The following is a 57230-nucleotide window of genomic DNA, read 5'->3' as shown; positions in this document are numbered from 1 at the left end:
ATCGCTCAGACGCCGTCCCGGCCGCAGCAGCACGCGGGCCTTGCGCTGGTGCGGCAGAAAGTCGCAGCGCAGCAACTCACCCGTTAGCCGCATCGGGTACGCACACACCGGGCACGGCCACCACCACACCGCACCCCCTCGCACGCAGCTGCGCTCCGCCGGCAGCGGCCGGTAGACCTGCATGCGCGCACCCCCGCGCCGCGCGTACTCCTCGAGAATGCTGTCCTCGGTACCGGTGGGGACCTCCACCAGCATCAGCCGACCGGCGACGTACTGCGCCTGGCTGCCGCTGGCCAGCTGCCGGTAGATTGCGTGTTCCGTCTGCTCCGCCGTCTGCCACGACCAGGTCGGCAGCCAGTCCCGCCCGCCGTCCAGTCCGCCGGTAGCAGGGTCGAAGAGCACCTCGAGGTAGGAGCAGCCGACTTCGAAGGCTTCCTCGGTCAACTGGGCGGACTGCTGGTCGTGTCCGTCCTCCAGAATCACCAGGTCGCCCATCTCGGCAGGCAGGGCGGACCAGTCCAGAGGGATCCACGACCGCAGCGGACGAGTGAGGTTGCCGATCAGGCCGGCAGGTGTCTCGGGACCGGCGCCCAGTGGGAGGTGCCCCAGGATGACGCCGTGCATGCAGGAGATCTCACGCCAGGCCCGCGGCTCTTCCAGCCGCCGGGTCCAGGCCACCCCGGCACGTAACGCTGCACTGATCACTTTCCGCCCGAGGGCGTACTGAGCATCGCTCATCGCGAGGCCCCCTTTCCACACCCCACCAAAGGTTTTGGGGCTGCACGGGTTCGGAAACCACAGCCGAGACCGTACAAGGGGCCACTGACACACGCGGGTTGAGATCCGACAAATGATCAATTCAGACCTTGGATGAAAACTGGAGAGAGTCCAAAAGCAAATACCTCGATCGAATTCAGGCATGGAGCGGTCGTCCCGCGTGCTGCTGCACACGACGAGCCCCGGCACGCGCGGACGTGCCGGTCTGCGGCTGCGGACGCACTCCCTCGACCAGTTCGGGACACTGTCGTCGTTCCTGCGCCGGCAATGGCATGCCGGACTACGCTGAGGCGGGTGCACAGAGACTTAGGAAAGAGCGTTCCGGTCGGCGTAATGGGGCAGTCCGGCATACCCGTTGACCGGTTCTACGGGCGGCCGATGGACATGGTCACCTGGGACGACGACAACTTCGTGCACAGCGACCCCACGTGCCACGAGGCGATAGGCACCAGCCCCGGGCAAACGCGCCGCGTCCGCTTCGACGCGGACAGCGCCTTCAGCATGTGCGGCTGCTGCCGTGTGGAGTCCCTGGCCGCGGACGCCGGCCTTGCGGACGCCGTCTTCGACCTCGTAACCCTCCTGGAGGCCCTCCAAGAGGAGGACGAAGAAGCAGAAAACCGTCAACAGCCGCACTATACGCCGGACTTCCTCGGGCCCAACTTCAACCGCGACCACTGGCGCAACCTGCAGTTCCGGCTGTCGGTGACCGTCGAGGGCGTGAGGGCGCACCCATGGCTGCACGACTGGGCGCGTCCGGCGCTGACCCGTGCCGCAGCTCATACGGAACGCCGCTGTGAAGAACAGCGGACCCTCATCGACACGGTCACCCTCGAAAAGGCCGCCGTTGCTCTGCAGCAGCGCGAGCAGTCCACCGAGCAACTGGCGCAACTCTGGCAGGCGTGGCGGCACAGGGAGGACTGGCGCATCACCACCAGCCCGGACTACGCCTGCTACGACAAGGGCGCCCGGCTGCGCCCGCCACCACGCGCCGGCATCGCCGAACGCGGCGCAGCGACCGTGGAGGCCAGCGTGCGGCTTCCTCCCATCGGCCCGGACGATGACGGATTTCGGCTGGTGGAGCCGCTGTCGATGTGGGAGATCGCCGCGCTCGCCGTCTACAAGACCACCGCTGACTGGGCCGCAGGCGTCATCACCCTGGCCGCGCCGCCCGTCGTCGTGCAAGAACTCCTCCATCCCGCCAGGGGCCTGGACATCACACCTCGTGCAACGGGCGCGGCCCGGACGCCACAGCCGCCCGCAGCGCCGTGACAGTCGCCAGGATTGAAACAAAGGTTCTATTGTGGGTGGCGGTTACGGCGCACGGGGCGCGGGCGGCTGCCGGTGACCGGGGATGAGCCGGGTCGTTGGGAAGACAGCGGCGGGAATCCTGTCGGCGGGGCGAGGCGCGGTTCGAGGGGATGGAGGGCCGACCGGTGAGTGACCGCAGCGCGATCGAGTGGACCGAGGCGACGTGGAACCCGACAACGGGCTGCGACCGTGTCTCCGCCGGCTGCGATCACTGCTATGCGCTGACGCTGGCGAAGCGGCTGAAGGCGATGGGCTCGCCCAAGTACCAGGCCGACGGTGATCCGCGTACGTCCGGTCCCGGCTTCGGACTGACGCTGCACCCTGACACCTTGCGCGTACCCTACGGGTGGAAGAGTCCGCGGACGGTGTTCGTGAACTCGATGAGCGACCTCTTCCACGCCCGGGTGCCACTGGACTATGTGCGGCAGGTCTTTGCGGTGATCGCTGAGACGCCGCAGCACACCTACCAGGTCCTCACCAAGCGCGCCCGCCGCCTGCGGCAAATCGCTGGGCGGCTGGAGTGGCCGGCGAATCTGTGGATGGGGGTCTCGGTGGAGAGCGTCAGAGAACTGCCCCGCATCGAGGACCTGCGCCAGGTGCCAGCCGCGGTGCGGTTCTTGTCGTGCGAGCCGCTGCTCGGCCCGCTGACCGGCCTGGACCTGACGGATATCGACTGGGTGATCGTGGGCGGAGAATCCGGGCCCGGAGCCCGCCCCATGGACCTGGCCTGGGCACAGGATGTGGTGACCAGCTCCCGCCAGTCCGGCTGCGCCACGTTCGTGAAGCAGCTCGGCTCCCGCTGGGGCAAGCACCACAAGGAGATCAGCCGGTTCCCCGCCCCGCTGCGGGTCCGCGAATACCCCAGGCCACGCGTCCACGTGTGACCAGCCCTGCCCGCCTCATCGCGGGAGGGCGTCTCAGGCGGGCAGGCTGACCTGGCTCTTCGTCGTGAGTTTCCCACTGGAGAGCAGGGTCACCTGGCCGTTTTGCCGCATCTCCCGTATGGCCTGCAGGGCGTGTTTCGGCATCCAGCGCGAGGTCTCGGTCAACAACCACTCGCCCACCGTCTCCACCGTCGCCGGCCCCATCGACAGGCGCTGCGCGACCAGTTCCAGCAGTTCGGTGTCGGCGAGCCCAGCGGCCTGGAACAGGTCGATCTGACCATCAGGGATCGCACCGCGCGTACGCGGGTCGCGGAAGCTCTCACCGTCCCGGTCGTCGACCTTCCACATGGCCTCCTTCATCGCTTTCAGACCGGCGGTGCTGCCGGTTCCGAAGACAAGGTAGAGCGGCTGTCCGGTGCGGGGGACCAGTTCGAACTGCAGCTGGTAGGGAAAGCCCGACCGGCGCAGGGCGTCCCGGTAGGTCGACAGCCACACACGCCACCGCTCGTCGGGGCGGCTTTCTGCATCAGCAGGCGTCCAGAATGCACGGCCGCCGAAGACGGTGTCGAGGACGTCCGGGTTGAGGTTCTCGCGTCGGCTGAACCAGTTGGGCCCGAAGGTGGTGACGACCTCGCTGGAGGGGTTGCGGGCGATGCGCCGCATCACATCCAGCGGAACATTGACGCTGCCCCAGCTGTCGAAGATGCCGAGGATGGGCTGGCCCCAAGCACCCAGCCGGGTCAGCAGGGACACGCTGTCGGTGCCGGCGTCGCCGCGCTGGACCTCGATGTGGACCGGCAGGTCGCGCAACGGTCCGAAGCGGGTGTGGAGCTCACCCAGCAGGTGCTGGTGCCGGGCATGGTCCTTCTCGATGAAGATCAGGTGCACACGCCGGGGACTGAGGTGCATGCGGTCGACCGCGCTGTGGTTCAGCAGGCGTTCGAGAATGAAGACGGGCGAACCCGGTTCTCCGTCCTGGTAGCGGCCAGGACCGGCGAACGCGTCCAGGAGCGTGACACGGGGGCGGGAGTAACCGGTGCGCTGGGACGTCTGCAGCAGAATGGGCCACCAGGCGTCCAAGTAGCGCTGGTACAGGCGATGCTTGGCGGCCGTCGCCGGTTCCAGCTTCCATAACACACCCATCCCGGCCCCCTCCAGGTCGATGGGCGGGCATGTGCCAGCCGCACCCCTAGACCACTGATGGTGAGAGCAACCCGGTTTGGTGTAAAGAGCACATACGAGCCGCCAAGTACCGGTATCCGCACGGCCGACGCCGAAGTTTGCCGATGATCGGCAGGCCTCTAGGCTTCCTTCCGCAGCAGAGCGCATGTCGGGGTAGGGGGCACGTGGTGGAGTTGGCGCGGTTGTCATCGTTGGCTGAGCAGCTGGTCAGGATCGGGTTCGAGCGGCTTGCCCAGGGCGCGCCGACCGTGCTGAGCAGCTCCCCGCTCGCCGGCGAGCTGGCCTTCCGCGCACCGGAAGACTGGCAGAGCGTACCCGAGCCGTCGTGGGAGCAACTGGCGCCGCGCGCAGCAGAATTGCTCACCCAGGGGCCGTTGCTCCTGGTGCCGACCTGGGAACGAAGGCCGGACTCGGAACGGCGCCGTGCAGCCAGTCCCCCGGACTACTACGTCGAGGTCATGGCCGCGTGCCGGCCGCCATCACCCGACGCCGTGATGGCGGTGCTGCTGCCGGCACACCCATGGGTGTCGGATCAGCCCTGGGCGGCCGAGATGCGCACCAAGATCGCCGAGCACTGGGACATCCTGCTCCTCGCCTACGGGACCGGCATGCTGACGCAGATTTCCGCGAACGCGGAATCAGCGGTTGTCTTCCTGCGGGCCCGCGCGCAGACCAGCCCCGTCCTGAAGCTCTTCCAGGTGCCACGCCCCCGCCCCGACGAGACGGCTGTCGTCAAGGACTTCGAGCGACTGCTTCACCGTCAGGGCGGCAGGGGAGAGTACGGCTATGTGCTGCGGGAGATCCCCGGCCCGCAACAGAGTCTCTACTTTGACCGCTTCGACCCGCATATCCTTCAACGCCGCGAGGACCTCGCCGGCTTCGGAGCCGTCAACGACCTGGGGGATCTCTTCACGTTCCGCCGCTCCTCCTTCAGCGACGCAGCCCTCAAACGAGGCAAGCAGCTGACATCCCCGAAGGCTCCCGGCGCGGTGCGCATGATCCGGCCACGCGACATCGCCAGGGACGGCACGATCACCCCGCCGTCGGAGGAGACCCTGTGGGCCACCATCCCCGCGGACCAGCAACTCACGGCGGGAGACCTGGTGCTCCGCCGCATGAACGCCCCGATCACGGTGCCTCCGCACGGCTTCTTTACCGCCGAGGTCGGCGAAGAGGACCTGCCCGCCGCCGCATCCGACCAAGTGGTGATCCTGCGGCCCATCAAACCGCTCTCCCGGCCGCAGGCCCGCCTCATCAGCATGTTCCTGCGTACCCCGCTCGCCCTGACCCTGGCCGGACCACGACTGGCCATCACCAGCATGGAAGCACTGTCCGCGCTGCCCGTCCCGCAGCCCGATGAGGCGCTGACCAAGGCCCTCGACGAACTGACCGCTGCCAAGCAGCAGTTCAAACGCTGGGAGCAGGAGGCGGACTCGGTGATCGAATCCGTCTTCTTGGAAAAGACCGCGGCCCAAGCACGCGCCCGCGTCATCGACTCCGGCCGCGCCTTGCGGCTGCGCGCCGAAGCAGCCTTACTGCTCGACGACCTCGGGCACAGCGTCCGCACCCGCTTCCCCTACCCCATCGCCTACCGCTGGCGCGAGACCGAGGCCCGCATCAGCGCCGGTGACACCCAGGCCGCCTACGCGGCGATCCTCGACACCGCCGAAGAACTGCTGTGCTATATCGCCCAGCTCGTCCTCGCCCTCACCCACGCCCGAAAGATCACCCTGGGCTCTGTGACGGCGATCCGCGACAAACTCGCCGGCGGCCGCAGCGGCCCAGGGTTCGGCGACTGGGCCAATGTGCTCAACGAAGCCGCGAGCAGCAAGCAGTTGAACAACCTTCCCCAAGCCCACCCCCTCAACGACATCCGGACCCTGCTGGCACACCAGGACGCCGAAAAGGCCCGCCAAGCCCTGAGCGAGCGCCGCAACAACCAGGCCCACCTGCGGCGAGTTGACCCGATCGATCTGCCCCACGCCATCGACGTCGCCTTCGCCGACCTGACCCGCCTGGTCGAACGGGCTCGCTTCCTGGCCGACCTGCCCCTGCTGGAAATCACCGATGTGCGCTGGGACGCCTTCGCGCGCAGCGCCCGCGTTGAGTACCGGGAGCTGGCCGGAGACCACCCAGTCGTCCCCACCCGCACCATGACCTCACCCAGCAACGACCTGGAGACCGGCAGCCTCTACCTCCGCGACACCGACGGCGCGCTGCACCTGCTGCGCCCCTTCCTGATCGGCCGGGACTGCCCGACCTGCCGCACCTGGTCCACCTTCCATGCCGACCGCGTCCCCAAGACCGCCGTGGTCTTCAAAAGCCTGGAACACGGCCACACACTCGAAGACACCTCTCCCGACACCCGCCGCCTGCTGGGGCAGATCGGCTTGGTGTGAAGCCTCGTACGGGGCAGGGCGCGGCATCGTCTGGCGGTCGACAGCGACTACGTCCAACGCCGACTCCGTCAGGCGCAGCGAACAGTCGAATCATTGATCACGTGCCTGCCTGCAGGACAACGCGTGTCCGTCTGGTCTGCCCCCTTCAGCCCGGCTGTCCGGTACGCCGCCGGGTTGGCGGCCTCACCCGCGCTCACGCACGACACCCGGGACGATCATGATTCGATGTGCTGACCAGGCGGTATGGCAGGTGCCGGATACGGCTTTGCGCCACCCTCCCGGCCGGTCATCGCGGGTGCGGATGCGGCCGGGTGCCCCGCAGAACTCGCAGGTGCGCTCCGCCTCCGCCTCGGCGGCAGCGATCAGCGTCCGCAGGATGTCGCCGCTGCCCGTTGGCCACCCCACGTAGACACGAAGGCCGCCGAGCTTCTCCTTAAGATCGAGGAGACGGTAGCCGGGCAAGACCGTACGGATCTGTTCGTGCAGACGCTCCAGCAGGTGCCGCCAGCCCGGTCCCACGGCGTGTATCCGTGCGGGGAGCTGGACCGGGCGCGCGGGAGCAGAGTCTTCGGGCATTCCCCCATCCTCGCGCACAGCGCGTCCATGCAGGCCATGCCCGTGTGCGAGGCGCCTCGTCTCCCGACCCGGACGGGGGGCCGGGTGGCTGAGCCCCGGCGTACGCAACGCCGAGACGCGGTCCGAGGCGGTGGACGGGAACGTCGCCGTTGGCGATCCGTGGACAGGCGGCGGGCTGGGCGCGCGGCAGTCATGGCGTGGGACTTACACACGGCCGTCCAGAGTCCAGCCTCCCGGGGCGGGAAGCAGTTCGGTGGTGATCATCTGGCCCAGCTTCCAGGGCAGGCAGGAGCGTTCGGCGAGTGTCGCCTCCAGCGTCTGTTCGGTGTGCGGAGCATGCACCGGCAGACGCCGGTGGCGGCCGCGGGCCGGCCGCCCCGCCATAGTCGAGGTCTGGCGGGTGCGCCGCGGCTGCGGCAGGAGCGGATGCTGGCAGGCCCAGATCTCGACCACGTCCCGGCCCTCGGCCGGGATGGCCCACTCCTCAAGGAGCAGCGCGACCCGCTCCAGCCAGGCGTGGTCCTCGTCCAAGGTCAGGGTGCGGCGCAGGCGCCGCCGTTCCCGCGCGGCCAGCGCCCGGGCCAGGTGGACAGCCTCCGGGTAGAACACCAGCGGCGCGACGCGCAGCTCGTCACGCCCGGCGTGTCCCAGCGCGCGTCTGCGGGCCTGCCACACGGGCGCGTTGAGAGCGGGAATGTTCCACCAGCAGGAGAGGATGGCGTAGGCGTCCGCGAACATGGCGCGGCCGCCCGCGCCCAGGCGCCGCTCCAGCTGCAGCCGCAGCCGGTGGGCGGTGACGACTTCGGGCAGTGCGGTCAGGGGGAGGGCGGCCGTCCCCGGTTCGCGGCGGTTGTCCAGCCAGCGGCCGTGGCGGGCGCACACCTGCCAGGTCGCATCGCTGGCCAGGTAGGCGTCCAGGCTGGTGCCCTTGGTACGGGCGCACAGCTCGCACACCCGCACCAGGTAGCAGCCGTCTGTGTCCCAGGGCCAGTCCCACACCGGTGGGCCGTCCACCGGCAGCAGCCGGTGGCTGCGCAGGTTCGGCAGCGCGCGCTGCAGCTCGGTGACTTGGCGGCCGGACATGACGGCGAGTTGCTCCAGTGCGGCCGGGTTCAGATACCCGTCGCTGTAGCGCGGGTCGCTCGGACATCCGCCTTGGCGCAGCGGGGTCCCGAACATGAGCCAGAACTCCTCATCGGGGATACCGCCGTTGAGGTCCGCCAGGCGGCGCGTGTAGGAGCCGGTTGACTCTCCGCCGATGAACGGCATCACCGACCGCCCCAGCCGCTTTGCTGGACGCCAGGCCTTCGCCCGGCGCGGTCGGGCCGCGCGGGCACGGGGTGTACGGGACGCCGTCACTGTCACATGCCTTCCTCATCATTGCCCTCGACGGAGCGCCGGTCTTCACCGTCGGGACACCGCGCCGAGCCCCACGGACCACGGCTACCCGAAGCGGCCAGCCGTGGCCCGCGAAGAGACGCCCCGCCTGTCCGTGTACTTCTCTACGGCCTCCGGCCGCCGCACGCGGTGCGTTCGGTGACCGCGCCCCGGGCGCGCCGTGTCTTTGGCCGAAAATCTTCGATGCGCGGCCCGGGCCGGTGCGTCCAGCAGGTACATTCCCGCGCGATCTGAGGGCCGGGCCCAGGGTCGGCCGGGCATGATGCGGTGCCTCGGCAGCTCCGTGAGGAGAGGGTATGGAGTTACGCGAGCACCAGATCGAGGCGCTCGCCGCGATCGATGCCGCCGTGGCCGACGGCGAGCGGCGCATGACGGTGGTGGCCGCCTGCGGCACCGGCAAGACCCTGATCGCCCAGCAGGCCGCGCAGCGTCTGGCTCCCCAGGGCGCCGTGTTGGTGCTGATGCCGACGAAGGCCCTGGTGACGCAGACCATCAGGCGCTGGCGTGAGGCCGGCCGTGAGGGGCTGGCGCTCGGGGTCTGTTCCCTGCGTCAGCGGGAGAGCGGACTGTCGCCCGGCGAGGCGGTGATGACTCGTCACCCGCGGGCGATCGCCCGTGCGATGCGGGTCGGCGGCCTGGTCACCGTGTTCGCCACCTACGGCTCGCTGCACCACATCCAGCGTGCCCACGAACAGCACGGCCTGCCGCCCTGGGACCTGGTGATCGCCGATGAGGCCCACCGCACTTGTTCCGCCTTCGGAGACGGCTGGGGCACCGTCCACGACGACGCCGCTATCCCCGCCAAGACCCGTCTGTACATGACCGCCACGCCCAGGATCTGGGGTGCCCCGGCCCAGGCCGAGCTGCTGCCGTTCATGGAGCGCATCCCGCTGGCCACCATGGACCACCGCGACATCTTCGGCCCGACCGTGTTCGAGCTGGGCATGGCCGAGGCCATCGAGCGCGGCATCCTGGCCGACTACCAGGTCATCATGCCGATCGTCGAGGACAGCGACCTGCACGCCATCCTCGCCGCCCGCCGCCCCGCCACCAGCGCCCACCACAACGGGCTGCGCAACGCCGCCGCCCAGGTGGCCCTGCTGCGGGCGATCGCCGAACACCGGCTGCGCCGCGTCCTGGTCTTCCACAACCGCGTCGCCCTCGCAGAGGCCTTCGCCGCCTGCCTGCCGGACACCGCCCTGGAGGTCGGTGAGGAACTGCGCATCGAGAACCTGTGGGCGCAGGCGATCCACGGCCAACAGCCGAGCGACTGGCGCCGCGACCTGCTGGACGACTTCGCCGACCCAGACCGGGACTGCGCGGTGCTGTCCAACGTTAGGGTGCTGAACGAGGGCGTCGACATGCCCGACGTCGACGCCGTGGTCTTCGCCGATCCGCGCTACAGCACCATCGACGCCATCCAGGCCGTCGGCCGCGGCCTGCGCCAGCCCCCGGGCGCCGGGAAGAAGACCACCCTGATCTTCCCGGTCTACCTCCACCCCGGCACCGACACCGCCGACCTGCTGCAGGACTCCGCGTTCGCGAACCTGCTCACCCTCCTGCAGGCGCTGCGCGCCCACGACAAATCGTTCATGGACCGCATCGCACTGCCCGCCCGCACGCACAGCGGCACCACCACGGAGCGGCGGGCCGTCTACTACGCCCATCCCGAGCGCGCCGCGCAACTGGCCCGCGCCCTCGGACTGGAGATCACCCTGCCGGCCATCGGCACCTGGGAACAGGCCCTCACCTCCGCCACCCGCTACCGCACCAGCTTCGGGCATCTCGACGTCCCCGCCGACTACACCGACCCGGACGGCTTCGCCCTGGGCGAGTGCGTGAACAACCTGCGCCTGCGCCACTTCCTGGACCGCCTGCCGGCCGAACACAAACAGGCCCTGGACGCGCTCGGCCTGCCCTGGACCGCGTCGGCGCAGACCTTCGACTCCATGCTGGAGCACGCCCGCACCTGGGCGGCCGAGCACGGCCACCTCGCCGTCCCCGTCAAGGCCGACATCGGCGGCCACCAACTGGGCAGATGGCTGGCCACCCAGCGCCGCAAGGCCGCCGCAGGCCAGCTGCCCGACGTCCACCAGCAGGCACTCGCTGCCCTCGACCCGCACTGGAACGCGCCCTGGATGGACTGGAAGCGCAAATACGGCCGTGCCAAGGCACTTGCCCAGACCCCCGGCTGGCGGTTCACCTCGCGGTCCCAGCATGCAAGCCGCGAGGACCGCATCACCATGAACTGGATCTACAAGCAGCGGCTGAAGTTCTTCCGCCTGGAGGATGCCCAGCAGGACCTGCTGCTCCAGCTGGGCATCCCGCCCCTGCCCGACGGCATCTACTACGACAGCTACTACGACCCCGAACGCCACGCCTTCTACGAGGGCCTGGGACACCTTGCCGCGTTCCTGACCCGCGAAGGCCACACCGACGTCCCCCGTCGCCACCAGGAGCCGTGGTGGGGCAACGGCGGCGAACTGTCAAAGACGTTCCCGCTGGGGGAGTGGATTCACCAGTGCCGCAAGCACCCCGAGGCGCTCACCGAAGAGCAGCGCCGCGCTCTGGAAGCGCTGCGCATGGTCTGGGATCCCAGCTTGGGACGCCGCACGCGCCCCAACCCGCCACGCTAGGCGCAGCTACGCCCAGGCGATCGAGGCCTGTCGCGCGCCCGTGCTCCGCCGCCCGTGCGGCAGAGCACGGGCGGCACGCGGGTCGGGGTGGCCACAAGCAGGTCACAGGTGCACGACACCACCGAGCGGGATGGAGTCCAACAGCTCCAGGGTGATGCGCTCCTGCTGGGAGCGGATCGCCGTCTGCGCCGCCTGGCAGATTAGATGCGACAGCATCCGCATGTTGCCGCGGCTGCGGGTGTGCAGGTACTGCGACAGCTCCAGCAGGTCGCCGCGGGTGTGCCGGTACAGCCGTAATTTCTTGTCGAACCGGTCGACGATGACGGCGAAGGTGCGGGACTCCTCGTCGCTGAAACCGATCCGGCTGGTGCGCAGCACCGGGTGATCACCCCACGGCTGCTCGTTCGGTTCCAGGGGCGTCTCATTGTCCCGGGTGAGCGGGTCGACGATGGAGCGTGCGCCGCGCCCGCAGTAGATGAACGTGGCGCCGGTCTCCTCGCTGATCATGTCCAGGTACTGGAACGCCAGTTCCGCCTCCACAGCGGTGCGCAGCCGCTCGATGCCGTCGATGAGAACGAGGAGGGTGCGGGCCTTGCGCATCGTACGGATGACGGACTCGGTCGGATCCCCGCTCTCGCGTTCCTGGCCCAGGAAACGGGCGAGGGCGCCCGCCCAGTTGCGGTTGCCGCGCGCCGTCGCCGGCACGTTCAGAGTGATCACCGGGATACGGTTCTCGTCCGGCCCGTACAGCTTGGAAAGCTTCTGTTCCCAGTGCACGCCGATCCACCGCAGCAGGGCGCTCTTGCCGGTGCCGCGCGGGCCTTCCACGATGATCCCGACCTTGCCGCCCTCGCGCTGCCGGTTGGCGTACACCCGCGTGGCGACCACCTTCAAGGCTTCGGTGATCGCCGGCGTGACCACGATGTTCATGTGCCCGTGGTAGAGCAGCCGCGGGTCGTGTTCGGTGACCTTCGTACCCTCCGGCGCGCAGTCGGCCAGGTCCGGCGGCTTGACCAGCCGGGCTGCCAGCGCCCGCCAGGCATAGCAGTCCTCGGGCCACAAAGGGGCCGGCGGGGCCAGGAACATCGGCTCCGGTTCGCTCATGCGGGCCAGCAGCCGCTCCGCCTCGCCGGCTTTGTCCGCCTCCATCAGGCAGTCCTCTTTCCGTTCTCTGTCCGGCTGGCGATCCTGGCACGCCCGGGGTGCCCAGATCGCCTGGCACGAGGCTCACGACACGCCGTCACCGTCGTCGTCACCGTCCTCCTCGTCGGTGGTGTGCGTCTGGCGGATATCGGCGATGATCCGCCGGTAGCGGGCAGCCAGGGCCTCACCGCCCTCACCAACCGCCCCACCGGCCGGGGCGCTTTCCCAGGCGGCGAGAGAGGCGTCCGGGGCCACCGGCCCGCTGTCCCAGTCGATGACCGCCTGCGCTTGGTTGGCCACGTAGAGGCCGGTGTCGTCCAGCGCCAGCGGATCCCCGTCCACCTCCGAGTCCAGCGGGTCCCTGTCCGATTCCGGGTCCAGGGCCAGCAGTTGAGAGCGGTCGAGCGGGGCGCGTCCCGCATACGGGTCGAACGCTGCAGCCGGCGCCGGCGGCGGCACGGGCGTGTAGCCGTCGGGCAGCTGTACCCGTGCGGCCCGGTCCGGGCCCTCGGCGGCGCGCTCCAGCAGTTCGGCGAGCGCCTGCGCGATGGCCTCCTCATCGATGATCCGGCCGCCCCGCTCGAGATGCTGGGAGGCGGCGATGTCCCACAAAAACTGCGTGAACGGCTGCCCGACCAGGTGCTGGTGCACCCACGTCGCCTCCACCCACTCGTTGGTGTCATGGTTACGCAGCCACACCCTCGACAGGTCGTTGGGCGTGTACCGCAGCTCCCACCGGCCTTTCCTCTTGCCCCGCAGTCCGGAGCGGACTCCGCGGCAGGGGTTGAGCCCCTTATTCGGATCGCGCTCGGGGTTGTCGTAGGTGCGGTTCTTGAACCGGATGCCCTGCTTGCTCACCCCCACCCAGGCGGTCGGCAGCAGCCGCAGATAGTCGTCGCGGGTCAGCGGGATCGGCAGATAGCCGTCGACGGCCACGCAGGCGGCGTACATCTGGTTCGGCGTCAGCTCGGGCAGGTAGGCGTCGTACGGATCGGCGAGCTCGGGATGCGGTGTGTTCTGCCAATCCAGTGCAATCCACTGCTGGAGCATGTCGTCGAGTTCGGCCAGCGTCCACAGCCGCTCGCCGTCCACGGTCCGCCGCACTCGCACGGGATCGTTGCCGGTGTAGGTGTTCACGTGCTGGCTGAACTTCGATTTCACGGTTCCGAAGGTGCGCTCCACGATCGCCTTGTCCTGGCCCGTGCGTTTGCGCGCCGGCCGCACCGAGATGCCCAGGTACTCACATGCGTCGAAGAAGGTCCGCCCGACGAACACCGTGCCGTGGTCGATGACGATCAGATCCGGGATGATCACCGGCCGGGCCGCGGCCTGCGCGAACCGGGCATCGACCGCAACCAGTTCCTCGAACGGCAGGTCGGAGGCGCTTGCGTGGACGGCCGCGTCGAACCCGGGCCGCATCGGTGCCGGTACCAGGGCCTGGGCCAGCAGCTCGCAGGCATCCACCGCCTTCGTGGCCCGGCCCTTGCGGCGCGGCGCTCCCACCAGACCGCCCTGGCCGCCCTTGCGGCGTTTGCCCCGCCGCCCGGACTGCTTGGGGCGCACCACTGCGGCGATGATGCTGCGGGTCGCCACACACACCGCGCAGGTCAGTTCCACCCGGGCCGGCTGACCGTCATCGCCCAGCACCCAGATGTCCAGATCGGTCGAGTCGATCTGCACCAGCTCGCCCGGCATCGTCGCCGACGTCACCGAAAACGGCGGCACCGACCCCGGGCCCGCCAGACGGAGACCGCCCCGGCTGCCGCCCAGGTCTCTGGCATCGATACCCAGTCGCTGCAGCAGTTTGTACAGCGTCGGCTCGGCCGGAACCTTGACCGATTCCCCGTGCGCGGCGCGCACCGTCCGCCGCAGCTGCTTGAACAGCTTGCGCGCGTCGCTGGGCGTGTCCATGCGCCGCCGCTGCCGGTCCACCAGCATCAGCAGCAGGTCCACCACCCGCGCATCGGTCAGCCCGTACAGCCGCCGCTGTTTGGTGCTGCGCCCATCCACCAGCGCCGTCACAGTGCGCTTCTTGCGGTACGCCAGCCGTTTGGCCTGCACCGTCTGCCAGGACACCGACCAGCCCAGCACGGCATGCAGCTCCGCCGCCTTGGCCTGGTAGCGCTCGATGAACGTGGTGGTGGCCGGGTCGTACATGGGCCGCGGCCGCGCGCCTGCGGGCGCGTCGGGCGGCAGCCCGGTGTCGACCTCGATGACCGCCCGCCACCACGTCTGCGCCGCTTCCGCCGCAGGAGCGGGGACGCCCTCCAGGGCAGCGAAGTCGGGCAGCTCGGCCTGGGTGATGGGCTGTCCCGCTTCGTCCAGGACCGCGAAGTCCGCGGCGGCGGCCAGCACCGCCAGCGGCACCGACACGGGGGTCTGCTCACTGCCGACGGGGGCCAGATACACCGTCACCCCGTCCAGGCCGGCCACCGCATACACACGGCCGCGACAGCGCACCTGGTCGCCGCGCACCAGGACTCCGCGCGGCGCACGCCGCACCACCAGCGACGCCCGCTCCGCCACGGACGCGCTCACGGGCGCCATCATGGCTGCTCCGTCGTGAACGGCCGGCGCACCGCGTCCGGTTCCCCCGCACCCAGCGGCCCCACCAGCGACCCGGGACCGAGCGGCACGCCCCAGTCCACGCCCAGCCGCCGGTGCCACAGCATGTGATAGAGCCGGGGCAGGGCCAGCATCCGTGGCACCCCGCACTGGGTCACGCCCTCCATCAGCGGCCGCGGCCGGGCGAAGGCCTCGCTCAGCGCGGCCTCCACGCCCGCATCGCCGTACCGCCAATGGCGGCGCCGCGAGACCCACCGCAGATTGATCAGCGCCACCGCCCCGGGCAACTGCGGCACCGCGAGCTGCCAGCCCGCCTGCCCGCACGCCTCACGCAGCACCTCCAGCTGCCGCTCGAACCTCTCACTCGGCCCCTTCTGGGGCGGGCACGCCACCACCAGCGTGCCCCCGGCCGCGGTATGCACGAAGAAGTCCGGCACCAGCTGCCGCTCCCGGCCCCGCTCGCGCCAGATCAGCTGCCCCGACCAGGCGCTGAGGCCGATCACACCGGGGTGGAAGTCGAGCAGCATCGCCGTCGCCAGCCGCTCCAGCGACCGGCAGCCCACATGCCGCCGGGTAGTCGCCGCCCACCACCAGGTGACGATGCTGCGCTGCGAGGGATGCCGCGACGGCTTCCACAGCTCGCCCCGCTCGGTCAGCGGAACGCCGGCCATCCGCTCGACCGGCCGGGTCCGCCGCACCCCGTACCGGTCCTGGTGGAGAACCCGCAACTCCCGTGCCATAAAAGCCCCTTGCATCACGCGGCTACACGCCCGTCAGACCTCATAGCACACCGCCTGCCCCGCCGCCCCTGCCGCACGACGCGTTCCGGACAGCATCAGGCCCCCCGGCAACCCCGTCCGGCCGGGCGGATACAACCGGCACGCCGCGGTCGCCAACTAGTCTATTGACAAGTGATTCGCGATTCGCGATAAATAAATCATGCAGCATGCGGAGGAGTTGCGGCGTCTGTCGGCGGGAGTCTTCGGCAATCGCTACCGGGCCGAACTCATCGCCGCCCTGGCCGCCGCCGGTGACAGAGGTGTCTGCCTGGGGGACCTGGCCATGGACCGGCAGGTGCCGGCGAGCGTCTACCTGCCGCCGGTTCACACCCTGATCACACTCGGCCTGGTCCAGCGGGTCCCGCCCGCGACCGGGCAGCGGCGGCGCTTTTACCGGCGCTGCGGCAGCGCCCAGGCCTGGCGGTCACTGGCCGCCACCGTGGCCCGGCTCCAAGAGCACCAGGCACCGCCCAGCGCGGCCTAGCCCGCACCGGTCAGCAACCACGCAAGCAGAGTGGAAAGGGGCCGGCATGGCGGCGCCGACAGCACGAGCACGGACCTTCGTCCAGCATGCCTCGGCCCCCCTGGTCGGCCCAGGCGCGCAGCTGGCCGAGACGACCATTGAGGGCAGCCGCAACACCCTCGTCTTCTACCGGCGCGATCACCTCGAGTGCGAGCGACGCCGCGCCCAGGGGGCAGCTGAGCTCGGCATCGCAGACCTCACGGTCCTGCTCAACCTCCCCGCCGACCTTCCCGTCCGGCTGGACTCACTGCCCACCCGGCTGCGCGAGCAGATCCGCGCACTGCCCCGGGGCGCCGTGACCCTCACCGGCGACCACGTCTGCCGGCGAGCGGTACGCCCGCTCACCGTGGACCTCGTCATCGTCCGCGCCCGCAGCACCCACTGGGAAAAAGGCCTGGCCCGCGCCAGCCGCTTCAAGCCGTTCACCCGCCATGCACTGCTCGTCGACCCGCCCGCCCACGCACGCGACGACCTGCTGATGCGCGCCGCCTACCTGGGTGTCGGCATCCTCGAGCCGACTGCCGAGGGCCTTGTCTGGACGCTGGCGCCCGAACCGTACCGGCCCCGCCGTCATACCCCCGTCGCCTGGCACTTCACCGAGCAGCTCCACGCCCGTCTGCCCTGACGCCACGTCAGCCGGCGTGCCGCGCCGCCCGGCGTGCGGGCAGCTCGGCCCACGCGGACAGGTCCGGGGAGACGGTGAACCCCGGCAGCTGCTGGATCCGGTCATTCCACAGCGCCGAGCTGTCCAGTGCCTGCAGGCATTGCTGCCGCCACCACCCCGCACGCTCGGCCGCGTCGACCGCGCGCAGCTGCCGCACCCACACCATCAGCGAGGACGCGTTGTGCCCCGCGGCGGGAACCTGCTGCGCCATGCTGGTGAACCGGTCCAACGGCTCGCCCCGGCACTCCTCGCACCAGCAGGCCGGGGCCTCGCCGTCGAACCGCTTGGCCAGGGTGAGCCCAAGGAAGAAATCCATCAGTTCCGGGAACAGGACGGCCGGGCTGCCCGGGCCGCCCCCGATGCCGCTTGCGCCGACGTCGGCGGCGCGGTGTGGCGCATGCTGGCGTCGCCGCCGAACGCGGTGAAGCCCGCACCCCGCGCCAGGCCACCGAAAGCGCCGAGGCCCGTGCGCAGCACCCCGATGCCCGGCACCAGCTCCAGCAGCCGGGCCAGCCCCGCCGCGCCGCCGCGTGCATCCGGCCGGCCGCCCACCAGGACCGCCTTTGGCCCCGCGACCCGGTGCAGCACCTCGGCGAGATATTCCACCGGTCCCGGATGCAGCCAGCTGGCGTCGACGGGCACCGCGAACACCACCCGCGGGTCGCCCAGGTGCGTCACCCGCGCCGCTGCTGCCTCCAGCGCGCCGGTGTCCCCGGCGTGCAGATATCCGGTCGGCGTCACGGCGAGGTCGGCGAATGCGAGGTGGGCCAGCATCAGGTGTTCCAGCGGATCCCCGAACAGGGGCGCAGGCCTGTTGTCCAGGCTCGGGAAGGGCGCTTCCTCGCTGGCCGCAGCGACGCGATAGCAGGCCTCGTCGACCAGCAGTGCGGCATCGAAGCCGTCCTCCCGCAGCTGGACGGCCTTGGTCAGCGCCCCGTCTCCGGTCAGTACCAGGCCGCTCGAGGACGTATCGACCCGACCTCGGTAGCGCGCCGCGCGCCTATGGCCGACCTGCAAGAGCACCCGGTCCGCCACGGCTGCGGGAACCGCGCCGCTGAGAGGAAGAGGCGCACGTGCTGTCATGTTGCCTCCGCGCAGGCCGGACGAGGCACAAGAGACGCTGAGCACAGGCCCGCTGCAGCAGCCCGGGGTGCGAGCGTGACACAGCAGGCACACAGGCCCATCGCTCAACTCCCTGCACAGTAACAGCACTTACGCGAGCGGAGGGGCTGCTCCGGGCAACAGTCGCCGGCCGGGCGGTCGGACCTGAGGAGGAAGCAGCCCAATGCGCTGCACGCGACTACTGCGTCGGCAAAGACGAAGACGTCAGAGGGAAGAATCCGAAACGCTGGCCGTGGGCCTCACGGCTGAACATGTAGACCTGCCCCTGATCGAGGATGTCCGAGGGCGGGTCGGTGTTCTCCACGACGATGGCCTGGCCGCGGAAGGCATTGAGCAGGTGCCGGTAGAAATGCTGGGGCACGCTCTGGCGTAGATCCGCCTCACGCACTCCGGGTTCCCGGAAGGTGACCAGGGGGGAGTCCAGCACGATGAAGCCGGGATGGCTGCGCCGTTGCTCCAGGCAGTAGTCGGCCAGGGCCGTGGTGAACGCGGCGTGCAGGACGGCGCGCATGCCCTTGCCGTGGCCGGAACGGGACCGGTCGCCCACATACAGCTCCGCCGTGTACTGGTCGTAGGTCACCTCTTCCTCCCGCCGTACCCGCCAGGCATCGAGCGTCCGCTCGATGGTGCGATCGAAGCCGGTCATAGTGGCGGGCGGGATGCCGCGGCTGGGCTGTCCGCCCGGCTGGGCCTCCTCGGAGACCAGCTGTGCTCTGACGTCTTCCAGCTCCTCGATCCGTGCATGCAGGCCGAGTTCGTTCTCCAGGCGGGAGCGGGCGGCCATCACTTCGGCCACCTCGTCCTGCAGGGGGGTGAGTTCTTCGCGTTCGATGCGGGTGATCTCGGCGTCCGCCTGCTCGGCCAAGGCGGCCTGCACGGCCTGGTCCCCGGCCACGTACTCGCGCTGCGAGCGCAGGTCGTCGATGGTGACCAGCAGGTCGGCCAGGAGCGTGCGGGTCTTGGTGCTTTCCGCGGTGACGGCTTCGTGCAGGGCGGTGGTTTCCATGGCGTCGTGGGCGGCTTGCTGGTGGTGGGGCTCTGCGCCGCAGAACACGCACGGGCCGCTGCGGAAGTAGCCCAGCAGGCTGCCGGCCTCGCTGACCATGCCCAGGCGGGCAAGGTCGGACTCGTACTGGGCGCGCAGCAGCTCGAACCGGCCCAGCAGGTCGTCGGTCTCGGCCAGGCGCTGGGCGTACTGGGCGAGCGCCACGGACAGGGTCGCGCGGTCGGAGGCCGCCTGCGCGTGGCGGCGGGTGACGTCCCGCAGCGATTCGGCGCGGGTGTCTTGATGCTCCAGCAGCCGCCGCAGCTGCTGCTGCAGCTGACTCTGGTTGGCCTCGCGCGAGGCGAGCTGGCGCTGCAGCCCGAGGATCAGCTCGTCCAGCAGGCTGATCTTGCCTTTGTGGACGCGGCGCTGCGCCTGGTTGAGGCGGTTGGGCGAGGGCTGCTCGCCCACCCCGGTGAGCAGGAGCTTGAGGGCCGACTTGTGTGCGGTCTGGCCGCTGGTGCCCGAGGTCCGCAGGACGGGGGAGACCTTCGAGACCATGCGGGTCTCGCTGATCAGGCACAGGTGCAGCAGGTCCCGGAAGCCGGCGAGTTTGGTGCCCCCGGAGTCATTGGTGGCCAGCAGCGAGCCGTCGAGCCTGATGCGCTCCATCAGGTAACGGGAGAGGTTCTTGGTGGTGCGGGGGCTGTGTTGGGCCGAGAGCACCAGGTCCGGCGACCGGTAGACGAGGTCGCGGATATCGTCCTCGAAGACGCTGACTCGCCCGGACTGGGGCGCCCGCATCAGGGTGATGACCGATGCGTCGGGCAAGGCGATGCCCAGCAGGATCTGCGAGTAGCCCTCGGCCTCGGGGATGAGGTTCAGCTTGCGGGCGCCGAGCATGTAGTCGATCGACTCGGTGACGAAGGACTTGCCGGTGTCCGAGGCGCCGTAGACGATCGTCAGGCGGGGATCGAAGTCCACGCGGGCCGTCTCGCGACCCATGCCAGCATAGGTCAGATGCAGCAGGCGCAGCTCAGTCATCGTCGCCTCCCCGGCGCGGCAGACGGCTCTCGAACGTTTCCATCCACCGCTGGGTGATGTCGTCCGTGGCGGCGCGGCTGTCGGCCGGGGCGCCGTAATGGAAGGCCAGCGCCCACTGCGCCCGCTCCCGCAGGGCTGCGATATACGGGGCCTCGAGCAGGTCGAGGAAGCCCGGGCCTTCCTCGCTCGCCCGGTACATCAGCCCGCCGTCGTCCGCCTGCATGTCGGCCAGCCCCGCGCGCATCAGCACCACCAGTCCCTGCTCGAGCAGCTGGCGCTTCATGGCCAGTTCGCCCGGGCCGGCCGGCAGTGACGGGTGCACGCTGGGCGGCCCGTCCATCTCGCCGCTGTGCAGCATCGCGTAATCCAGATACACCAGTTGAGCCAGGTCCAGGGGCCGGGGAAAGGAGGCGGCGAGCAGCACCAGAGCGCGCACACCGACCTCCAGCGGGCTGTTGAGCGCTCTCACGTCTCCTCCTCGACCCAGGTCAGCCGGTCGTCGTTGGCGAGCTGGTGACAGATGCCCATACGGTCAATGGTCTCCACCACGTGGACCAGGACGTTCGTTCCCAGCGGCATGTCGCGTGCCGCGTCCTGCACCGCGTTGAGCCGGTCGAATCCGGTGGCGAAGTCCCGCCAGGTCACATTGACGACACCGTCGTAGACGTTCTTCTGCAGCGATTCGAAGGTGCCCTCCGGCACGCTGTCGCGGGCGAACACCCGCAGTTGCTCGGCGCAGTAGAAGGCTTCCCGCTGGTGCTGCAGGTGAGGGCCTGCCTTGGAATGCGCGCGAACCTGCCCCATCGCTGTGGGGTCACAGCCCCATTTCTCCTGGTAGACGTCCAGGAGCTTTTGGATATACCGGGTCTCCACCAGTGTGTGTTCTGGCGGGGGAGCTTGACGGGCTTCGCGGTCCGGCAGCCGCGTGCCGAATCTGCGCACGTGATACGGCGTGGTGGCGTGCTGTTCGAGGATCAGGTCGAGATTGGCCGCCTCGAAGCGGGCGAAGTCCGTCTCCCGGGCCAGCTCCAGCGCCGCGCCGAGCGGATCTGCGCCGTATTCCGCGGTCAGCCGGTCGGTGCCCTTGGCGGCCCAGTCGAGGAACGTCTCCTTCAGCTCCGCGGGTTTGGCCAGCAGCTGCGTGAGGGAGGCGCCGATCCTGGGTGCCACGAAGACGTAACGCTCGGGCAATGTGCGGTACTTACCGCCGGCCACCACCGCGATGATCTTCAGTATCTCGACATAGGCAATGGCCGGGGTGAGCGCCTTCCCGTAGTGCTTGCACTGATAGCAGTGCCACCGGTCGTCCGTCCGGCGCGCGGTGAGGAACGCGGCGACATCGGCGCCGCCGTCGTGGGCGCCGCCCAGCTGCATCACGTCCACGTATCCCTCCTCCTTCAGTGCCAGCAGCCACTCGTAGACGAACTCCTCGAACTGAGTCGGCGAGTGATGCGCAAGGATCTGCTTGGGCGTCATCGCGGGGCCTGTCGCCATCATGGGGGACAGCACTGTCACTGGGACCTGCGACGGCTTCGGGACCTCGAAGAACAGCGGCTCGGCGGAGCCGTCGGGTGAACTCATGCATCCCCCGTCGCATGATCATGATCGTTGCCCAGAGCACGTTCTTACCATCGCCCACCGCGCCCCGAAAGCGCGCATTCCGCCATTCAGGACCCGTGTGGCCGAGGTGTGGGCAATGGGCGCCATCTCGGGGCGAAGGTTGACCGCGAACCCCCTGCGCATGGCGTCCGGTCGCCGTGCCCCTGCGCGCGGGACCATCTCACGGCCTCCGCCGAGACGATCGGCAATGACCGGGCCGGCATGCTGCTCGGCGCTTGTCTGTGATGCCGCTACCGCGGGCGACCGGGACTGGACCGGGCCGGAGCGCGAGGAGTTGCGGGGGGCCGGGGCGGAGGCAGGTGCCAGACCGCCTCGTCGGTCTCCCGGTGGTGGTGCCAGGCCGTCAGGGTGCGGGCGGCCACCAGCCGGTCGAGGAGTTCTTCGGTCTGGTGGCAGGAGTGCCCGCACAGCCGGGCCAGGATCTCCAGGTCGGCGCTGTGGCGGGCCTGCGCACTGGTGTGCGCAGCCAGCACCAGCGCGGTCAGGTGCAGGGCGGACGGGGCGGCCGCCGGCAGCGCCAGGGACGTCGAGTGCATCGCCCAGTGGGCGGCTCGGTGGCGTGCACTGCGGCCGGGTGCCTGGTCCAGGACGGTGGGATCGAGCAGCCGCACCGTCACGTGCGCCGGCCTTGGGTCGGGCAGCTCCAGCCAGCCGGTGTGGGCCAGTTCCTCCCACAGCTCCCGGCGTCCGTGCAGACGCATGCCGCGCAGCAGTCCTGCCGGCAGCCGGACGTGTCCCCGGCTGTCGGCACGCAGGGCGCACTGCAGGGCCAGGAGGCGGGCCGCGGGAGAGGTGAACCGGGGAAGCGCCGTCGCGAGGTAGGTGAGCATCTCCCGCACTCGCAGTTGGTCATGAAAGGGGGAGAGCGAGGTGCCGGCGGGCGTGGTGGCCGCGGCGTGCGGCCGGTGCGGGCCGAGCAGGGTGTCCGGCACGACGGCGGTGTTGCTCGTCGCCGCGGCGCAGGCCGCACACGTGTCTGCCAGCCGCCAGGCGCGGCCTGCCCGGTCGCGGGTCAGGGCGAGCAATACCGGCCCCGCGCAGCCCCGGTGCCGCGGATGCCAACGGCACTCCTGAGCCCGGCACTGGCAGGTCCGCAGATGTCTGGGCAGTGCGTCGGTACGGGCGTGGCAGGCCAGATGGGCCAGGACTGCAGACCGCGCGGAGGACGCCTGAAGGGGAGGGGTGCGGGCGGTGCAGTGGACGCAGACGAGACTCGGCCCGCCCGCCCCTGGGCGCAGTTCCACCGTCCAGATACGCCGCACCGCCGTGTGCGCGCCGGCCAGCCTCATCGGCCTGTTGCCCTCCCGTCCGTCGGTGCGGATGCCCCAGCCGCAGGCGTCCGGGACGCCCGCACGGTAGTGCAGATGCCTGCACCGCGAATGTCACTCTCTCTGCACCATCGGATGGTGGGGTGACGATCTTGCCGCCCGACCCCGACCTCACCGCGTTGCGTGTCGAACTCGCGCGCCTGCGGGGCGAGCGTGGCTGGACCTTCGACGAACTCGCCGAACGCAGCGGCCTGGCCCGCCGAACCCTCATCGACCTGGAGCACGGCCGCACCACCGGCAGCGTCACCACCTGGCATACCCTCGCCCACGTCTTCGACGTACCGATCGACCACCTGCTGGGCACCCTCTGCGCCGACCACACTCCGCCCGGCGAGCAGCGCCCCTGACCCGCCGCGGGCCCCTGCGCTGCACCCTTCGCAAATCACCCGATGCGACGAGCAGGCATCGAACATCCGACTCCCTGTCGGTATCTCTGTTCGAGAAGGTTGGGCCGGCCGTGGGACACCGGCGCCGCCACACTGTCCACGCCCGCGTGTCGCCTGACACGGTCCCCGCCATGTGCCCCATCCCCTCCTCCGCCGGCCGCCACTGGGACGGCAGCCCCCGTATCCGCCACCCCCGCCCGCTGCGCGTGGCCACCACCAGCCCCAGCCGCCTGCTGCGCGCCGGACAGAGCGGCCGCTGCCGCCGGTGCGGCCACCGCATCGACTGCTACCAGCGCACCGACGACCGGCCCATCGCCCTGCACCCGGGTGAACTGGCTGTCGCCCACGTCCCCGACGCCTGCCGCTGGCACCTCAGCGGCGGCATCGCCCACCCGCACGGTGACGGCAGCGCCTGGTGCCGCATCCCGCACGCCGTCCTGTGCCCCGCACGCATCCCCACCTGCCCGATCAGCCCGGAGCTGGAGGCGGTACGCCGCCAACTCGCCGTCCGTACCCGCCGTCTGATCGACGCCGGTGTCCTCGCTCCCGCGCCCACTTGCCGGCAGCCACCTCGCGACACCGCCTGCCCCAGCCGCCCCGTCGTACGGATCCTGCTGGTCCGCTACCTTGCCGAGCGCCCCGTCGACACCATCCGCTGCGTGGCCCAGACCCGCCACCGCGACCGCTGCTCCCACCCCGTGCAGGCCTCCACCGGCCCCATGGGGGCCTGGAGACTGCTGCCCACCGCAACCCAGCGCGGCCAACTCGCACTGCCCGACATCCTGATGGCCGTCTACGACCTCAGTCACCTGCCCTACAGCGAGCAGTTGCGCTGGCGCGCCCAGCGCTGTTCCGCACACGCCGCGGCACCGGGTGCCGCCGATCTCGCCACGGCAGGGTGGCAGCCTTTCGACCCCCTCCTGCACGCCGAGCACATCCGCACCCGCCTGCCCCACCCTCCCGCCGACCGGCCCCGGAACGGGTGACGATGCCCCACCACGCTTTGGAGATCACCTCACCCGGCCCCTCACCCCTGCCGAACTGCACACCGCCGCCCGCGTGCTGCCGCTCGCGGCCAACGATGACGCCACCCGCCTGATGGCCCTCGTGCGCGCCAGAACCCCCGCCGGGCCGCCCACCGCCTGCGCCACCGGCTCGGCCCGCGGCTGCCCGTCGATGTGATCACCACGCACTACCCGGACAGGGCCGGGCAGATCCTGCTCAATGTCGCCTTCCCGCCCGCCGTCCATGCCGCCATCCGTCACTCCGCCGGCCAGGCGGGACAGGCTCCGGGACTGTTCCTGAAGCGGTCCCTGGAGCGCCCCCTGGCCCGGCACGCCAGCGAGGAGGCCGACCGCCTCGACCGGGCCGTGGGTGAACTCCTGGCCCACACCACCTCCGCTCACCTGCTGACGGCCCTCGGACGTGCCCTCAGCCGCCATCCCGGAGCCGCGCAGCCGTGAAAGCGACCGACGAACAGATTGCCGCAGCCGACGCCTTCCACGCCGGCGACCATGTGTCCCTGCAGGCCGGTGCCGGGACCGGCAAGACCACCACCCTGGCCCTGCTCGCCCACAGCACCACACGCCGGGGCCGCTACCTCGCCTACAATCGGGCCATCGCGCAGGACGCCACCACCCGCTTCCCGAAGAACGTCTGGTGCAAGACCGCCCACGCCCTGGCCTACGCCGCCGTCGGCCACCGCTACACGGCCCGCCTGAACGCGCCGCGCCGCCCGGCCTGGCAGACCGGACAGGCCCTCGGCATCACCAAAACCGTCCGCATCGGCGAACGTGACCTCTCCCCCAAGGCCCTCTCCTACGCGACCCTGCGCACCGTGGCCCGCTTCTGCCACACCGCCGACGAGACGATCGCCCACCACCACGTGCCGCACCTGCGCGGCCTGGAAGACCGCGACCTGCACAAGCAACTGGCCGCCCACATCGTGCCGTTCGCCCAGAAGGCCTGGGCCGACCTGCAGCACACGGATGACGGAGCGGTCCGTTTCGACCACGACCACTACTTGAAGATCTGGGCCCTCACCCAGCCGACGATCGATACCGACTTCCTCCTGCTGGACGAGGCTCAGGACACCAATCCCGTCGTCGAACAAGTCTTCCTTGCCCAGCGCGGCCACGCCCAGCTGGTGATGGTGGGCGACTCCGCCCAGGCCATCTACCACTGGCGCGGCGCCAGGGACGTGATGACGGGCTTCGACGGCACCCGGCTGGCCCTGTCGCAGTCCTTCCGCTTCGGCCCGCGGCTCGCCGACGAGGCCAACCGCTGGCTGGCCATCGCCGATGCCCCGATCCGGCTGAGCGGCACCCCCGCGGTACCCACCGAACTCGGCCCCATCGTCCAGCCCGACGCGGTGCTGTGCCGCACCAACGTGGGCGCCATGGCCCAGGCCATGGACCTGATGGCCGCCGGACACCGCGTCGGCCTGGTCGGGGGAGGAGAGAGCCTGCGCGCTCTGGCCCTGGCCGCCCGGGACCTGAAGGAAGGACGCCGCACCACCCACCCCGAATTGGTCCTGTTCCCCTCCTGGGGCGAACTGCAGGACTACGCCACCCACGACCCGGCCGGGCGCGACCTGCGGCCCTTCGTCGACCTGGTCGACACCCACGGCACGGACGCCATCCTGGCCGCCGTCGCTCAACTCGCCCCCGAACCCCAGGCCGAGGTGACCGTCTCAACCGCCCACAAGGCCAAGGGCCGGGAATGGGCCCACGTGAAGATCGCCGACGACTTCACCCCGCCCAAGGACAGCGATCAGCACGACGACACCGGCCGCCCTATGCCCGGCCCGATCGACGACAGCGAGGCCCGCCTCGCCTACGTCGCCGTCACCCGGACCCGCCGCCGGCTCGATATCGGCGGCCTGTCCTGGATCCACGACCATCCCGATGGATCTCCTGGCACGCCCGTGCATGTCGAGACCTGTGCCCGCCCCGCCCTTGCGGCGGAGCGAGCACCAGCCACTTCGGCCGCATCCCGGGCAGAACCCACCCCACCTGAGATGGCCCCTGTGCCTGCGGCGCCCAGGGGCTGAGCATCAGGGGGCAGAGCAGAGGCTGAGCGAAACGTCGGCCAGATTCTGCCGGGCTTGGCTCACCCCTTCTGGCGATCTGGCCGTCGTGCTCGACTCCTTCAGCAGGCCTTCCCGTTGTCCCGGTGTCGGTGAACTGCGGAAGGAAGCCAATGTCACGGGATCTGTTCGTCGAGCAAGTCGTCATCAACTCCACCGGCGGGGTACGCACCCTCGACTTCGCCCATCCGGTGGTGTGCGTCTACGGCCCCATCGACACGGGCAAGACGACGCTGGTCGACTGCATCAAGTACCCGCTAGGACTGCCGGTGGAGTGGCGGCAGGTGCCCTCGGAACGGCTGACCTCCGTCACAGTGCACCTGCGGATTGAAGGCATGCGCATCGCCCTGCGGCGCTCCACGGTCGCCGATACCGGGACCGTGGAACTGATCAGCCCCTACGACGGAAAGGTCGAAGAGCTTCTCGACGTCACGGCGCAGCCGGACGGTGACCGGCGCGTTGTAGGTGAGGTGCTGCTGGATCTGCTGGGCTTGTCCGAGCTGTTTGCCCCGCCCACCGCCGTGGCACTGCTCGGCAGCGGTGCCCGTCTCACCTTCGCCCAGCTCTACGCCTTGAACTACCTCTCCCAGGACATGGTCGACGGCACGGAGGCCGTCCGCGGACAGGCCAACACCGCGCAGTCCTACAAGACCGTCGTCGAGCTCAGGTCGTGCAGGCAGCCGAAGCCGCGCTGGCCACGGCGCAGAAGCGGGCCATCGAGGCGGCCAAGGCAGCCAGTGAGGCCCAGGATGCTCTTGCTCAGGCGCGGGCAGAGCTGGAGGAGCGCACCCGCCTGGAGATCGGGCCGCTGGCCGGGCAGATCGAGCAGCTCTCGGCTGCCCATGCCGGCGCCCGCACCCGGACTGGCATGCTCGAGCGGCAGCTCGACCCGCACCGGCGGCTGCTCGAACTGCAGCGGGCGCTGCGCGCGGCCGAGGAAGAACTGCGCGGTGTGCGCGAGGACATCAAAACGCGCAAGAACCTCCTGTCCGGACGCCAGGCCACCCTGGCCGAGATCGAGGAGCAGTTCGCAGCCATCATCGGCGGCCTGTCGCTGCCCGGAGAGCCTGGTGCGCGCATCGATCACAACTCGCTCCTGCCGAAGGTCAGGGCAGGCAAACTCACCAAGGTAGGCCACGATGTCCGCACCGCGATCAACGTGGCCTACCGGATGACATTCCTCAGCCACGCGCTGGTCACCGGAGCCACCGATCTGCCGTCCCTGCTGATCATCGACTCACCGCGCAAGAACGTCGGGTACGGCACCGAGGACCCGCAGCTGATCGCACGGCTGTACGCGCACTTCCTCGACCACATCGCCGGCGCCCGAAGCGACACGCTGCACGCACGCCCGCACCAGGTCATCATCGTCGACAACGACCTGCCCTCTCTGCCCACGCAGCTGCGCCGTCAGATGCACACCATCGAACTCACTCGGGACGATCCGCTGGTGCCCTGACCCGCGCCACGCGAGCACGATGGAGACGGACGCCGCTCTCGGACGTGGCCGCGGCGGTATGCCGGGGTGCGGAGACCCGATGTCCAGCGCCCTGACTGGCTACAGCTCGAACTCGAGGTCGAGGAGGTCGGTGAGTTCCACTTCGAGGCCGTGGGCGCGGCGGCCGCTGTCGCGGAAGTAGACCTCGCCCAGGGCCTCGGCGGCGATCTGGCGGAGCTGGTCCTCGGTGAGACCGGCTTCCTGGGCTTGAAGGAGGCGGGCGGCGTGGCGGGGCGGCAGCGCGAGGGTGAGGTGACGTACGCGGGCGTCGTCGGTGCTGCCGGGGGCGGCGGTGTAGCCGAACCGGGCCTGGATATCGATCATGATGCCGCCGGTGGTGGCCGCGGCCTGTTTGGCCTGGGCCCTGATCTGCGGCTGCCAGCGCACGCGGACTTCACGCTCGAGGCGGTCGGCGAGCTCCGGGCGGGGTTTTCTGATCTGGTTCTTCACATAGCGTTCGACGGTGCGCTGGCTGATGCCGAGCAGGTCGGCCACGCGCCGGGTGCTGCGCTGGTGCTGGCGGACCAGGTATCGCATCTGTGCCCCGGCGGTCTTCGGGATCGGGCGCGTGACCCCCCCCTGGACCGCCTTGTCGAGTTCTTCTCCGACGGTGACCATCGCCGCCTGCTCCTCCTACTCTCCGGTGTCCTTGGCACTGGCCTCGCCGGTCTTGATGTAGCGGGCGAGGTTGGCGACATGGCCGTCGGCGCCGAGCTGCTCGAGCACGTCAGCCCCCCACAGCACGCTCTGGGTGCCCTCGTGCTTGACCATCCCGGGCGAGACGCCGAGCCTGAACGAGCCCGGCACGGTCTTGCCGTCGGCGCCGTACGGCAGCACGTCCAGGGGGCTGGGCCCGTCGGCCGCGTACACGGCGCAGTCCGAGAGGACCGCCACCGGATACTGTCCGGTGGCCGCCGCCAGATTCAGCATCTTGCGGTGCATGTTGATCCGGGCCCGGGAAATGACGGTGGCGCGGATGTCGGGCCGCCAGGTCGGGCGGGCCAGGGCGGGCCAGGCCTGTCCCGGCTTCCAGCCGCCGCCGCGGGCTTTCTCCTGCAGCTTGCCGATGCCGCCCTTGACGGTCATCTTGACCGCGTCCACCACGATCCCCAGCTCCGGATCGCGCTGCTTGTAGCCGTCCATCGCTTCCAGGAACTGGTGCGGGGACAGCTTCTCCGCGACGCCGAGGTCCGCCATGGTGGCGACGTAGGCGTCGCGCAGCCGCTTGTACCAGCCGTCCAGGAACCGGCCGCTCTCCCGGCGCAGCCAGGCCTCGACGGGGGTGACGTCGTAGCCGAGTTCGACGGCATAGGCGACCGTCGGCGTGGCGTACCAGGCCGGACCGGTCGGGCGTTCGCCGCTCGGCGTGAACGGGCTGGGCAGCAGCGCGCCGTCGAGGTCGCGCCACTGCTTGCCGACCTTCACCCGGGACAAGTCGACGTGGGAGAGATCGACCAGCCAGGAACCGGGCACCGCCGCATCGAAGACCGGACCGGTGACGTGCACGGGCGGCGAAGCCAGACCGACGACCGCACCGTTCGCGGCCGCGCCGAAGGCCAGGTTCACATCCAGGCCGACCAGGTGCCCCTGCATGCACTCGGCGTCGGTGAGATCCCGTGCCCAGTCGTAGGCCTCCTCGAACAGCTTCTCGTCGGGGCCGCGTACGTGGAAGCGGGGCAGATGGGCCAGGACGGGGTGTCCGTCGGTCGCCTCGCACGGCGCGGGGTCCACCGGCTCCGTACCCAGCGAGCCGGGCCGGTGCTCGCGGTGCCGCCTGCCGTCGGCGTCCGGCTCGCTCGCGCGGGTCGGCGGGTTGAGCGCGGTCATCAGCTGCAGCCCCGTCACGGCGGTGGAGCCGACCGGCGTCATCACCCGGGCCGCGTACACCCCCAGCACCCGGGCGAGTTCCGCCGGCTGAAGCTGCGCGGCATGGCCCCAGGCGCGGCCGTCCAGGGCCCGCCAGGAGGGGATGCACAGCTGCACGCACTGCCTGCGGCCGCCCTGGGCGGGGCGGTAGATCCGCGCCCACGGCCCCAGCCCGCGCTTGGTGAGCTGCCAGTCGGCGCGCTCGAGCTGCTTGATGACCTTGTGCCCTTCCGGGAGCCGCCCGGCGAGCCGCTCGGCTTCGGACAGTGCGGCGGGCAGGCCATAGCGTTCGCACGCCGTCTCGGTGAGCACCAGCAGCGGGTCGCCGTCCTTGCCCGAACCGTGCAGCCTCTCCGACCCGAGCTGCGCCTCGGTGAGCGTCCATTCCACCAGCGCGGGCAGCGACTTGGCGGGCACGTCCAGGATCAGACCGCCGACGCCGTAGCCGGTCACCTGCCGGTCGGAGTCGGCGTCGAGGACGAGCAGCGGGCCGTGCGCGTACACCCCGCCGTGCCCGGGGGCGTTCGCCGGTGCGGCCTTCTTCGCAGCCGGGCGGCGCGAACCCGCGGCCTGCTCTGCACGCGGCAGCGACACTGCGGCCCCCCGTGAGCCGACCGCCGCCATGGCCGTGGCCGGGAACTCCTCGGCCACAGGCGCTGCAGCAGCTTCCGGCGCCCGGCCCGTGGGTTCAGGCCGTGCTGCGGGGGTGACGGTCTGCGCCGCCGCGACGTCCGTGTCCTCCTGTGGGGCGCCGGTGCTCTCGGGGGCGGGGTAGAGCGCGGCGAGCTGCTGGAGCAGGCGCGCGTACGCCTCCCGCTCCGGAGGCCGGGGCTCGGTCCTGCCCGACTCCCAGCCGCCGACGGTCGCCCGCCGCACGCCCAGGGCAGCGGCCACTTCATCCAGAGTGAGCGCGTGCGCCTGGCGCAGCCGCCTGCGCTCGGCCGGCGGCGGCAGCGGGGAGCGGGACGCGACCAGCGCGTCGACCGCGTCGAACAACTCGGACATGACACACCTCCGTCCCTCACCCTACCCTGAAACGCTCATGCCACGTACAAGAAGCGTACGAACCACGTACTTTTCGCGTACGGACAGTGTTCGGGGTGCTAAAGTCCGGTCACCAGACCTGGGTTATGCACCAGCGGCGGGGAGCGGGCATGTGCTCGTGCCGAGCACTTTCCCGGGTGAGAGGTGACGACGGAGCGAGGGGGAGCGGTGGCAGCAGCAGCAAGTGACGGCTGGGCCGGCATGGGCTGGGACTGGACGGATGCTGACGACATCCGTCGGCGTCTGGACGATGGAGCTGATCCGGAGAGGTGGAGTGGGGGTAGGCCCCTTCATCGGGCAGCGGTGTTCGGCTCCCCGGAAGCTGTTGCGGAACTGGCCCGCCGGGTTGCGGATGTGGACGCGCTGGAGAACGGGGTGACGGCACTGTGGGAAGCGGTCATATCCAGGGAGCCGGCCAACGCACGAGTGCTCGCTGCGGCCGGGGCTGATCCCTGGCGGCTGTCACTCGGCGGCTGGTCACCGGGGCGGCTGAGCCTGGCCGGACCGACGCCGGAGCTGTTCCCGGTACCGGAAGGGGTATCCCTGAGCGATACCGAGCGTGCGGCAGCGCAGGAGGCGCATCGACTCACCACGGCATTGGGCGATTTCTACTACGACGGCACGGGCCTGGCCTGCGTGGCCGATATCGACGCGGCCGAAGCGGTGCGCCGTCTTCAGGCGACGCCGGTGGACGACGAAATCATCGACGAGCTGCTGGAGGATCCCTACGCGTATGACACGGACGAGAGCCTGCAGATCATCGGCGTGACGTCCGTGCCGGGCGGCTGCGTCGTCACCCAGCCCTGGGGATACGCACCGAGCATGCCGGGCGTGCTGGCCCGGTTGTCCGCCGGCACACTCTGCTACGGCCTGTACGCCAATCCCAAGAGCGGCAACCAGGGCAGCATCGCCCGTCATGGAATCATCGAGGGCTCGGACCTGCACCCCGGCGGAGGACCGGACGAGAGCGACACCTTCGCGGAGGTCCTGGCCTCGTACCTCTACCAGAACAACGCCGTCGCCTACGCCTGCGCCTTCGCAGGCCTGCGCCTCACCGGCAGGCGGGCCGTGGCCGGACCGCCCGATGCGTGGGTCGAACTGCCACGCCTCGACTACTGGAGTCACTGACTCGGAGGAGAGCTGTCATGACGGTGGTGGAACTGCCGCGTCCCGGCCGCCCCGAGCCTGCGCGGCTCTTTCCCGACCAGGCAGAGGCAGTGGAGCGGCTGGCCGGGCATCTGCGGCGTGCGGGGACGCGGGGTCTGTTCGTGTCGGCGACGGGGACCGGCAAAACGCTGGTGTCCATCCGAGTGGCGGATGAACTCGGCGCGCAGCTGGTGCTGTTCGTGGTTCCCACCCTGGACCTGGCGGCCCAGACGGCTCTGGCGTGGCGGCGTGACGGCCATCTGGAGCACATGGTGATCGTCTCCTCCATGGACACCAGCGGCCGGGACGACCTGGTCGCGGCCCGAGTCATGTCGACCACCGACCCGCACGCGCTGGGCGGACTGATGTCGGTGGTGGGGGAGGGGGAGGACCAGATCCCCGCTTTGACGGTGATCTGCACCTACGACTCCCTGAACAAGATCGAGGAGACCCAGAAGACGGGGTACGACGTCCCGCCGTTCGACCTGGCCGTCATGGACGAGGCGCACCGGATCGCGGGCCGCTCGGACAAGAAGTGGGCGATCGTCAACGACGCGAAGCGGATCCGCGCGGACCGCCGCCTCTACATGACCGCAACGCCCCGCATCTTCGCCGCGCCCGAGCTGGCGGAGTCCGCCGACCTCACCCGCCCGCGCCGCCGGCGCCCGCAGGGGCCGGAGCTGGATGCGCTCGCCAACTCCATGGACAACGAGGCCGTCTACGGCAAGAAGGTCGTCGAATACCCCCTCGCGAGGGCCGTGGAGGATGGCCGGGCCGCGGACTACCGCATCGTGGTGCCCACCCTCACCGACACCGACCTGCGCCGCCGCCTGAACCTGCCCACCCCCGGCACCACGCCCACGGGCACCGCCGCGCAGGAGGCGACAGACGACGGTGCGCTGCGCACCACCGCCCTGCACCTGGCCGTCCTGCGCGCCATGACCGAACACGGCCTGAAGAAGGTCCTGGTCTACTTCAACCTCGTCTCCGACGCCCGCCGCTTCGCCCGCGAACTCCCCCACACCCTGCGCCTGCTGGCCAAGACCGACCCCGGCCTCGTCCCCGGTGTCGACCCGAAGCTGTTCTTCGCCCACGGCGAGCACACCCCCGCCCAGCGCGCCGACATCTTTGCGGCCTTCGCCGCCGCCGGCACCGCGATCCTCGCCAACTCACGCCTGATCGCCGAAGGCGTCGACATCCCCAGCGTCGACGCCGTCGTCTTCGTCGACCCCACCCGCAGCGTCATCCGCTGCGTCCAGGCCCTAGGCCGCGCCCTGCGCCTGGACGTCTCCGGCAAGACCGCCAGCCTGGTCGTTCCCGTCTACATCCCGCCCGGCACGGACGGCGAGAACATCCTCGGCACCGCGTACGAGCCGGTGTGGGCGATCGCCTGCGCACTGGCCAGCCACGACCACCGCATCCTCGAACGCCTCCCCGACAAGGCCAACCGCCTGCCCAAGGAGACCAGCGACGTCATCGCCCGGCGCTGGCACTTCGACTTCACCGTCCACCCCGAACGCATCGCCCAGGCCATGGACCTGGTCTCCTTCGACCCCCGCGACCCGGCCGTCTCCCGCTCCCGCCGCCTCGGCCTCGCCGCCGCACGCAACTACCGCGACGAGTACGGCAACCTCGACGTCCCCGCCGACTACACCGATCCCACCGGCTACCGGCTCGGCACCTTCATCACCACCATGCGCGACGCCCGCACCGCCGGCCGCCTCGAGCCCGACTGGACGGCCGAACTCGACGCGCTCGGCATGATCTGGGACAAGCACGACGCCGCCTGGCGCGCCCGCCTCGCCGCGGCCGCCGACTACCACCGCACCCACGGTCACCTCGCCGTCCCCGCGACCACCCCCGTCGGAGCCTGGCTCGCCGAGCAGCGCCACCTCGCTACCAAGGACGAACTCGACGCCGCCCGCGCCGAGGCTCTCACCGCCCTCGCCCCCGACTGGCGTCTGCCCAACGGCCCGGACTGGCACCGCAAATACCACCTGCTGCGCGCCCACCTCGCCACCGGCGCCGACCCCGCCACCCTCACCCGCGACACCCTCCTGACCGGGGTCAAGATCGGCTCCTGGCTGCACCGCCAGCTCACCACCTGGCACACCCTCACCCCCGGCCAGCAGCAGATGATGACCGCCCTCGGCCTCACCCCCGACACGAATCCGCTGACCCCCGCCCGCCGCACCCGCCGCACCTTCGAACAGACCGTCCAACTCCTGGAGCTCTTCCTGCACCGCGAAGGCCGCACCCCGGCCGCCCGCGAGACGATCCGCGTCGACGGCGACACCGTCCGAATCGGCGCCTGGCTCGCCAAGGCCCGCACCAAGCACCGCGCCCGCCAGCTCCCCGAGACCCACGTACGCCTGGTGGCCGCCCTATTCGACGGGGACTGGACGAGCGAGGACGCCGTGCCGGCCGTCCTGGTGTAGACGCCCGCCGTCGGCCATGCGAGCCCACCGAGACGCGTCCGGTCAGAGGTGGGCCCGTGATGGCGCAGGTCAGCGTTTGACGCGGTTTCGGACGGCCAGGACTGCCAGGCCCAGGAGGACAGGTTCGGCCACGCGGGAGGCCATCTCGATGTAGGTGCCGCTGGTGGTCAGGTCCTGGCCGGAGGAGCGGAACACTACCGAGTTGAGGGTCACGTTCAGGGACTTCTCGAAACGCTTGCCGGTGAACCTGTCCCCGGTGGGGTTCTGCGGGTCGGTGTTGTTGATCTCGAAGGTGACCTTGCCTCCGCCGGGCGGCACAGTGCCGGCCACTTTCTGCTTCGGGGAGTCGTTCGGAAGGCCGAAGCCCATCAGCAGCACGATGGTGACGAGCATGGCGGCAGCGAGCCAGCCCAGGGCGCGCAAGGCGCGCAGGCCGTAACCGGAGAGCAGCCAGTACCCCCACAACAGGAAGCGTTCGCTGGGCGGGGTTCCGGTGCGGTCGTGACGGCGCATCTCCATCTCGCCGTAGTAAAAGTCGGCGGCACCGGGCTCGTTCTTGCCGTCCTCGAACGCCTTTCGCAGTTGCCGGTAGAGCGCGGCCACGTCTTCCGGGTCGGGGGTGAAGTGGGGGTCGGGATGATGCGGCCCGACGCGCCAGTGACGGGGGGAGGGGTCTTCGTGCGGGACCGGATGGGGCTGGTCGGCGTTTCGTGCGCGCCAGTGGTGCTCCTCGGCCAAGGTGCGTCGGCGGGTCCAACGGGAGAGCCGTATGGGGCGCTGGAGGCTGGTGGGGGTGAGGGCGAAGATGCAACGGCCTTCCAGGCGGAGCTGGTCGAGGTGGAAGGCTCCGGAGAACAAGCAATCGCTCAGATCGACGTCGGTCAGGACCAGGTGCATAGCATCCACCCCGCGCACCGAGGTCACCCGCACCCCCCTCTCGGCACCTTCCAGGGGGCTCTCATCGGCCATCGTGTCCATGACCTCGAAGGGGGCGGGATGAGCGGTGACCGCCACGGGCAGAGATCCACGAGCGCATAGCGCAAACGCAAGGCAGCTGTCGACTCCCACCGGGTCCTGGCACACCAGATCCGACGCGCCGCGATCTCCAACGTCACCGGCACCTCGAACACCGCACCGGATAGATCAATCTCCCTCGAGCACAGCACCGGCCCGAAGTGCGGCATCGCTGCAAACCGTGTCCCGAAGAAGTCAGCGTTGTCGGAGAACTGCGCCCCGTAGAACCAGACGTCACCGGAGAACTGGGTCATGCGGAACCTGGCCTCGCCGGAGAACTGCGCCATGTAGAACCGGGCGTCGCCCGAGAACTGAGCTGCGACGTACGAGGTGTAGCCAGAGAACTGCGCGACATAAAACCTGGCCTCGCCGGAGAACTGCACCTCGTCGAACTCGGCCTCGCCGGAGAACTGCACCTCGTCGAACAAGGCGTCACCGGAGAACTGAGCCCTATGAAACCCGGCGTCGCCCAAGAACCGCGCATCGATGAAAACGGCGTCGCCGAAGAACTCCGCCCTATGGAACGAGGCGGTCCCGGAGAACTGTGCCTCCCGGAACGAGGCGTCGCCGTAGAACTGCGCCTCCTGGAACGCGGAGGCCCCGAAGTGTGGTTTCCCGATCGTGGGGTCGTGGAGAGCACGGAGAAGGGCTTCCAGGAGCGGTTCGGTGAACGGTGTGCCACGGTGATCGATGTCGGTACCGGGGGCCAGACCATCAAGGTAGGTGTCGCGATCGATCTCGGTTAGATGGGCCAGACATGCGCCGTGACCAGGAACCGGGACGCCGCGGCAGCCGACGGGGTCGTCCGCGTCAGCGCCATGGCCGCAGCACGGCCACACAGACGGCGGGGGCGGTACGGGGTTCGGGTGAGCCATGCCTAGAAGACGATCAGGAACGGTCGGGTAGTTGCTCAGACCGCCCACTTCGCAGGGCCCCCTGAAAGTGCTCCCCGGGTGGATCACGGCGTGCTCGCCCAGCGGCTTTGAGTGAGCGACTTCTGAACTCTCCCCTGCGGCCTGCGGGACCCGCGCCGCGGCGAAGCGCCCTGGCAGCCGCGGGGCCGGACCGGTCAACACCGCGATGTGCGTGGCGTAGTGGCCGCCGGCAGGTGCCGACCCAGGGCGACAGCCGCCTCTCCCGCCGCTGCAGAAACCTGTCTCGAAATCGCTGTGTCGATCTGCTTTCCAGTCGTGTACTACTGGGCATCAACAGTGCTGTAGCTAAATACAGCACTTGAGTTGAAGGGGGAGAGCACGTTGGTCTACGACATTCGCCCGCTCGCCAACGGGCTGCGGACGGACCACCCCGTCCCGGGTCTGCCGTTCGTCGACGACTCGCACCTGCCGCTCGATGACGGCCCGGACGCCATCGAGGCGGTGGGCCGCAACAAGGGTGACGGCATGTGGGGGAGGTGCGACACCTCCCACGAGGAAGGATGGCTGGCCTTCACTACCGACCCGATCGCCCACCACCTGGGCTGGGCCATCCGTCACCATCCCGAGCACGGCCGCACCGTCCTCCTGCTCCGCGACGAGGACACCGCTGGCCTGCACACCTACTGGTCCGGCGCGCCGCTGCTGTTCAGGGCCGGCGGCTACTGGTGGGACGGCGACACCTGGTACCGGCCCGGCCAGATCTGGGACCCGGTCACCGAGGACTACGCACGCCACATGGCACGCGCCACCGCCACCGTCCACGCCGCCGACATGCTCGACGGCCACGCCCACCCCGACCGCGCCCACCTGCACAAGGTCGCCACCTTCGGTCCGGCCACCGCCAAGCCGGAGAACTGGATCGACGACCTGACGCGGTGGGCACAGCACCACCAGAAGCAGGACGACCCCCTGCCGCTCGACCGTTGCGTCGTCGACCTGGCCAGTCCCGAACTCGCCGGAGACCGGCTGCTCGGCGTGCCCGAGATGGCCGCGCTCGGCGGCATCACGGCCTCCACACTGCGGGGCTACATCTCCCGAGGCGAGAACGACGTGCCGCTGCCCCAAGCGGTCGTCGGAGGCCGCGCCCAGTGGTCCCGCCCGGTCGCCGAGGACTGGGTGGAGGCCCGGCGCCGCTCCTCCGAGGGGTTGAAGGAGGCCATGTCGGCCGGTGACCGGCACCGTCTCGCCCCGGGAGCGGCCCAGATCCGCGACCGGTTCAGCGAGACCTTCTTCCGCTACCTGTGGAAGCGGCCCGACATCCGCAAGCGCTGGGCCCTGCGCCACCGCAACGAGCCGAGCGTGCGGGAGGTAGCCGACCAACTGGCCTTCGAGGTCGCCGACAGCCTCCGGCAGATCATCCCGACCGACGCCCTAGGACCGACGCTGCGCCACGCCGTCCTGGAGGACTTCACCACCTCGCTGCGCGTCGCTGAACGCCGGGACGGTGAGCTCAAGGGCTTCGACCTCATGCTGTCGCTGCCTCTGGCGAAGATGCTTAGTTGGTTCATCCAGCACTTCCCGACCTCGGCCCAGTGGTACGTCGGCGAGATCATGAGCGAGGCGGACAAGCAGCTCGGTATCTCCGCTCAGGTGTCCGGCGAAGCCCTGCGGCGCTCGGCGACCACGGACGGGGAGCTCGACGCCCAGGCCGCGAAGGAGTTCTTCTCCCGTGTCGTGCCGAGGGAACCGGAGAGCTGAGACCTCCAGCGAACATGGAGAAGGGGAGGAAGCCACCGACAGTGGCTTCCTCCCCTCCCAGGGACCAGCTCAACTCGCCCCCCTCGCCAGACCAACCACGTCGATGGGAACACCGCTTCCCGACGAGCACGGGGCCACGGCCGTGCCGCGGTGGCCTCCACCGGTGGCGCCGGTCCCCGCGTCGGGGCTGCAGGCGGCGGCGCACCGGTCAGTAGTGGGTGTGCCAGCCCAGTGCTTCGGCGACGACCTCGAGACCCAGCTCCAGGGCGAAGCAGACCCCCAGGTCGTGAGCGTTGAGGCTGCTGCCGAGCTGGCGGAAGTGGCCGACCAGCGTCCCCGGCTCGAAGGAGTCGGACAGCACGTGCCAGGGCGGGCCGATGCCCGGGGCGTTCCTGCTCCTGGGTCGCCAGGGCGACCGCGTAGGCGAACACCACAGACCACAGCTGCTCGACGAGGTAGCCCCGGCCGTCCTCGTCCGGGTCCTGCTCCAACTCTTCGGCCAGCTGGGTGCGCAACCGCTCCCGCAGGTCCGGGTGGGCCGCTTCGACGGCTTCGACCACCCTCGTCAGGCCGGCCCCGGCACCCAGGCCGTCCAGGGCAGCCGGACGCGAGTGCGGGGGCAGCCAGATCCTGCGGATGGCACTGGCCAGGCGCGCCCGTCACCGGCACGCCACGACCGGGGGATCAAAACGGCTGCCTTGCGCGGCCCTTGCGTTCTACCGTTGCTGGGCATGAGCACGCAGGCCTTTAAGGGCGCCTACCTTCTGCCGCTGTTCCATGCGATCGAGCAGGCCCGCGGTGATGGCGCCTACCGGCAGCTTCCCGCACCCGCCCCGGCCAGCAGCCTGGGCACCGACGACGCCCCGCTGGGCCCGTACGCTGGCGCGCACCTGATCCGCAGCTCCTACACCGCCGGTCTGGCCCACACCGACGCGCTGCGCCGCCTGACGGCGGCCGGGGAGGTCGACCCGACCAGCCCCTGGACGCTGCTGCGCGGCGCCCTGGAGAACTTCGCCACCGCCCTGTGGCTCCTCGACGGCCCCGGCCAGGCCGAACGTCGACGCCGCGCGCTGTCACTGTGGGACGAGGACATGCGCAATCGCCAGCAGCACGAGACGGACACCGGCCACCAGCCCTCCGGCGACGGTATGACCGGCGCGCAGCGCGGCGCCGAGATACAGGGCATCGCCGACCGTCTCAGCCTGCCCCCGCTCACCCGACCCGGGACCCACCAGATCGTGCTTGCGGCCGCGCCCATCGCCGGCCTGACCGCGGTCAAGGTGGGCGCCGCCTGGCGGGCGGCCTCCGGGTTCGCGCACGGCCGCTACTGGCCCAACCTGCGCGCCTCCCAGCCGCGTGCGGTCATACCGGGAGCCGACGGCGTCCACACCGTCGCCCTCGTCATCGACGAGGACCAGCACCGGCCGCTGGCCGAGTACTGCCACACCATGCTCGACCGGCTGCAGGAGCACTACGCCGCGCGTGCCCAGGCCCGCTGACCGCACCCCAACTGGCCCGGCCCGCCGGGGCGGAAAACCACGGACCGCTGGGCGACCGCCGGGTGCTGCACATCGGCAGGAGCGCACAGGAGCGAGGGAGATGTCCGGCAACGCAGAGACCAACGTGCGTATCGCACCCAGCGCCCTTGAGGCCTTGACGCGGATCATGGCCCGGCAGGGGACGTCACGGGACGCGACGATCCGCGAACTGCTCACCGAGCACGTCGCCGCGCAGGAACAGAGGCAGCCCGAGGACCGGATCACCCACATCTCCACCGTGCTGCGCTACCCTCCGCCGCCGCGCTGGCGAGGCGACCCCAGACATGACGTCCCTCTGCGGGTCCGGGCGCCTGCCAGCCTCCTGCAGCGGGCCCGCGCCGTCTCCCTGCAACTGCCCGGACAGCACCCGCGCGCCCACCGGGACTACCAGGGCCGCCTGCTCACCGATGCGGTGACAACAGCCATCGCCCAGGCCGATCCCTTCACCGACACCTTCCTCACCGACCTGCTCCCGCTCCTGCGCCACGGCGCCGCACTCGGCCTGTGGCGGCTGGTGGTGGCCGCGACCAGCACCGCACCGGAGAAGGCCCTGCTGGAGAAAGCGGACGCCGTACGACGAGCTGGCTACCGACGGACCGACACCCTGCTGACACCCGACCAACACCACCTTTTGCGCGTCGCGGAGGTCCTGGACCAGGACGAGGCATGGCATGCGGCGAAGCGATTCCGGATAGCAACCGTCGCAGCCCGCCGCTACCTCACCGGCCCCCGCGCCGAGGCCGCCGAACAGGCCCTGTACGAGCAGGGCGACGCCTGGCACCAACTGCAGCGGAAGTCGCTCAAGGCCGACTGGGAAAGCAGGCGATTTCCGACGGCGGCACGGAATCACCAGTTACGACTGGACCGGCCGGGGCGGAACAGCAGTCTGGCGCGCCGAGCGCCGAGTCAACCTTGAGTACCTCGAGGACTGGCTGGTCGACCGTACAAAAGGCGACCCAGCCGCCGGCGTGATGGAAGATTCAGGGGCTCCCCTGTGGCTGCTGCGTACACCGGCCGCCTGGTGTGCTCGCGCCCCCCGCAGCGCCTCCCGGCACGCCTGTGAACTGTATGCCTCGTGGGTCGCAGACGGCCGCCTGCTGGCCTTCCCCTACCGAAGCCGGCAGGCCTTCTGGCCGCTCCAGCGCCAGCAGGGCACGTTCGAACCCGTTCCCGGCTTCGAACCCGTGGCCGCCGCAGCCGCCGGGCTGCGCCCCGACAAGATCACCGGCTTCATCGAGGCCGTCCTCATCGACTGGAGCCACACCTTCGCCGAGGAGCCCTCCTTGCGGATCGCTCTGGACCTCCCCGCTGACCGGGCACACCGCTTCGGCTTCATTACCGCCGAGGAACAGCACCGGGCCATGGCCGAAGCCCGCGCCATGACCGTGAAGATCACGGACGACGTCATCGCCTGGGCCGCAGAGAACGAGACCAGCCCGCTTCACCTGCTGAAGCTGAAGGACGCGCGTGGCAACGCCCGTGAGTTCCACCGCCTCACCCGGAACTACCCCCGGCACAAGAGGCCCAAGTTCCACGTGGCCCGGGCCACGTGGACATGGCCCGGGGGATCGGTGGCCGCGGAACTCGCTGCCGGCACCCCGCCCGACCTCGTCCAGTGGCTAGCTACTGCGGCCCACAGCCGAAGCTCTCTGATCCTTGAGCAGGCGATGGAGCAGGCCTGGGACCGTGCCTTCGATCAGTACGGATTCCGCATGTGACACCCACCGATACACAGAAGGCCCCTCGCTCCTTTGAGTTGGATGCACGCTCGACGCACAATCCGGGCACGGCTTTTGCGCACCGCCATCGGTGCGCCCGTCTGAATGGGGGAGACCTCGCAATGAACCGACCGCTGATGTCATTTCTGGCCACCGGCGTCACCAGCACAGTGGTAGCGCTGACCGGTGCACCGTGGTGGCGGACCGCCGCGGCCTTCGGCTGCCTCGGGCTGGGCCTGGTCGTCATCGCGCTGCATTCGGTCTTCCCCCAGGAGTCCGCTCACCGGCTCGCCTGGTGGCGTGACCGCCGCCGGCAGCGGTAGACCCTGACGGAGGTGGCCGTGCGCACCGCTGAGAGTGGAAGTGCCGGCCGGAGCCCAGGAGGAAGACGGCTGGGTCAGCGGCCGACCTCGTCGGCGGAGCGGGCGCGCTCGAGGTACGCGGCCAGCTCGGCGCGCAGGTCGCCCTGGACGCTGGCCGCCAGCCTCGTCTGTCGCTCCAGCTCGTCGAACTCGGCTTCGGTGAGCGAGTCGATCCAGGCGACCCTGCGCCGGTGCTCGGCCTCTTCCTCGTCACGCAGCTGCTGGTCGTACCAGTCGAGTTCGGGCTCCGCGAGCCACGACCGGACGGTCTCATCCTGGTGGCGCCGCACCTCGAGCCACTCGTACATCGCGCACGGGTAGGAGGACACCGGCCCAGGCGGCCCGGACAGGATCCTTGCGCGACCGTCCAGCAGGGCCCGGGTGGCCTTCTCGCCGGCACCGATGGCGGCCGCGAAGTCGATCAGCAGCTGCTCACTGGCCAGCCCCCGACCGTTCAGGGCGTTGTCGAGAGCCCTGCGGGAGAACCGGCCTCCGCCCGCGGCGACGATCGCGCCCGGGGTGGGACCGCCGGCGGCGGCGCCCATGAGGGCCATGGCCCTGCCCATCCCGGACAGGGTGGTGAACCGGCCCGGTACATACCGGTTCCCGGCCGCCAGGACCGGCTGAGGGCGGACGGCGGCCGCGGCCGCCTCCCACAACAGGCCGGCCTTGGCCACGTCGGCAGCAGCCCCCCGGGCAAAGGCCAGAACGGTGGACCGCCTGGGCAGCCCACTGCCCAAGGTCAGAGCTCGCCGCAGGGTCTTGTCGGAGACAGGCATCCCGGCCTTCGCCGCGCGGCGGACGATGCGGTCGAAGGTCCATCTGCCCTTGGCGTTACGCATCCAGCCGCGCAGCTCGGTCAGTTCCACCGGCTCACCCGTCCGCCTGCCGATCCGACCCGCGCTCATTCCCGGCTTCCCGAGGCGAGCATGGCGAGCAGGCGGCTCGCGCAGCCGGGCAGCAGCAGGAGACAGACCGCCGCGACAAGCGCCGTCAGGACGGCAGGAATCGGGCGCTGAAGGATGGCGAGCACGGTCACCGCGGCGATGGAGGCGATGAGGACACAGGCCTCACCGCCTCCCAGACGCCGGATCGCGGCCGGGGCGGCCGACTGGGCGCCGGCGGCGCCGGTCGACGGGGGCACGAGCATGACGGTATCTCCTGGTGCGTGGGCTGGAATGTCGAACGGCCGCGGGCTGGCGGGACTTCGCCCGGCGCGGTGAGCCGATGGTGGCAGCGCGCGGACCGCGAGTGCGAGCCGATCACACAGAACCCGGAAACGACGTACCTTTCACGTTCGACGCATCAACACAGGTCAGACGCCAGAACCGGTCATAAGGGCCGCCCCGCCCGGAGCGGATGGCCCCCCGCCTCCGAGCGCTGGCGATCCACCCGCCGTCCGCCTGGACGCAGCCGTGTGCCGGTTGAGTGAATCCGGGAGCGGAGCGCGCCCGCCGCCCGGCGCGCTCCGACCACCGGGCAAGATCTGCCGTCCGCACCGTCCACCGCCTGCCGACCGTTCACCAGCCTCCGGGCTGCGCGAGACGGTAAGGGTGCAGACGCCCTACATTCCCGCCCGTCCGGAACCGGCAGACCGTCTTCACCCCGAAGGCACCGGTATGCGGGCCGAAAGGAACAGCACCGTGAAGAACATAGAAGACGGCCTCACCGTCCACGACGGACATGCCTACGGACCGCTCGCAGAAGCTGCGCTGCGCCGTGCGGCCACCGGCCGCCTACGGCTCGACCGGCTTCAGCACGAGGCCTTCGACCTGAGCGACGGCCAGTTGCGCTACGAGGTCTACCGCATCGTCCGGTACGTCACCCAAGGAGCACCCAGCGCCAACCAGATCTTCCCGGGAGATCCGCCGCGGTACCCGTCTTGAGCTCACCGTCCCGGGCCGGCTGCCCAGCGCCTGACCTGACCGCGCCGCCGCGTCAGCCGGCTGATTATCGAGCGGGCGCCCCGGTGGCGTCATCGGGGGCTGCCGCAGGCGACGGACGCCTGGACACGGACAGGGCGTCACCGGCGGGCGACGCAGTCGCAAGGACTGCCTCGAGCTGGGCGGGCCGGGTGTCGGCACCGAACAGTCGGCGGGTGGTGCGGAAGAACTGCTGGAAAGCGATGGGAGCGACGCCATTGCGCTGGGACTGCTCGGCATAGACGTAGGCCACGCCGACGGTGAGGGCTGTCTCGACGTCCACGGTGGACAGCCTGTCCAGCAGACTTCGGTACGAAGGGCTGATCTTGTCGGTGTAGTGGGCGAGTTCGTCGGGGCGGGCGGCGGCCCGGTGCCGCGTCCGCGGGGGTCCGGGACGCTCGCCGCGTCCGGCGACGATCCGCTGGTAGGCCCGAACGTACAGGCGCTGCTCCGCCGGACTGATCCCGCACGCCATCAGGTATGTCACCAGCTGCTCGGTGCTGGCCGGCAGGCCTTTTCGGTGCACCCACCGCCACACGCTCGTCACCGGCAGCGGAGGCCGGTGCGTCACGCGGCGGCTGAACTCGCGCAGAGCGGGCGCGCCGTCCTGCTCGTACATTGCCGCGAGCGCCAGGCCGAGGTCGTCTGCGCTGTGAAGGAGCGCGGGGGAGGGCGCACTCAGGGAGCGCAGCCGGCCGCGCTGGGCGATACGGCCGTAGCGACGCAACAGCCGTGCCCGGGCCAGGTCTTCGGGGCTTGCACGGCAGGCCCGTACGTAGGCGTCGAGGACGCTGGGCGATGGCGCCGCGATGCCGGACTCGGCGCGCTGGACGGCCGTGCGGGAGATGGCGGCGACGTCGGCGAGGGCGCGCTGGGGCAGTCGCGCGGCACGGCGCAGGCCGATGAGGTGCTTGGCGAGAGCCGCGAACGGGCGCTTGGGAGCGCAGGCAAGGGCAGAGCGGGACACATCCGCCCCCCTACTTGCCCGCGCCGGAGCGCACAGCGGCCTCGACCATCACGGCCGCCAGGCGGCGGCCTCCGCGCGCCAGCGTGAGGGTGCCCGCGCCGATCGCTCCCAGGCCGCCCACGAGCGCGAAGACGGTGCTGAGGGAGGTACCGGCGAGGAACAGGCCGCTGCCCAGTGCTTGGAGGGCGATCAGCAGGATCAACGCGTGCGTGGGCCCCAGATGCCCGGTGGAGTCCGCCGCGCAGGTGCAGAGCCGACTCGGGCCGCCGGAGCGGGCAAGAGGGCCGTGTTCGTTCATGGTGGAGGGGTCCGTCCTGACAGGGCCGTCGGCGGATACGCCGGGGCCGGGAGGCTACTGGTCGCAAAAGGGGTGCAGACACGGGCAGTTGGCCCTGCCGAGAGCGGCTGCGCGGCAGACAGTCTTCCACCCGTCAGCCCCCCTCCGCCCGCCACCGGTGGGCGATATGTCCGCTCTGCGGCATCACGGCTTCGCTGGTGTTCCGTGCTCCGCGGGAGACCTGCCGGGCGTTGTCGGCCACAAGCGCCGCCCCTCCAGCAGCGGACAGCCGCATGCCTCCCACACCTGCCCCGGCCCGCCGTTTGTTCCAGCCGGCTTGCGGCCTAGACCCCTCAGAAGGACGGTAGCCACATCACAGCACCGACGGCCCGCCGCCGGTGCTCCTGACACGGCTACTGGTCGCACACCCGAAACCGCATCAGGACCTCGGCAAGCGCGTTGGCCCGCGCCTGCCCCTCCTCAGGCCGACACCGCCCGCGGTGCCGGCCTGAGGACCTCACCCGGTCACTGCGACGTAGATGAAGCGCCTGCTCAGACACGCACGGTGGCCAAATGCCCAACCGGGCAGCGAACCAGCTCCTTCAAGATCATTCAGTCGGACGACGAGGGCCATCGTCCACACAAGTGGTCCCGCTCAGCGGCGGCGATCTACAAGGCCGGTTTCCGGTGTCGGGCGAGGAGTTCGGTGAAGAAGTCCGCCACCAGTTCTCCGCCGTGCGGCTGGCAGAGCTCCCAGCCGCCGAAGCGGTAGATCTCGTACCCGGCCAGCCGCAGCCGCCGGTCCTCGGCGACCATCTCCGCGTACAGCCGCGGCACGGCGGTATGGGTGATCCGCCCCTTCTCGTCGGGCGGTTTCGGCTGTCCGTAGTGCTGGACGCCGTCGACCTCGATGACGATGCGGGAGCGGTCCGGGGCCAGTAGCAGGAAGTCCATCCGCTGCCGGGGCAGCGCGCCGGACTGCTTGCCGCTGCGGCGGGTGTACGGGTCGTAGTGAAGGTAGACCTGCGGGATCAGCGCGGGCAGGTCGAAGCCGCCGTCCTCGGCGTAGCGGGCACAGTACGTCCGCATCACCAGCTGCTCAGGTACGGAGTCCAGCGACCGGTACAGACGCCGGTACAAGCCGCTCGCGGCGGTCTTCTCGTCCGCACCGTTCTGGTGGTTCTTCGTCCACCAGGCGACCATCTGCCGCCAGGTGAGCCCCTGCGGCGGCAGCGGATCGGTGAACACCAGGCACGTGTGCGCGTTGCGGACGATTTCCACGTCGTTGTTCACCGCGTCCCGCAGCACGAGCTCGGGCTTCTCGCCGTCGGCGGCGAAGATCAGGTTCTTGAAGCTGCCCGCCGGACCGTTGCGGAACCGGCTCTCGTACTCCAGCTCCTGCAGTTCCTCCAGCGCGTCCCTGGTCGGGCCGAGGATCTCCTCCACGCAGTCCCGGCGGGCCTTCCAGCTGCCGCTCATACCGTTGTCACGCCAGTAGGTACCGAATCCGCGCGGGCCGTCGAACGCCCTGAACGGCCACGCCGGTGGCTCGAGGGCGAGACGTTCGATCACGGCGCGGTGGGCCTTGATGACGACGGGCACGGTGTCGTTGTTCAGGTGCATGTCCCGGCCGTCGGTCCCGTAGGAGACGAAGTCGCCGTACAGGAGCCGGGTCAGCGCGATCGCCACGTCCAGATCGGTGTGACCGTCCGGGGGGTCGAACCTCAGGGACTCGATCAGCCCCACGTCGAGCACCCACGACTCGGCCCATCCGTCGCCGCTACTGAAGAACGCTCCCAGCTCCACACCACACCCCCGCCTGTGATCCTTCCTGGACATCGTCGGTTGTGGACAACGCGGCCACCAGATGGCGTGCGAATTGCTGCGTGGGGCGGCCGTGTGGAGCGGTACTGCCATGGCGGGCGGCGGCCGCTGTAGTGCGACGGGAAGTCGAACTGGCCGGCTCGGCCGCCAGAGCGCCTGCTTGGTGTAAGGGGTGAGAAAGAAGAAGAGCACCTACAACATGTTCGTCACCGGTCTTCGTGTCGTACTGGGGTGGTTGAGGAGGATGGAGGCACCGAGCGAACCGGCTTGGTCTGCCCGCCGGCGTCCACACAGAACGTTCCTCGATGTAAGAAGGTCTCCGCGAGCCCCCTCAAGCAACCTGGTGACGCTCGCAGCGACCGGACACTCACCGCGGTCCAGTTGCAGATGAAGTTCTACGAACTGGCAGGCGGTGCAGTGTCCCTACGGGCTGGTCGGGTCCACCGCGATGAAGTTGTCCTCGATCATGGACAGGACGAGGGCGGTGGCGCCCAGCTTCACGTACGTCGAGATCTCGGAGAGGCTCGGGTCCTCGTCCACGGTGATCACGTGGAGGTGGTGACATTTCTCCGTGTCCGCGTACGGCTCGTCCCGGGTGTTGATGATCGGGCGCTGCAGCGTCGTCTCCGGGCCGATTTGCGCAACCGTTGACGCCGTACGACATCACTCCGTGCGGGAGAGGACAGGCCGCCGCTGTTTTCCGCCCTACTGCTTCCTGACCACCTCGGTGAGGTCGGCGGTGCGCGCGGCGGGCGGGGCCTGACCTGGCTGAGGCAGACGCGTCCGGCGCTGAGGAGAGATTCATCAGGTAGTTCTCGTGCGTGCCGTAGGAGGCGCCCTTGTTGTCGGTGTTGTTCTTGTAGAGGTGGATCGGCTGGGCGCCGGGGAGCTGGGCGGCCCGCTCGGCGGCCTCGGCCATGGTCCGCTCGCCGGCCTTGTCCCAGAGGACGGCGTCGCGGGGGTTGGTCACCTCGGGGGCGCTGTACTCGGGGTGGGCGTGGTCCACGTAGAGCCGCGCACGGTTGGTGAGGATCACGTTGGCGAGGCCGATGCCCTCGTCGGTGAGCTGGCTGGCGTCGGCGGCCTCCCGGGCGAGGTCGAAGCCCCGGGCGTCGCGCAGCGGGTTCTCCTCCTCGAAGTCCGAGCGGGCCCGGTGCATCGCCGCCGCGTAGGCGTTGACGAGTCGGCAGGCCCAGTGAGGGCACCCGCAGCCGTCCTGCGCTTACAGGTACTGACCGGTATTCGCCACCGTGTCGATGGAGCGGCCGGTGTCCGCACCCTGCTTTCCGGTGATGAGCGTGCGGATGTACACGATCCGTTCGCCCTTCTTTCCGGAGATCCGGGCCCAGTCGTCGGGGTTGGTGGTGTTGGGCAGGTCCTCGTTCTCCTTGAACTCGTCCACGCAGGCCTGGAGCAGGTGGGAGACGCGGAGGCCCTTCTGGATCTTTTTGGCGCGGCCCACGACGTTCTCGATCATGGCCCCGGAGTTGAAGTCCTCGGATTCGGCGTACATGTGCTCGACCGCTGTCTGGATCACGCTCTGGGCGGTCGTCTCCTTGCTGCCGCCGTGCTCGCCGAGGTCGTCGGAGTGCAGCGGGAGCCGCTCGGTGAGGTACTTGCCGAAGATGTCCTTGGCCGCCTCGGCGTCGGGACGCTCGATCTTGATCTTCACGTCGAGCCGGCCGGGGCGCAGGATGGCGGGGTCGATCATGTCCTCGCGGTTGGAGGCGCCGATCACGACCACGTTCTGCAGGCCTTCCACGCCGTCGATCTCGGCGAGCAGCTGGGGGACGATGGTGTTCTCCACGTCGGAGCTGACGCCGGAGCCGCGGGTGCGGAAGAGGGACTCCATCTCGTCGAAGAAGTTCTCACGTGCACGCTGGAAGACGAGGCGGATCTGCCGCTCGGTTGAGCAGCTCGGGGCCCTTGATGTTGAGGAAGAAGCTCTTGCCTGCGGCCTGGCCGGTCACCTCGGCGACCTTCTTGGCGAGCGAGTTGGCGACGGCCTTGGCGATCAACGTTTTGCCGCAGCCGGGGGGCCCGTAGAGCAGGACGCCCTTCGGGGAACGCAGCTCGTGCTCCTTGAAGAGGTCCGGGTAGAGGTACGGCAGCTCGACGGCGTCGCGGATGGCCTCGATCTGGTTGCCGAGGCCGCCGATCTGCTCGTAGCCGATGTCGGGGACCTCTTCGAGGACGAGTTCCTCGACCTCGCTCTTGGGCACGACCTCGTAGACGTAGCCGGAGCGGGGTTCGAGCAGGAGGGCGTCGCCGGGGCGGATGGTGACGTCCAGCAGCGGCTCCGCGAGCCGCACCACCCGCTCCTCGTCGGTGTGCCCGAGTACCAGGGCGCGCTCGCCGTCCTCGAGGATCTCCTTGAGGGTGACGATGTCCCCGACGCTCTCGTACTCCATGGCCTCGACCACGTTGAGCGCCTCGTTGAGCATGACCTCCTGGCCGCGCCTGAGGTCGTCGAGTTCGACGCTCGGGCTGACGTTCACCCGCAGTTTGCGACCGCCGGTGAAGATGTCGGCCGTGCCGTCCTCGTTGGCCTGCAGGAAGACACCGAAGCCGGCCGGCGGCTGGGCGAGCCGGTCGACCTCCTCCTTGAGGGCCACGATCTGGTCGCGGGCCTCGCGGAGCGTGTTGGCCAGTCGCTCGTTCTGCGCGGAGACGCCGGCCAGGTTGGTCTGCAGCTCGACGATCCGCTCTTCGAGAATCCTCGTGTGTCGCGGAGAGTCGGCGAGCTTGCGTCGCAGGACGGCGATCTCCTGCTCAAGGTAGGCGATCTGCCCGGCCGGGTCGTCGGACCCTCGTCCCGGGCGGATACCGCGATGAGACTTCACAGCGGTGCCGATCCACCGTCAAGCCCTACCGCAGCGCTTGGCACAGCAGGGCTTCAACGGGGTGCGCCCTACAGACGGCGCCGGGGGCCCCTGCTCCGAAGGAAAACGAGCCAGAAGATGAGCAGCGGGATGAGGAACAAGAAGGCGATGAAGACGAGCATGTGCATGAAGAGCCTCGGAGATCGCGGCGGCTCCGGACCCGTAGGCGCTGGCGGCTGGGTCTGCAGCTGCTGGGCCGCCGTGATCGCGGCATAGGCCGCGGCCCAGTCGAAGAGCATCGGGATAGAGCCGCCTGCGAGGGCCCCGACAAAGACCACGATGTCGATGATCGGTAGATGGAGCGGCACCGCACAGACTGCCGTGATGCCGCACAGCATGATCATGATGGCGGTGAAGATGTACATCGGCGCCGGCCCGGGGCGGAGCCGGTTCCAGAACAGGACGTACGGAGCGACAGGCCCCAGACAGGCGCCGGTTTCAGCCAGCGTGAGACCGCCCAACAGCAGCGCCATCGAGAGGCCGAGTAGAGCCGCGATCACGAGCATGTACGCGATCGCAGCGCCGAAGGTGGTACGCGTGATAGAACCGTGGTACGGCATGACGGATCCCCTTCCAGGGAGTCGTTGTCCGAGGGCTGGCCGCCCTGATCTTGGCGAGACGTGCGGCCAGCCCTTGCTTCGTGGATGACGAGGTGCGGAAGACCTCCTCTCCCTGACCTTCTTCGGCCCTTGGAATTCGCTCTTGCGAACCTATCGGCGAAGAGCGACGCCGAGACCGACGTGCCCCCCTCACAGCTTCGTGAGGTTGGCCGGTGATGTCGTCCTACTGCTGTCCTCCACCTAGGGGTAGCTGGACGCTTCCAGACCCTACCTGGGTGGGTGTCGATTGAAACCCCTAGATCACACAGTCCTTCCTCCTCCCTTCGCGGTTTGGCGTGAGGGCACGTTACGCCCCTGAACACCTCGTCAACACCCGCTCCGGGGGCTGTAACACTCCGAACGGCACCCCCCGGAGTGAGGGCGGGATAAGCGACCGACATAACGTCGGTCGTGGCGACAGCAACGACAGTAGATACCGGGCACGCGCACCCGTCGGTCAACCGGCCGAACCTCACCAGCGTCGGAACCATCATCTGGCTGAGTTCCGAGCTGATGTTCTTCGCGGCCCTCTTCGCGATGTACTTCACCCTGCGATCGGTGACGGGTCCTGATCACTGGAAGGAAATGGCCGAGGCCCTGAACTTCCCGTTCTCGGCCACGAACACCACGATCCTGGTGCTCTCCTCCCTCACCTGCCAGCTCGGCGTGTTCGCCGCCGAGCGCGGTGATGTGAAGAAGCTCCGGATGTGGTTCATCGTCACCTTCGTGATGGGTGCGATCTTCATCGGCGGCCAGGTCTTCGAGTACACCGAGCTGGTGAAGAAGGACGGGCTCTCGCTCTCCTCCGACCCGTACGGCTCGGTCTTCTACCTGGCCACCGGCTTCCACGGCCTGCACGTGACGGGCGGCCTCATCGCGTTCCTGCTGGTCCTCGGCCGGACGTACGCGGCCCGCAGGTTCACCCACGAGCAGGCGACCGCCGCCATCGTTGTGTCCTACTACTGGCACTTCGTCGATGTCGTCTGGATCGGCCTCTTCGCCACGATCTACATGATCAAGTAACCGGGCCCGTCCCCGCGCGCGTTCATCCGCGCACCTCCCAGAAGCATCGACGCAGAAGATCCTGACACCGGGGTAATCCGTGAAAAAGCTCTCCGCACGACGACGCCATCCGCTGGCGGCGCTCGTCGTCCTCCTCCTCGCGCTGGCGTGCACGGGGGGGGGCTGTACGCCGCGTTCGCCGAGATCGACCAGCTCGCCGCGTTCATCTCCTCCCTCGGTGCCGGCCCCTCCGTGCCGACCGAGGACCAGTACGGCCCCGAGGGCGCGGACATCGCCAAGGCCGCGAGCTCTTCCGCAACAACTGCGCGCATGCCTCAACTCCATCGGCAAGGGCGGTGCGCTGACGCACGGCAAGTACGCCCCGACGCTGGAGGGCGTGGACCCGAAGCACCTCTACGAGGCCATGCAGACCGGCCCGCAGAACATGCCGTCGTTCCCCGACACCACGCTGTCGGAGCAGAACAAGAAGGACATCATCGCGTCGCCGCACACCTGACGACGGTCTCGCGCCGCACCGACGTCCCTAGGCCTCGGTGCGGCCCCTGCTGAGCTCTGCCCCCACGCCCACCGGCAGGGTGCTCCCCGGCACGCCTTTAAGCGGCGGCCGGGGGGCACCCGTTCGCGGAGCGGGTCCGGTCCGTCAGGCCGGTGCCGCCGAGTGGTCACCGGTGTCGTCCCCGGCCGGCCGGGGACGGCCGACGCGGAGCGCGGGCCGGGAGGTGACCAGGGCGAGCCACTGCTCCTGAGTGACCGCGGGCCACGTACGCGGGCCCATGCGGCCGCGAAGCCCGATCAGGTCGGCGGCCCAGCCCTCGGCGGCCTTGATCGCCTGCGGTGGGCTGAACGGATCGGCCTCCACGACGAACACCCCCGCGTAGACGCGGGAGCGCTCGGGATGACGGAAGTGATCCCGCAGCCGGGCGCCGACTCCGCCGTCGCGGTGTGCCTTGCCCAGCCACCGCAGCCGCCCGTCGACGTCGACCACCAGGTACAGCCCGGCCAGTACGTCGTCCAGCTCCGCGAGGGTGTGCGCACGGCGCTCGGGGACGAGGCTGTGCGGAGCGGGCCAGTCGCCGCGTGCGAGTGGTCCCAGCGCCGTCCGCGCATGGCGGAGCGTGCGCCCGTCGACCACCGGCCCGGGGACCGGCTCGGGGCAGCAGTCCGAAGGCACGGAGCTCACAGTGACATCACCGCCAGGGCGGCCGCGTCCAGCAGCTGGGTGATCTCCACGCCCTGCTTCTTGATCTCGCCGAGTTCCTCTGCGTACAGGATCCGCGCGTCCGGGTGTTCCTTCTGGGCACCGGCCTCCTCGCGGGCCTGCACAGCGTCCTCGATGTGCCTCAGGAGCGTGCGTAGCTGTTCCGCGGCGGTGGCGACGCTGTCCTTGCTGCTGTCCACCATGGAGGTCAGGTCCGAGCGCAGGCGGGTCATGCGGGTGAGCGCGTCCTCCGGGATCTCCTCGTCGAGCTCCACGGCCGACGTACTGTTCTCCTCGCCCTTCTCGCTCTCGTCGCCAGTGGAGTCGTCCACGGGAGACTCGGCGGTCTTACGCTTCCTTGAGGACGCGATCTTGGGGAAGGTCGTGTCGAACCACCCCTTGTCGGCGAGTGTGCCCTCGCGCGGGTTGCCGTGCGCGTCGGGTGCCCAGAACGTGCCCGGCACGAGGTCGGCCCCACCCGCGCACTCGGGGGCCCGCAGGACCGCCTCGGCGAACGCGATGAGCAGCTCGCGCGTCACACCCTCCGGAGGGGCGGTGTAGGCGTTCACCAGCGCCTGGACCGCGTTGACGGGCGTGCGTCGCACGCCCTTGCGGTCCTCGCCCTTCTCGGATCCCTGCCCGGCGGTGACGAACGGCTCGGGCGCGTTGATCAACCCGGGCACGAGGTGCTGCCGCACCATGACCTCCCAGGCCTCGGCATCCCCCTGGCGGCAGGCGGTCAGCAGCGAGACGAGGCTCCGCGCGTCCTGCCGCACCCCGTACTGCACGTCGCGCGCGGTGAACAGGCCCCGGGCGGCGAGCGGGTTGCCGCGGTGGGCGAAGTGCTGGGCGACCACGGCCGCCCACATGTCCGTCCGGCGATCGGTCCGGGCCGTGCTCGACTGGGCCCAGGAAGCCTCCTGCAGGGCGGTGCGCACCACCGGCCAGTACCGGCCGGTGGGCATGTGCGCCCGCGGCGGCAGGTTCTCTGGGCGCGGCGGCACTGGAGGAAACACCATCACGGTCGCGCAGCGGACCGCGACATCACGCAGGGTCAGAGGGCTCACCTCATCGCCCGGAGGCAGCAGCACGGCGAGTTCGTCCAGAGCCCGAGCCCCGACCAGGGCGTCGGAGATCGCGTCCTCGTCCAGGTCCCCGGCCCGGAGGCGGCCCTGGGCGACCTCCTTGGCGAGCAGCTCGCCCAGCACACCCTTGGCCTGGTAGGCCTTGACCAGGGTCGACCACAGCCCCAGGCTGCGGTCCATGTCGCCGTAGTTCAGCTGGCCGCGCAGATGGTCGTGCACGTTCAGCTGGCGCAGAGACTCCTCCAGCCGCTCCGGAGTCCTGGCGCCGACCACGACTCGGGCGGGCACCTGGGCGATCCGCAGCGCCCGCTCCGCACGCCCTTCCTGATCGCGGTCGGGGTCGGCGTACTCGGTGTTGAGCAGGGTGCTGATCCGGCGCAGGATCTCACCCAGCCCCAGCAGGACCAGCCGCCGGTTCTCCTCCTCCCCCTCCAGCCGCAGTAGATACTGCGGAACCCCGGACAGCAGCTGCTGCGCTACCAGCTCGAAGACCTGCAGGCGGGCATCCCCGCGGTTGTTGCCAGTGACCTGGCGTCCCCGCCAGATGTGCCGCCGGGACCCGTCCCGGCCCACCACCGGGGTCCGCTGCAGCACCACCACGGTGGACTCCCGCTGGCCCTCCTGCACCAGTGACTCCGCCAGGTCGTAGGAACGCAGCCGCGCCCGCCGCTGCAGCATCTCCACGGCGTAGCGCTGCACCTCCACGGCCACCTCCGCACGGACCTCCTCCGTGGTGAGCGCGGCCAGCGGCCCCCCGTCCTCGACGACGGCCCGCACCACCGGCAGCGGACGCCGGCCACCCAGCGCTCGCTCCCGCACCTGAAGCTCCCGCTGCGCACGGGCCAGTTCGTCCTCGGCGTTCTTCACCGCGGCCACCGCCGCGTCCTTCTCAGTCCGAGGCGCGGTCGGGGCCAGAGCCCGCTGGGCCGCCTTCGCCCGCTCCCGCGCCATGGTCCACTCGGCCACCGCCCGCTGCTGGTCGACGAGCTCCTCCATGCGGGACAGGTTGTCGGGCGAGGGATGCAGCCACTCGCTGCGCGTGCGGTCGTTGTTGGCCCAGGGCAGCGTCGCCGCCCCGTGCAGGGCCACATTCAGCAGCAGCAGCGCCCCGTCGGTACCGCGCTGCTCGACGTGGTAGGCGGTCGCGCGCAGGACCCGGCCGTCGCGCCGGCGTTCGATGACGCGCTTGGCCTCGCCCTGGCCGAGCGCCGGGGCGAGCGCTTCGAGCACGGCTTGCCGGGGAACGGGCGCGAAGCCCTCGGCCGCGCACGTGTTGGTGATGGCCTCGTAGAGGTGATCCGCCCACTCAGTGGTGGTCGGATACGGGAAGGGCCCCTCGGGGGCCTTACGGGTAGACATCGAAGCAGACGGTCCTTCTCCCGGAAGCCCTCATGACCCCGGGTGCGAACGAACGCATCCGGCGGTCCTGCCGGGTGCGGCACGCACCCGAGACGCAGGAACTCCGGTCCAGGGAGCACCCGCACGGGCCGCCGTCACCGTCACGTGCTCCGAGCGCGCACCGGCGAAGACCGTCTGCCCCTTCGAGTCCACCACCGGAGACTGGGCGCGCTACCGGCGCCCCCCTGGAACTGAGGCCTTCCGCAGCGCACGGCTCACGCCCTCTCCGCCGACGGCGGCACGGGGCTGGCAGGTCGTCAGGACCACTGACGTGCCCTGACAGGATGCCAGTTACCATATGAGTCAGACAAGTTGCACTAAAGCTCCATGGAGGACGCGCGTAGAGTCACAAGGCCACGCACCGCGGCCATACGGATAACCGAGCCGCCGACCAGCCCCTTCAAGATCTTTCAGCCTGGCTTTCCAAGGGCGTCGACCGCATAACTGCCCACCTTCTGCCTGCCGTTCGTCAGCTCGCGCATGGTGCGCATCCACGTCTCCCCGAAGCCGACGGCCCCCGTCTCGTCGCCGGGGATGCGGAAGATGTTCGGATCCTCTGCGAGCTGCTCCCTCAGTGCCTCGTACAGGTTGCCGAAGGGCGGCTCGAGGCAGACCGCCAGGGACTCGGCGAACTGTCTGGGGGAGGGGTTGACGGCGATGACGTGGTCCAGGACTGGAAACATGCCCCATTCGTCGATCCGTTGCCGCAGCGCGGCCAGTGCCGGCGTGTCCGGCATCAGCAGCCCGTGCAGCACGTACAGCCCGTAGAACCCGCGCAGGCCGATCAGCACCGTGCGCGCCCGCACCAACTCCTCATCGCTCGCCCGCTGAACCTGACCCACTACATCCGCATGCTCTTGGAGCAGCCCCCAGTCCACCGGTGGCCCCTCGCCGCGCTCCGCCGCGCCGAGCGCCTGCGCCCAGTCCTCCACCGTCAGCCCGAACATGCCGAACGCGGCGAACGCCTCGGCCAGCGCATCCGCCCCCACCTCCTGCGCCCCCAGACCGATCGCGGCGACCAGGTGCACCATGCTCTTGAAGTCCGGCCCCTCCGCCTCGACCGGCACGTCCTCGCCCGCTTCGAGCGCCGCGCGCACCAGGGCGGGGTTCGCCGCCCCGCGGTACGGCCCCATGAGCCGTACTGCGACCGCATACAGCGCATCCTGCCCTTCCTCACCCGCCCCGGCAGCGCTGGGAGCAAACTCCACTAGCCGCTGCGACACCGACCTCTCCAACACCCACAGAGAGCCTGACGCACGGCGCCGACCGGGGGCTCCGGCACCTGAACCGCCCCCGGCTGCACGGGCATGCCGGCCTCGGCGAACCACTCCAGCACGGCCAGCCGCCGATCCCGCCCCTGCCGAAGATGCCGCGCCAGCGCCGCCGCGCTCTCCACCACCACAGGATCGACCGCGTCCACCACCGAACCCCGGCCACGCCCGAGACCTCGCCGCCGATGCCGCGGCAACATCCCCGCCCGCCGCCAGCTCTCCAACTGGCTCGCCGTCACCACCACCTCCCGCACGGCAAGTTCACGCACCACCTGCAGATCAGCCGGACTCGGCGCTCCTCGTGCCATGCCCACCATTACAACCCCGAGACGTGCCATTTCCGACGGAAATCCCCCTCTGGCTCACTGGTCTCGAGCACCACCAGCAACCCGCCAACTCCAAGGAATCCAGTCCGACCATGACCCCAAACCACCGAACCCGCACCAGGACGGCCACCGCCCTGACCACCCTGCTCCTCACCATCACCATCACCATCGCAGACGCCCTCCACCACCCCGGCCACCTGGAGAGCATCCTGATCGCCCTCACAGCCACCCTCGGCGCCACCACCGCCACCCTCGCCCTCGCCGCAGCCTTCGCCCCCACCACCGCCCCCCGCACAGCAGCCCGCCACACCCTCGACCTCCTGCTGCGCCTGGTGCCCTGGTACACACCCCGAAACTGATAACAAGGGCAGGAGAGCAACCTGGATGTCTGTGCAGCAAAGCGGAACTGACATCACCACACCCGCCCGGACATCCCGCAGCACAACCTCCCGGGTCTCCAGCCGGGGAGGCATCACCCCCGAATCAGGATTCCCGGAAAGTTCTCTGCGAAGGAAACACCTGCTCCCGGTTCCCTCGCAGCCAGCCGCCCGCGAAGCGGGCTGGGTCCCGGGAGCGCAGCGGACGGACCCTCAAGGCCCCGGGAACCGGGGCCGCGTGAGTCTGCGTCAGCAGACTCACAGGTCCCTGAAGCGCAGCGGAAGGGACCTCGGCTCGAAGCGCAGCGCCGAGCCGGACCTCCCCGCGCAGCGGGGAGGTGTCTCTCCGTCAATCCCCGTGCAGCGCACGGGGATTCCCTTGAACCCTGCACAGCAGGGTTTTACCCGCTCCGCGGG

The 57230-nt window shown here is 70.1% G+C and carries 48 protein-coding genes and 5 pseudogenes (1 of these 53 running past the window's edge); 23 read left to right on the top strand and 30 right to left on the bottom strand.

Going from position 1 to position 57230, the window contains the following annotated elements:
* A protein-coding gene (locus ACZ5DS_RS34290) for a restriction endonuclease-related protein (RefSeq protein ID WP_189942582.1) crosses the window boundary here: on the bottom strand, nt 1-738 show its 5' portion. The gene continues 414 nt to the left of window position 1, outside the view; the window shows 738 of its 1152 coding nt (coding positions 1-738); it begins with the start codon at nt 736-738; its stop codon lies off the left edge, out of view.
* Between the two features lie 181 nt (nt 739-919).
* On the opposite strand from ACZ5DS_RS34290, the gene ACZ5DS_RS34285 reads away from it, so the two are divergent.
* From ACZ5DS_RS34285 to ACZ5DS_RS34275, 3 genes are all read left to right on the top strand, one after another.
* Nucleotides 920-1066: a hypothetical protein gene (locus ACZ5DS_RS34285; protein WP_189942581.1), complete on the top strand. Its 147-nt coding sequence runs from the start codon at nt 920-922 to the stop codon at nt 1064-1066.
* Nucleotides 1067-1155: 89 nt separating this feature from the next.
* Complete coding sequence (locus ACZ5DS_RS34280; RefSeq protein WP_468246393.1) at nt 1156-2046, top strand: hypothetical protein; 891 nt, start codon at nt 1156-1158, stop codon at nt 2044-2046.
* 164 nt (nt 2047-2210) lie between these two features.
* Nucleotides 2211-2969: a DUF5131 family protein gene (locus ACZ5DS_RS34275; RefSeq protein WP_450213077.1), complete on the top strand. Its 759-nt coding sequence runs from the start codon at nt 2211-2213 to the stop codon at nt 2967-2969.
* Nucleotides 2970-3002: 33 nt separating this feature from the next.
* Here ACZ5DS_RS34275 and ACZ5DS_RS34270 read toward each other — a convergent pair whose 3' ends face one another.
* The gene (locus ACZ5DS_RS34270; protein ID WP_468246390.1) at nt 3003-4112 is read right to left on the bottom strand and encodes a three-Cys-motif partner protein TcmP; all 1110 of its coding nucleotides are present in this window, start codon (nt 4110-4112) and stop codon (nt 3003-3005) included.
* 137 nt (nt 4113-4249) lie between these two features.
* Here ACZ5DS_RS34270 and ACZ5DS_RS34265 point away from each other — a divergent pair, with 137 nt between their 5' ends.
* Nucleotides 4250-6550: a hypothetical protein gene (locus tag ACZ5DS_RS34265; RefSeq protein ID WP_468246388.1), complete on the top strand. Its 2301-nt coding sequence runs from the start codon at nt 4250-4252 to the stop codon at nt 6548-6550.
* A gap of 183 nt (nt 6551-6733) precedes the next feature.
* On the opposite strand, the gene ACZ5DS_RS34260 is transcribed toward ACZ5DS_RS34265, so the two are convergent.
* Nucleotides 6734-7126, bottom strand: a complete 393-nt coding sequence (locus ACZ5DS_RS34260; RefSeq protein WP_468246386.1) for a hypothetical protein — start codon at nt 7124-7126, stop codon at nt 6734-6736.
* 204 nt (nt 7127-7330) lie between these two features.
* Complete coding sequence (locus ACZ5DS_RS34255; RefSeq protein ID WP_468246383.1) at nt 7331-8395, bottom strand: hypothetical protein; 1065 nt, start codon at nt 8393-8395, stop codon at nt 7331-7333.
* 425 nt (nt 8396-8820) lie between these two features.
* On the opposite strand from ACZ5DS_RS34255, the gene ACZ5DS_RS34250 reads away from it, so the two are divergent.
* On the top strand, nt 8821-11160 hold the full coding sequence (locus tag ACZ5DS_RS34250) for a helicase associated domain-containing protein (RefSeq protein ID WP_468246381.1): 2340 nt from the start codon (nt 8821-8823) through the stop codon (nt 11158-11160).
* 102 nt (nt 11161-11262) lie between these two features.
* Here the strand turns inward: ACZ5DS_RS34250 and ACZ5DS_RS34245 are convergent, their stop codons facing one another.
* The 3 genes from ACZ5DS_RS34245 to ACZ5DS_RS34235 form a co-directional block, all read right to left on the bottom strand.
* A complete protein-coding gene (locus ACZ5DS_RS34245) occupies nt 11263-12309 on the bottom strand; it encodes an AAA family ATPase (RefSeq protein WP_468246379.1) in 1047 nt (348 codons plus the stop codon).
* Between the two features lie 78 nt (nt 12310-12387).
* Nucleotides 12388-14841 carry an integrase gene (locus tag ACZ5DS_RS34240; RefSeq protein ID WP_468246376.1) on the bottom strand — a complete coding sequence of 818 codons (2454 nt, stop codon included), beginning with the start codon at nt 14839-14841 and terminating at the stop codon, nt 12388-12390.
* 8 nt (nt 14842-14849) lie between these two features.
* On the bottom strand, nt 14850-15608 hold the full coding sequence (locus tag ACZ5DS_RS34235) for a TnsA-like heteromeric transposase endonuclease subunit (RefSeq protein WP_468246374.1): 759 nt from the start codon (nt 15606-15608) through the stop codon (nt 14850-14852).
* A 199-nt stretch (nt 15609-15807) separates the two neighbouring features.
* Here ACZ5DS_RS34235 and ACZ5DS_RS34230 point away from each other — a divergent pair, with 199 nt between their 5' ends.
* On the top strand, nt 15808-16131 hold the full coding sequence (locus tag ACZ5DS_RS34230; RefSeq protein ID WP_468246372.1) for a hypothetical protein: 324 nt from the start codon (nt 15808-15810) through the stop codon (nt 16129-16131).
* A gap of 46 nt (nt 16132-16177) precedes the next feature.
* Nucleotides 16178-16795, top strand: coding sequence for a hypothetical protein (locus ACZ5DS_RS34225; RefSeq protein ID WP_468246369.1), 618 nt, complete (start codon nt 16178-16180; stop codon nt 16793-16795).
* Nucleotides 16796-16802: 7 nt separating this feature from the next.
* Here ACZ5DS_RS34225 and ACZ5DS_RS34220 read toward each other — a convergent pair whose 3' ends face one another.
* The 6 genes from ACZ5DS_RS34220 to ACZ5DS_RS34195 all read right to left on the bottom strand — a co-directional run bounded on the left by ACZ5DS_RS34220 (nt 16803) and on the right by ACZ5DS_RS34195 (nt 22894).
* Nucleotides 16803-17150, bottom strand: coding sequence for a hypothetical protein (locus ACZ5DS_RS34220; protein WP_468246367.1), 348 nt, complete (start codon nt 17148-17150; stop codon nt 16803-16805).
* On the bottom strand, nt 17150-17917 hold the full coding sequence (locus tag ACZ5DS_RS34215; protein ID WP_468246365.1) for a hypothetical protein: 768 nt from the start codon (nt 17915-17917) through the stop codon (nt 17150-17152). Before ACZ5DS_RS34215 ends, ACZ5DS_RS34220 begins: the two co-directional genes overlap by 1 nt.
* Before the next feature lie 217 nt (nt 17918-18134).
* Nucleotides 18135-19985 carry a hypothetical protein gene (locus tag ACZ5DS_RS34210; protein ID WP_468246362.1) on the bottom strand — a complete coding sequence of 617 codons (1851 nt, stop codon included), beginning with the start codon at nt 19983-19985 and terminating at the stop codon, nt 18135-18137.
* Nucleotides 19978-20454: an ABC-three component system middle component 2 gene (locus tag ACZ5DS_RS34205; RefSeq protein WP_468246360.1), complete on the bottom strand. Its 477-nt coding sequence runs from the start codon at nt 20452-20454 to the stop codon at nt 19978-19980. The genes ACZ5DS_RS34210 and ACZ5DS_RS34205 overlap by 8 nt, the downstream gene beginning before the upstream one ends.
* On the bottom strand, nt 20451-21566 hold the full coding sequence (locus tag ACZ5DS_RS34200) for an ABC-three component system protein (RefSeq protein WP_468246359.1): 1116 nt from the start codon (nt 21564-21566) through the stop codon (nt 20451-20453). Before ACZ5DS_RS34200 ends, ACZ5DS_RS34205 begins: the two co-directional genes overlap by 4 nt.
* 269 nt (nt 21567-21835) lie before the next feature.
* Entirely contained in the window at nt 21836-22894 is a 1059-nt protein-coding gene (locus ACZ5DS_RS34195; protein ID WP_468246356.1) for a hypothetical protein, read from the bottom strand.
* A gap of 122 nt (nt 22895-23016) precedes the next feature.
* Between ACZ5DS_RS34195 and ACZ5DS_RS34190 the strand changes: the two genes are divergently transcribed.
* The 5 genes and pseudogenes from ACZ5DS_RS34190 to ACZ5DS_RS34170 all read left to right on the top strand — a co-directional run bounded on the left by ACZ5DS_RS34190 (nt 23017) and on the right by ACZ5DS_RS34170 (nt 27866).
* Nucleotides 23017-23280 (top strand): helix-turn-helix transcriptional regulator, encoded by a 264-nt coding sequence (locus ACZ5DS_RS34190; RefSeq protein WP_468246354.1) that lies wholly within the window; start codon nt 23017-23019, stop codon nt 23278-23280.
* A gap of 170 nt (nt 23281-23450) precedes the next feature.
* Nucleotides 23451-24305 (top strand): DUF6083 domain-containing protein, encoded by an 855-nt coding sequence (locus ACZ5DS_RS34185; protein ID WP_468246352.1) that lies wholly within the window; start codon nt 23451-23453, stop codon nt 24303-24305.
* Nucleotides 24302-24782 (top strand): annotated as a pseudogene (locus tag ACZ5DS_RS34180) (hypothetical protein). The gene ACZ5DS_RS34185 and the pseudogene ACZ5DS_RS34180 overlap by 4 nt, the downstream one beginning before the upstream one ends.
* Nucleotides 24779-26371, top strand: coding sequence for a UvrD-helicase domain-containing protein (locus ACZ5DS_RS34175; protein WP_468246349.1), 1593 nt, complete (start codon nt 24779-24781; stop codon nt 26369-26371). The pseudogene ACZ5DS_RS34180 and the gene ACZ5DS_RS34175 overlap by 4 nt, the downstream one beginning before the upstream one ends.
* A 706-nt stretch (nt 26372-27077) precedes the next feature.
* Nucleotides 27078-27866, top strand: coding sequence for a hypothetical protein (locus tag ACZ5DS_RS34170; protein ID WP_468246347.1), 789 nt, complete (start codon nt 27078-27080; stop codon nt 27864-27866).
* A 99-nt stretch (nt 27867-27965) separates the two neighbouring features.
* Here the strand turns inward: ACZ5DS_RS34170 and tpg are convergent, their stop codons facing one another.
* Both tpg and tap read right to left on the bottom strand, forming a co-directional pair.
* Nucleotides 27966-28523, bottom strand: coding sequence for a telomere-protecting terminal protein Tpg (gene tpg, locus ACZ5DS_RS34165; RefSeq protein ID WP_468246345.1), 558 nt, complete (start codon nt 28521-28523; stop codon nt 27966-27968).
* Between the two features lie 15 nt (nt 28524-28538).
* The gene (gene tap / locus ACZ5DS_RS34160; RefSeq protein ID WP_468246342.1) at nt 28539-30776 is read right to left on the bottom strand and encodes a telomere-associated protein Tap; all 2238 of its coding nucleotides are present in this window, start codon (nt 30774-30776) and stop codon (nt 28539-28541) included.
* 240 nt (nt 30777-31016) lie between these two features.
* On the opposite strand from tap, the gene ACZ5DS_RS34155 reads away from it, so the two are divergent.
* Both ACZ5DS_RS34155 and ACZ5DS_RS34150 read left to right on the top strand, forming a co-directional pair.
* The gene (locus ACZ5DS_RS34155) at nt 31017-31943 is read left to right on the top strand and encodes an ankyrin repeat domain-containing protein (RefSeq protein ID WP_468246713.1); all 927 of its coding nucleotides are present in this window, start codon (nt 31017-31019) and stop codon (nt 31941-31943) included.
* A 17-nt stretch (nt 31944-31960) separates the two neighbouring features.
* On the top strand, nt 31961-34399 hold the full coding sequence (locus tag ACZ5DS_RS34150) for a helicase associated domain-containing protein (RefSeq protein ID WP_468246340.1): 2439 nt from the start codon (nt 31961-31963) through the stop codon (nt 34397-34399).
* A 69-nt stretch (nt 34400-34468) separates the two neighbouring features.
* On the opposite strand, the gene ACZ5DS_RS34145 is transcribed toward ACZ5DS_RS34150, so the two are convergent.
* Both ACZ5DS_RS34145 and ACZ5DS_RS34140 read right to left on the bottom strand, forming a co-directional pair.
* Nucleotides 34469-35329 carry a hypothetical protein gene (locus tag ACZ5DS_RS34145; protein ID WP_468246339.1) on the bottom strand — a complete coding sequence of 287 codons (861 nt, stop codon included), beginning with the start codon at nt 35327-35329 and terminating at the stop codon, nt 34469-34471.
* Nucleotides 35320-36288 (bottom strand): pentapeptide repeat-containing protein, encoded by a 969-nt coding sequence (locus ACZ5DS_RS34140; RefSeq protein ID WP_468246338.1) that lies wholly within the window; start codon nt 36286-36288, stop codon nt 35320-35322. The genes ACZ5DS_RS34145 and ACZ5DS_RS34140 overlap by 10 nt, the downstream gene beginning before the upstream one ends.
* Before the next feature lie 381 nt (nt 36289-36669).
* Here ACZ5DS_RS34140 and ACZ5DS_RS34135 point away from each other — a divergent pair, with 381 nt between their 5' ends.
* The gene (locus ACZ5DS_RS34135; RefSeq protein ID WP_468246335.1) at nt 36670-38046 is read left to right on the top strand and encodes a helix-turn-helix transcriptional regulator; all 1377 of its coding nucleotides are present in this window, start codon (nt 36670-36672) and stop codon (nt 38044-38046) included.
* A 208-nt stretch (nt 38047-38254) separates the two neighbouring features.
* On the opposite strand, the gene ACZ5DS_RS34130 is transcribed toward ACZ5DS_RS34135, so the two are convergent.
* Nucleotides 38255-38407, bottom strand: a complete 153-nt coding sequence (locus ACZ5DS_RS34130; protein ID WP_468246333.1) for a hypothetical protein — start codon at nt 38405-38407, stop codon at nt 38255-38257.
* 370 nt (nt 38408-38777) lie between these two features.
* On the opposite strand from ACZ5DS_RS34130, the gene ACZ5DS_RS34125 reads away from it, so the two are divergent.
* The 4 genes from ACZ5DS_RS34125 (at nt 38778) to ACZ5DS_RS34110 (ending at nt 41625) form a co-directional block, all read left to right on the top strand.
* Nucleotides 38778-39545: a hypothetical protein gene (locus ACZ5DS_RS34125; RefSeq protein WP_468246331.1), complete on the top strand. Its 768-nt coding sequence runs from the start codon at nt 38778-38780 to the stop codon at nt 39543-39545.
* Nucleotides 39546-39645: 100 nt separating this feature from the next.
* On the top strand, nt 39646-40500 hold the full coding sequence (locus tag ACZ5DS_RS34120) for a hypothetical protein (RefSeq protein WP_468246328.1): 855 nt from the start codon (nt 39646-39648) through the stop codon (nt 40498-40500).
* 52 nt (nt 40501-40552) lie between these two features.
* On the top strand, nt 40553-41302 hold the full coding sequence (locus tag ACZ5DS_RS34115) for a hypothetical protein (RefSeq protein ID WP_468246327.1): 750 nt from the start codon (nt 40553-40555) through the stop codon (nt 41300-41302).
* Between the two features lie 122 nt (nt 41303-41424).
* Complete coding sequence (locus ACZ5DS_RS34110; protein ID WP_468246325.1) at nt 41425-41625, top strand: hypothetical protein; 201 nt, start codon at nt 41425-41427, stop codon at nt 41623-41625.
* Between the two features lie 74 nt (nt 41626-41699).
* On the opposite strand, the gene ACZ5DS_RS34105 is transcribed toward ACZ5DS_RS34110, so the two are convergent.
* Nucleotides 41700-42572 carry a hypothetical protein gene (locus ACZ5DS_RS34105; protein ID WP_468246324.1) on the bottom strand — a complete coding sequence of 291 codons (873 nt, stop codon included), beginning with the start codon at nt 42570-42572 and terminating at the stop codon, nt 41700-41702.
* The gene (locus ACZ5DS_RS34100; protein ID WP_468246321.1) at nt 42569-42814 is read right to left on the bottom strand and encodes a hypothetical protein; all 246 of its coding nucleotides are present in this window, start codon (nt 42812-42814) and stop codon (nt 42569-42571) included. The genes ACZ5DS_RS34105 and ACZ5DS_RS34100 overlap by 4 nt, the downstream gene beginning before the upstream one ends.
* A gap of 493 nt (nt 42815-43307) precedes the next feature.
* On the opposite strand from ACZ5DS_RS34100, the gene ACZ5DS_RS34095 reads away from it, so the two are divergent.
* A complete protein-coding gene (locus tag ACZ5DS_RS34095) occupies nt 43308-43550 on the top strand; it encodes a hypothetical protein (RefSeq protein ID WP_468246319.1) in 243 nt (80 codons plus the stop codon).
* Nucleotides 43551-43614: 64 nt separating this feature from the next.
* Here ACZ5DS_RS34095 and ACZ5DS_RS34090 read toward each other — a convergent pair whose 3' ends face one another.
* From ACZ5DS_RS34090 to ACZ5DS_RS34060, 7 genes and pseudogenes are all read right to left on the bottom strand, one after another.
* Nucleotides 43615-44553 carry a helix-turn-helix domain-containing protein gene (locus tag ACZ5DS_RS34090; protein ID WP_468246318.1) on the bottom strand — a complete coding sequence of 313 codons (939 nt, stop codon included), beginning with the start codon at nt 44551-44553 and terminating at the stop codon, nt 43615-43617.
* Between the two features lie 10 nt (nt 44554-44563).
* The gene (locus ACZ5DS_RS34085) at nt 44564-44851 is read right to left on the bottom strand and encodes a hypothetical protein (protein ID WP_468246315.1); all 288 of its coding nucleotides are present in this window, start codon (nt 44849-44851) and stop codon (nt 44564-44566) included.
* 648 nt (nt 44852-45499) lie between these two features.
* A complete protein-coding gene (locus ACZ5DS_RS34080; RefSeq protein ID WP_468246313.1) occupies nt 45500-46636 on the bottom strand; it encodes a PDDEXK family nuclease in 1137 nt (378 codons plus the stop codon).
* A gap of 424 nt (nt 46637-47060) precedes the next feature.
* Nucleotides 47061-47287, bottom strand: a pseudogene (locus ACZ5DS_RS34075) (proteasome accessory factor PafA2 family protein); the annotation flags it as partial.
* Between the two features lie 166 nt (nt 47288-47453).
* A pseudogene (locus tag ACZ5DS_RS34070) lies at nt 47454-47840 on the bottom strand (proteasome accessory factor PafA2 family protein); the annotation flags it as partial.
* A gap of 36 nt (nt 47841-47876) precedes the next feature.
* A pseudogene (arc, locus tag ACZ5DS_RS34065) lies at nt 47877-49509 on the bottom strand (proteasome ATPase).
* Between the two features lie 56 nt (nt 49510-49565).
* The gene (locus ACZ5DS_RS34060) at nt 49566-50096 is read right to left on the bottom strand and encodes a hypothetical protein (protein WP_468246312.1); all 531 of its coding nucleotides are present in this window, start codon (nt 50094-50096) and stop codon (nt 49566-49568) included.
* Between the two features lie 450 nt (nt 50097-50546).
* On the opposite strand from ACZ5DS_RS34060, the gene ctaE reads away from it, so the two are divergent.
* Together ctaE and ACZ5DS_RS34050 are read left to right on the top strand one after the other, a co-directional pair.
* Entirely contained in the window at nt 50547-51158 is a 612-nt protein-coding gene (ctaE, locus tag ACZ5DS_RS34055; RefSeq protein WP_468246310.1) for an aa3-type cytochrome oxidase subunit III, read from the top strand.
* Between the two features lie 79 nt (nt 51159-51237).
* Nucleotides 51238-51639 (top strand): annotated as a pseudogene (locus ACZ5DS_RS34050) (c-type cytochrome); the annotation flags it as partial.
* A 159-nt stretch (nt 51640-51798) separates the two neighbouring features.
* Here the strand turns inward: ACZ5DS_RS34050 and ACZ5DS_RS34045 are convergent.
* From ACZ5DS_RS34045 to ACZ5DS_RS34035, 3 genes are all read right to left on the bottom strand, one after another.
* A complete protein-coding gene (locus ACZ5DS_RS34045; protein WP_468246308.1) occupies nt 51799-52329 on the bottom strand; it encodes a hypothetical protein in 531 nt (176 codons plus the stop codon).
* Nucleotides 52330-52334: 5 nt separating this feature from the next.
* On the bottom strand, nt 52335-54800 hold the full coding sequence (locus ACZ5DS_RS34040; RefSeq protein WP_468246306.1) for a hypothetical protein: 2466 nt from the start codon (nt 54798-54800) through the stop codon (nt 52335-52337).
* Between the two features lie 449 nt (nt 54801-55249).
* The gene (locus ACZ5DS_RS34035; protein WP_468246305.1) at nt 55250-56077 is read right to left on the bottom strand and encodes a hypothetical protein; all 828 of its coding nucleotides are present in this window, start codon (nt 56075-56077) and stop codon (nt 55250-55252) included.
* A gap of 451 nt (nt 56078-56528) precedes the next feature.
* Here ACZ5DS_RS34035 and ACZ5DS_RS34030 point away from each other — a divergent pair, with 451 nt between their 5' ends.
* A complete protein-coding gene (locus ACZ5DS_RS34030; protein ID WP_468246302.1) occupies nt 56529-56795 on the top strand; it encodes a hypothetical protein in 267 nt (88 codons plus the stop codon).
* Nucleotides 56796-57230 lie beyond the last annotated feature (435 nt).

It is taken from the genome of Streptomyces sp. NPDC031100 (genome assembly GCF_055570785.1).
This window is presented reverse-complemented; position numbering and strand designations above follow the sequence as displayed.

Coding starts and splice junctions, on each gene's coding strand:
- ACZ5DS_RS34220 (WP_468246367.1), bottom strand. CDS start 17,150: ATGGATTTCTTCCTTGGGCTCACCCTGGCCAAGCGGTTCGACGGCGAG.
- tap (WP_468246342.1), bottom strand. CDS start 30,776: ATGTCCGAGTTGTTCGACGCGGTCGACGCGCTGGTCGCGTCCCGCTCC.
- ACZ5DS_RS34040 (WP_468246306.1), bottom strand. CDS start 54,800: ATGTCTACCCGTAAGGCCCCCGAGGGGCCCTTCCCGTATCCGACCACC.
- ACZ5DS_RS34155 (WP_468246713.1), top strand. CDS start 31,017: ATGGGCTGGGACTGGACGGATGCTGACGACATCCGTCGGCGTCTGGAC.
- ACZ5DS_RS34060 (WP_468246312.1), bottom strand. CDS start 50,096: ATGCCGTACCACGGTTCTATCACGCGTACCACCTTCGGCGCTGCGATC.
- ACZ5DS_RS34235 (WP_468246374.1), bottom strand. CDS start 15,608: ATGGCACGGGAGTTGCGGGTTCTCCACCAGGACCGGTACGGGGTGCGG.
- ACZ5DS_RS34215 (WP_468246365.1), bottom strand. CDS start 17,917: ATGACAGCACGTGCGCCTCTTCCTCTCAGCGGCGCGGTTCCCGCAGCC.
- ACZ5DS_RS34085 (WP_468246315.1), bottom strand. CDS start 44,851: ATGAACGAACACGGCCCTCTTGCCCGCTCCGGCGGCCCGAGTCGGCTC.
- ACZ5DS_RS34270 (WP_468246390.1), bottom strand. CDS start 4,112: ATGGGTGTGTTATGGAAGCTGGAACCGGCGACGGCCGCCAAGCATCGC.
- ACZ5DS_RS34195 (WP_468246356.1), bottom strand. CDS start 22,894: ATGAGGCTGGCCGGCGCGCACACGGCGGTGCGGCGTATCTGGACGGTG.
- ACZ5DS_RS34120 (WP_468246328.1), top strand. CDS start 39,646: ATGTCCGGCAACGCAGAGACCAACGTGCGTATCGCACCCAGCGCCCTT.
- ACZ5DS_RS34280 (WP_468246393.1), top strand. CDS start 1,156: ATGGACATGGTCACCTGGGACGACGACAACTTCGTGCACAGCGACCCC.
- ACZ5DS_RS34250 (WP_468246381.1), top strand. CDS start 8,821: ATGGAGTTACGCGAGCACCAGATCGAGGCGCTCGCCGCGATCGATGCC.
- ACZ5DS_RS34255 (WP_468246383.1), bottom strand. CDS start 8,395: ATGCCGTTCATCGGCGGAGAGTCAACCGGCTCCTACACGCGCCGCCTG.
- ACZ5DS_RS34030 (WP_468246302.1), top strand. CDS start 56,529: ATGACCCCAAACCACCGAACCCGCACCAGGACGGCCACCGCCCTGACC.
- ACZ5DS_RS34210 (WP_468246362.1), bottom strand. CDS start 19,985: ATGACTGAGCTGCGCCTGCTGCATCTGACCTATGCTGGCATGGGTCGC.
- ACZ5DS_RS34100 (WP_468246321.1), bottom strand. CDS start 42,814: ATGCTCGTGCCCCCGTCGACCGGCGCCGCCGGCGCCCAGTCGGCCGCC.
- ACZ5DS_RS34110 (WP_468246325.1), top strand. CDS start 41,425: ATGAACCGACCGCTGATGTCATTTCTGGCCACCGGCGTCACCAGCACA.
- ACZ5DS_RS34105 (WP_468246324.1), bottom strand. CDS start 42,572: ATGAGCGCGGGTCGGATCGGCAGGCGGACGGGTGAGCCGGTGGAACTG.
- tpg (WP_468246345.1), bottom strand. CDS start 28,523: ATGGTCACCGTCGGAGAAGAACTCGACAAGGCGGTCCAGGGGGGGGTC.
- ACZ5DS_RS34185 (WP_468246352.1), top strand. CDS start 23,451: ATGTGCCCCATCCCCTCCTCCGCCGGCCGCCACTGGGACGGCAGCCCC.
- ACZ5DS_RS34125 (WP_468246331.1), top strand. CDS start 38,778: ATGAGCACGCAGGCCTTTAAGGGCGCCTACCTTCTGCCGCTGTTCCAT.
- ACZ5DS_RS34225 (WP_468246369.1), top strand. CDS start 16,178: ATGGCGGCGCCGACAGCACGAGCACGGACCTTCGTCCAGCATGCCTCG.
- ACZ5DS_RS34230 (WP_468246372.1), top strand. CDS start 15,808: ATGCAGCATGCGGAGGAGTTGCGGCGTCTGTCGGCGGGAGTCTTCGGC.
- ACZ5DS_RS34245 (WP_468246379.1), bottom strand. CDS start 12,309: ATGGAGGCGGACAAAGCCGGCGAGGCGGAGCGGCTGCTGGCCCGCATG.
- ACZ5DS_RS34140 (WP_468246338.1), bottom strand. CDS start 36,288: ATGGCTCACCCGAACCCCGTACCGCCCCCGCCGTCTGTGTGGCCGTGC.
- ACZ5DS_RS34260 (WP_468246386.1), bottom strand. CDS start 7,126: ATGCCCGAAGACTCTGCTCCCGCGCGCCCGGTCCAGCTCCCCGCACGG.
- ACZ5DS_RS34150 (WP_468246340.1), top strand. CDS start 31,961: ATGACGGTGGTGGAACTGCCGCGTCCCGGCCGCCCCGAGCCTGCGCGG.
- ACZ5DS_RS34285 (WP_189942581.1), top strand. CDS start 920: ATGGAGCGGTCGTCCCGCGTGCTGCTGCACACGACGAGCCCCGGCACG.
- ACZ5DS_RS34200 (WP_468246359.1), bottom strand. CDS start 21,566: ATGAGTTCACCCGACGGCTCCGCCGAGCCGCTGTTCTTCGAGGTCCCG.